Source organism: Streptomyces sp. NPDC093546, assembly GCF_044765045.1.
Taxonomy (GTDB): domain Bacteria; phylum Actinomycetota; class Actinomycetes; order Streptomycetales; family Streptomycetaceae; genus Streptomyces.
On record NZ_JBIWJG010000015.1, the window covers coordinates 115,344 to 168,428 of the forward strand.

Annotated in this window: 41 protein-coding genes and 3 pseudogenes (1 of these 44 cut by a window edge); 17 read left to right on the plus strand and 27 right to left on the minus strand. The window is 73.7% G+C overall.

Going from position 1 to position 53,085, the window contains the following annotated elements:
- The 3 genes from ACIRNI_RS27025 to ACIRNI_RS27035 form a co-directional block, all read right to left on the minus strand.
- Positions 1-1,696, minus strand: partial view of a transglycosylase domain-containing protein gene (locus ACIRNI_RS27025; RefSeq protein WP_403555196.1) — the 5' portion only. Its footprint begins 68 nt before the window's first position; 1,696 of the gene's 1,764 nt are visible here — the first part of the coding sequence; the start codon lies at positions 1,694-1,696; the stop codon falls past the left edge of the window.
- 76 nt (positions 1,697-1,772) lie between these two features.
- Positions 1,773-3,428: an amidohydrolase gene (locus tag ACIRNI_RS27030; RefSeq protein ID WP_403555198.1), complete on the minus strand. Its 1,656-nt coding sequence runs from the start codon at positions 3,426-3,428 to the stop codon at positions 1,773-1,775.
- Positions 3,429-3,451: 23 nt separating this feature from the next.
- On the minus strand, positions 3,452-4,849 hold the full coding sequence (locus ACIRNI_RS27035; protein ID WP_403555200.1) for a purine-cytosine permease family protein: 1,398 nt from the start codon (positions 4,847-4,849) through the stop codon (positions 3,452-3,454).
- Between the two features lie 160 nt (positions 4,850-5,009).
- Between ACIRNI_RS27035 and ACIRNI_RS27040 the strand changes: the two genes are divergently transcribed.
- Positions 5,010-5,639, plus strand: coding sequence for a TetR/AcrR family transcriptional regulator (locus ACIRNI_RS27040; RefSeq protein ID WP_403555202.1), 630 nt, complete (start codon positions 5,010-5,012; stop codon positions 5,637-5,639).
- 3 nt (positions 5,640-5,642) lie between these two features.
- Here the strand turns inward: ACIRNI_RS27040 and ACIRNI_RS27045 are convergent, their stop codons facing one another.
- The 7 genes from ACIRNI_RS27045 to ACIRNI_RS27075 all read right to left on the minus strand — a co-directional run bounded on the left by ACIRNI_RS27045 (position 5,643) and on the right by ACIRNI_RS27075 (position 25,225).
- Positions 5,643-6,374, minus strand: coding sequence for a 4'-phosphopantetheinyl transferase family protein (locus ACIRNI_RS27045; protein ID WP_403555204.1), 732 nt, complete (start codon positions 6,372-6,374; stop codon positions 5,643-5,645).
- Positions 6,371-7,537 (minus strand): alpha-hydroxy-acid oxidizing protein, encoded by a 1,167-nt coding sequence (locus tag ACIRNI_RS27050; protein ID WP_403555206.1) that lies wholly within the window; start codon positions 7,535-7,537, stop codon positions 6,371-6,373. The genes ACIRNI_RS27045 and ACIRNI_RS27050 overlap by 4 nt, the downstream gene beginning before the upstream one ends.
- Before the next feature lie 11 nt (positions 7,538-7,548).
- Positions 7,549-8,277, minus strand: a complete 729-nt coding sequence (locus ACIRNI_RS27055; RefSeq protein ID WP_403555208.1) for a thioesterase II family protein — start codon at positions 8,275-8,277, stop codon at positions 7,549-7,551.
- Positions 8,274-14,534 (minus strand): SDR family NAD(P)-dependent oxidoreductase, encoded by a 6,261-nt coding sequence (locus tag ACIRNI_RS27060; RefSeq protein WP_403555280.1) that lies wholly within the window; start codon positions 14,532-14,534, stop codon positions 8,274-8,276. The genes ACIRNI_RS27055 and ACIRNI_RS27060 overlap by 4 nt, the downstream gene beginning before the upstream one ends.
- Before the next feature lie 70 nt (positions 14,535-14,604).
- Positions 14,605-22,791 (minus strand): type I polyketide synthase, encoded by an 8,187-nt coding sequence (locus tag ACIRNI_RS27065; RefSeq protein WP_403555210.1) that lies wholly within the window; start codon positions 22,789-22,791, stop codon positions 14,605-14,607.
- A gap of 23 nt (positions 22,792-22,814) precedes the next feature.
- Complete coding sequence (locus tag ACIRNI_RS27070) at positions 22,815-23,993, minus strand: cytochrome P450 (protein WP_403555212.1); 1,179 nt, start codon at positions 23,991-23,993, stop codon at positions 22,815-22,817.
- Positions 23,990-25,225, minus strand: coding sequence for a glutamate--cysteine ligase (locus tag ACIRNI_RS27075; protein ID WP_403555214.1), 1,236 nt, complete (start codon positions 25,223-25,225; stop codon positions 23,990-23,992). The genes ACIRNI_RS27070 and ACIRNI_RS27075 overlap by 4 nt, the downstream gene beginning before the upstream one ends.
- Before the next feature lie 272 nt (positions 25,226-25,497).
- Between ACIRNI_RS27075 and ACIRNI_RS27080 the strand changes: the two genes are divergently transcribed.
- Positions 25,498-26,058 (plus strand): CAP domain-containing protein, encoded by a 561-nt coding sequence (locus ACIRNI_RS27080; protein WP_403555216.1) that lies wholly within the window; start codon positions 25,498-25,500, stop codon positions 26,056-26,058.
- Between the two features lie 46 nt (positions 26,059-26,104).
- Here the strand turns inward: ACIRNI_RS27080 and ACIRNI_RS27085 are convergent, their stop codons facing one another.
- Positions 26,105-26,878 (minus strand): peptidoglycan recognition protein, encoded by a 774-nt coding sequence (locus tag ACIRNI_RS27085; RefSeq protein WP_403555218.1) that lies wholly within the window; start codon positions 26,876-26,878, stop codon positions 26,105-26,107.
- A 237-nt stretch (positions 26,879-27,115) separates the two neighbouring features.
- Between ACIRNI_RS27085 and ACIRNI_RS27090 the strand changes: the two genes are divergently transcribed.
- Both ACIRNI_RS27090 and ACIRNI_RS27095 read left to right on the plus strand, forming a co-directional pair.
- Positions 27,116-28,549, plus strand: coding sequence for a WGR domain-containing protein (locus tag ACIRNI_RS27090; protein ID WP_403555220.1), 1,434 nt, complete (start codon positions 27,116-27,118; stop codon positions 28,547-28,549).
- Complete coding sequence (locus tag ACIRNI_RS27095; protein ID WP_403555222.1) at positions 28,546-29,025, plus strand: hypothetical protein; 480 nt, start codon at positions 28,546-28,548, stop codon at positions 29,023-29,025. The genes ACIRNI_RS27090 and ACIRNI_RS27095 overlap by 4 nt, the downstream gene beginning before the upstream one ends.
- Before the next feature lie 14 nt (positions 29,026-29,039).
- Here ACIRNI_RS27095 and ACIRNI_RS27100 read toward each other — a convergent pair whose 3' ends face one another.
- Positions 29,040-29,462 carry a DUF350 domain-containing protein gene (locus ACIRNI_RS27100; protein WP_403555224.1) on the minus strand — a complete coding sequence of 141 codons (423 nt, stop codon included), beginning with the start codon at positions 29,460-29,462 and terminating at the stop codon, positions 29,040-29,042.
- A 189-nt stretch (positions 29,463-29,651) separates the two neighbouring features.
- Between ACIRNI_RS27100 and ACIRNI_RS27105 the strand changes: the two genes are divergently transcribed.
- Positions 29,652-30,233, plus strand: a complete 582-nt coding sequence (locus tag ACIRNI_RS27105; protein WP_403555226.1) for a DoxX family membrane protein — start codon at positions 29,652-29,654, stop codon at positions 30,231-30,233.
- Positions 30,234-30,242: 9 nt separating this feature from the next.
- On the opposite strand, the gene ACIRNI_RS27110 is transcribed toward ACIRNI_RS27105, so the two are convergent.
- On the minus strand, positions 30,243-31,130 hold the full coding sequence (locus ACIRNI_RS27110) for a DUF5995 family protein (RefSeq protein WP_403555228.1): 888 nt from the start codon (positions 31,128-31,130) through the stop codon (positions 30,243-30,245).
- A gap of 174 nt (positions 31,131-31,304) precedes the next feature.
- On the opposite strand from ACIRNI_RS27110, the gene ACIRNI_RS27115 reads away from it, so the two are divergent.
- Positions 31,305-31,886 carry a GNAT family N-acetyltransferase gene (locus ACIRNI_RS27115; RefSeq protein WP_403555230.1) on the plus strand — a complete coding sequence of 194 codons (582 nt, stop codon included), beginning with the start codon at positions 31,305-31,307 and terminating at the stop codon, positions 31,884-31,886.
- A gap of 69 nt (positions 31,887-31,955) precedes the next feature.
- Here ACIRNI_RS27115 and ACIRNI_RS27120 read toward each other — a convergent pair whose 3' ends face one another.
- Together ACIRNI_RS27120 and ACIRNI_RS27125 are read right to left on the minus strand one after the other, a co-directional pair.
- Positions 31,956-32,222 carry a GlsB/YeaQ/YmgE family stress response membrane protein gene (locus tag ACIRNI_RS27120; protein WP_403555232.1) on the minus strand — a complete coding sequence of 89 codons (267 nt, stop codon included), beginning with the start codon at positions 32,220-32,222 and terminating at the stop codon, positions 31,956-31,958.
- Positions 32,223-32,334: 112 nt separating this feature from the next.
- The gene (locus tag ACIRNI_RS27125; RefSeq protein ID WP_403555234.1) at positions 32,335-32,556 is read right to left on the minus strand and encodes a DUF5133 domain-containing protein; all 222 of its coding nucleotides are present in this window, start codon (positions 32,554-32,556) and stop codon (positions 32,335-32,337) included.
- 209 nt (positions 32,557-32,765) lie between these two features.
- On the opposite strand from ACIRNI_RS27125, the gene ACIRNI_RS27130 reads away from it, so the two are divergent.
- Both ACIRNI_RS27130 and ACIRNI_RS27135 read left to right on the plus strand, forming a co-directional pair.
- Positions 32,766-33,935, plus strand: coding sequence for a polysaccharide pyruvyl transferase family protein (locus ACIRNI_RS27130; RefSeq protein WP_403555236.1), 1,170 nt, complete (start codon positions 32,766-32,768; stop codon positions 33,933-33,935).
- 34 nt (positions 33,936-33,969) lie between these two features.
- Positions 33,970-35,379 (plus strand): FAD-dependent oxidoreductase, encoded by a 1,410-nt coding sequence (locus ACIRNI_RS27135; protein WP_403555238.1) that lies wholly within the window; start codon positions 33,970-33,972, stop codon positions 35,377-35,379.
- Positions 35,380-35,401: 22 nt separating this feature from the next.
- On the opposite strand, the gene ACIRNI_RS27140 is transcribed toward ACIRNI_RS27135, so the two are convergent.
- Positions 35,402-36,091, minus strand: coding sequence for an ATP-binding cassette domain-containing protein (locus ACIRNI_RS27140; protein ID WP_403555240.1), 690 nt, complete (start codon positions 36,089-36,091; stop codon positions 35,402-35,404).
- Between the two features lie 168 nt (positions 36,092-36,259).
- Between ACIRNI_RS27140 and ACIRNI_RS27145 the strand changes: the two genes are divergently transcribed.
- Positions 36,260-37,120, plus strand: a complete 861-nt coding sequence (locus ACIRNI_RS27145; protein ID WP_403555242.1) for an HpcH/HpaI aldolase/citrate lyase family protein — start codon at positions 36,260-36,262, stop codon at positions 37,118-37,120.
- Positions 37,121-37,141: 21 nt separating this feature from the next.
- On the opposite strand, the gene ACIRNI_RS27150 is transcribed toward ACIRNI_RS27145, so the two are convergent.
- Positions 37,142-38,683 (minus strand): non-reducing end alpha-L-arabinofuranosidase family hydrolase, encoded by a 1,542-nt coding sequence (locus ACIRNI_RS27150; RefSeq protein WP_403555244.1) that lies wholly within the window; start codon positions 38,681-38,683, stop codon positions 37,142-37,144.
- A 242-nt stretch (positions 38,684-38,925) separates the two neighbouring features.
- On the opposite strand from ACIRNI_RS27150, the gene ACIRNI_RS27155 reads away from it, so the two are divergent.
- The 6 genes from ACIRNI_RS27155 (at position 38,926) to ACIRNI_RS27180 (ending at position 43,585) form a co-directional block, all read left to right on the plus strand.
- Entirely contained in the window at positions 38,926-39,300 is a 375-nt protein-coding gene (locus ACIRNI_RS27155) for a hypothetical protein (RefSeq protein ID WP_403555246.1), read from the plus strand.
- An 11-nt stretch (positions 39,301-39,311) separates the two neighbouring features.
- On the plus strand, positions 39,312-40,895 hold the full coding sequence (locus ACIRNI_RS27160; protein WP_403555248.1) for a peptidoglycan-binding protein: 1,584 nt from the start codon (positions 39,312-39,314) through the stop codon (positions 40,893-40,895).
- On the plus strand, positions 40,876-41,382 hold the full coding sequence (locus tag ACIRNI_RS27165) for a protease inhibitor I42 family protein (protein ID WP_403555250.1): 507 nt from the start codon (positions 40,876-40,878) through the stop codon (positions 41,380-41,382). Before ACIRNI_RS27160 ends, ACIRNI_RS27165 begins: the two co-directional genes overlap by 20 nt.
- A gap of 23 nt (positions 41,383-41,405) precedes the next feature.
- On the plus strand, positions 41,406-41,816 hold the full coding sequence (locus tag ACIRNI_RS27170) for a hypothetical protein (RefSeq protein WP_403555252.1): 411 nt from the start codon (positions 41,406-41,408) through the stop codon (positions 41,814-41,816).
- Between the two features lie 66 nt (positions 41,817-41,882).
- Positions 41,883-43,277 (plus strand): DEAD/DEAH box helicase, encoded by a 1,395-nt coding sequence (locus tag ACIRNI_RS27175; RefSeq protein ID WP_403555254.1) that lies wholly within the window; start codon positions 41,883-41,885, stop codon positions 43,275-43,277.
- A 65-nt stretch (positions 43,278-43,342) separates the two neighbouring features.
- Positions 43,343-43,585, plus strand: a complete 243-nt coding sequence (locus tag ACIRNI_RS27180; protein WP_403555256.1) for a DUF5302 domain-containing protein — start codon at positions 43,343-43,345, stop codon at positions 43,583-43,585.
- 47 nt (positions 43,586-43,632) lie between these two features.
- On the opposite strand, the gene ACIRNI_RS27185 is transcribed toward ACIRNI_RS27180, so the two are convergent.
- The 3 genes and pseudogenes from ACIRNI_RS27185 to ACIRNI_RS27195 form a co-directional block, all read right to left on the minus strand.
- Positions 43,633-44,268, minus strand: a complete 636-nt coding sequence (locus ACIRNI_RS27185) for a hypothetical protein (protein ID WP_403555258.1) — start codon at positions 44,266-44,268, stop codon at positions 43,633-43,635.
- A 353-nt stretch (positions 44,269-44,621) separates the two neighbouring features.
- On the minus strand, positions 44,622-46,109 hold the full coding sequence (locus ACIRNI_RS27190) for an NAD(P)/FAD-dependent oxidoreductase (RefSeq protein ID WP_403555260.1): 1,488 nt from the start codon (positions 46,107-46,109) through the stop codon (positions 44,622-44,624).
- Between the two features lie 100 nt (positions 46,110-46,209).
- Positions 46,210-46,545: pseudogene (locus ACIRNI_RS27195) on the minus strand (aldehyde dehydrogenase); the annotation flags it as partial.
- Positions 46,546-46,998: 453 nt separating this feature from the next.
- Here ACIRNI_RS27195 and ACIRNI_RS27200 point away from each other — a divergent pair.
- A complete protein-coding gene (locus ACIRNI_RS27200; protein WP_403555261.1) occupies positions 46,999-47,418 on the plus strand; it encodes a molybdopterin-binding protein in 420 nt (139 codons plus the stop codon).
- A 106-nt stretch (positions 47,419-47,524) separates the two neighbouring features.
- On the opposite strand, the gene ACIRNI_RS27205 is transcribed toward ACIRNI_RS27200, so the two are convergent.
- The 4 genes from ACIRNI_RS27205 to ACIRNI_RS27220 all read right to left on the minus strand — a co-directional run bounded on the left by ACIRNI_RS27205 (position 47,525) and on the right by ACIRNI_RS27220 (position 51,010).
- Positions 47,525-47,716, minus strand: a complete 192-nt coding sequence (locus tag ACIRNI_RS27205) for a pyridoxine 5'-phosphate oxidase C-terminal domain-containing protein (RefSeq protein ID WP_403555282.1) — start codon at positions 47,714-47,716, stop codon at positions 47,525-47,527.
- Positions 47,671-49,617 (minus strand): ABC transporter permease, encoded by a 1,947-nt coding sequence (locus ACIRNI_RS27210; RefSeq protein WP_403555263.1) that lies wholly within the window; start codon positions 49,615-49,617, stop codon positions 47,671-47,673. Before ACIRNI_RS27210 ends, ACIRNI_RS27205 begins: the two co-directional genes overlap by 46 nt.
- A 104-nt stretch (positions 49,618-49,721) precedes the next feature.
- Positions 49,722-50,531 carry a molybdate ABC transporter substrate-binding protein gene (modA, locus tag ACIRNI_RS27215; RefSeq protein WP_403555265.1) on the minus strand — a complete coding sequence of 270 codons (810 nt, stop codon included), beginning with the start codon at positions 50,529-50,531 and terminating at the stop codon, positions 49,722-49,724.
- A gap of 89 nt (positions 50,532-50,620) precedes the next feature.
- The gene (locus ACIRNI_RS27220; protein ID WP_403555267.1) at positions 50,621-51,010 is read right to left on the minus strand and encodes a molybdopterin-binding protein; all 390 of its coding nucleotides are present in this window, start codon (positions 51,008-51,010) and stop codon (positions 50,621-50,623) included.
- 424 nt (positions 51,011-51,434) lie between these two features.
- Between ACIRNI_RS27220 and ACIRNI_RS27225 the strand changes: the two are divergent.
- A pseudogene (locus ACIRNI_RS27225) lies at positions 51,435-51,788 on the plus strand (molybdopterin cofactor-binding domain-containing protein); the annotation flags it as partial.
- A 94-nt stretch (positions 51,789-51,882) separates the two neighbouring features.
- On the opposite strand, the gene ACIRNI_RS27230 reads toward ACIRNI_RS27225, so the two are convergent.
- From ACIRNI_RS27230 to ACIRNI_RS27240, 3 genes and pseudogenes are all read right to left on the minus strand, one after another.
- Entirely contained in the window at positions 51,883-52,281 is a 399-nt protein-coding gene (locus ACIRNI_RS27230; protein WP_403555269.1) for a molybdopterin-binding protein, read from the minus strand.
- An 82-nt stretch (positions 52,282-52,363) separates the two neighbouring features.
- Complete coding sequence (locus ACIRNI_RS27235) at positions 52,364-52,924, minus strand: TSUP family transporter (protein ID WP_403555271.1); 561 nt, start codon at positions 52,922-52,924, stop codon at positions 52,364-52,366.
- A gap of 4 nt (positions 52,925-52,928) precedes the next feature.
- Positions 52,929-53,085: pseudogene (locus tag ACIRNI_RS27240) on the minus strand (IS5/IS1182 family transposase); the annotation flags it as partial.

Sequence of the window (53,085 nt, forward strand, 5' to 3'; positions counted from 1 at the left end):
GCAGACCGTCCTTGCCCGGCTCCGCGCGGAACACGGTGACGGCCGTCGACATCTCCTCCGTCGCCCCCACGAACCAGGCGGCGGGCAGCCCGTCCCCGGCGTCGGTGCGGCCCGCGGAGACCGGGCCGACGGTGCGCAGGGCGCCCGGGTCCAGCGCGTTCACGGCCACGTCCCGCATCTGCTCCACGACCTCGTCGGCCACCTCCCCGTCCAGCACCTGCCGTTCGCCCGGCCGCTCCAGGCCCTCCAGGGGCTTGCCCTGGTGGGTGATCGCCGTGACCGCGTACAGATCGGTGTGCCGGCCGCCGTTGGCGAAGGTGGCGTACGCGTCCGCCATCCGTACGGCACTGGGGGTCGACGTGCCGGAGGTGAAGGACCCGTCCAGCGGCGCCATGCTCTGCGGCAGCAGGCCCGCGCCGACCGCCACGTCCCGCACCGCGCCCGGCTCCACGTCCCGCGCGTCCCCGCTCTCCACGTCCTCCGGGTCGCCGCCGTCGCGCACCGCGGCCGCCAGCACGAACGGCCGGAACGCGGACCCCACCGGCACGCCGGACGTGTCGGCGTTGTTGGCGAAGTGCTCGGTCGCGTCGGGGCCGCCGTACACGGCCAGGACGGCTCCGTCGTCCGGGCGTACGGAGGCGGCGCCGACCTGGAGGTCCTCGCCGGCTTCGGGGGAGCGCGCGGTGACGTCCTCCACGGTCCGTTCGAGCTGTTCCACCAGGGCCCGGTCGAAGGTCGTACGGATGCGGTAGCCGCCGCGGCCCAGGTCCTCGGCGGTCAGCCCGGTGCGCCTCTCGATGTACTTGTTGGCGACGTCCACCAGGTAACCGGTCTGGCCGGACAGGCTGGTGGACAGGGACGCCGACCGCGGGCGCGGCTCGGGGAAGACGGTGTACTTCGCCCGCTCCCGCGGCGACATGAACCCCAGCTCCACCTGCCGGTCCAGCACGTACCGCCAGCGCGCCACCGCGCGCCGGTGGTGGGCCTCGCTCAGGGAGGGGTCGTACAGATCCCCGCCCTTGAGCAGCGCGGCCAGCAGGGCGCCGCGGGCCGGGTCGAGCTCCTTGGCGTCGACGCCGTAGTACGCGACCGACGCCGCCTGCACCCCGTAGGCGTTGCGCCCGAACCAGCTGGTGTTGAAGTAGCCCTGGAGGATGTCCTGCTTCGACAGGTTCCTGGACAGCTTCACCGCCAGGCACAGCTCCCGGAGCTTGCGGTCGAGCGTCTGCTCCTGCGTCAGGTACGTGTTCTTCACGTACTGCTGCGTGATGGTGGAGCCGCCCTGGATCTCCTCCCCCTGCGCCATGTTGGACACCGCCCGGGCGAGCCCGCGGACCGAGAAGCCCGGGTCGGTGTAGAAGCCGGCGTTCTCGGTCGCGATCACGGCGTTCTGGAGGGAGACCGGGATGTCGGACAGGGGCACGTTCTGCCGGTTGAACTCCCCGACGCTGACCATCTGGCTGCCGTCCGCCCAGTAGTAGACGGTGGCCTCCGTGCGGGCGGTGGCGTTGACGTCCGCGATCCGCACGGTGGAGTAGACGTATCCGAACAGCGTGGCGAGCGCGCCGCAGCAGAGCAGCGCCAGGCCCAGCACCTGGCGCCAGGACGGCAGGAACCGCCGCACCCCGCCGCGGCCCCGGCGCGGGTAGTCGACCCGGAGCCGCGCAGCCCTCGCCCTCGCCTTCGCCCGGAGCATGCGAGGAATCACGGATGATCGCCCCCTTTTCGTACGGTCGTCTTTGTCCGTACTACGCGGGGTGCGCACGGCGCGTTCAGGCCGTGTGGACCACCTCGCCGCCGACCACGACCGTCTCCGCCACGGTCCCGGGGATGTCCCGGGGCTCGCAGCGCAGGATGTCGCGCGAGAGCACGACGAAGTCGGCGAGCTTGCCCACGGTCAGCGAACCGAGGTCGTCCTCCAGGAAGTTGGCGTACGCGGAGCCCATCGTGTAGCCGTGCACGGCGGTCTCGACGTCCACCGTCTCGTGCGGCATCCACGCCTCGCCGTCACCGTCGCCGCCGAGCGGCAGGCGGGTGACCGCCGTGTACAGGCCCACCATGGGGTCCATCTCCGCGACGTTCCAGTCGCTGGAGAAGGCCAGCACCGCCCCGGCGTCGCGCAGGCTGCGCATCGGCCACGCCTTGTGCCAGCGGTCCGCGCCGATGTTCTCCGCCCAGTCCTGGCCCGGACCGGCGATCTCCGGCGCGCAGTGGCGCGGCTGCATGCACGCCACCACCCCGAGCTCGGCGAAGCGCGGCACGTCCGCCGGGTCCAGGCACTCCACGTGCACCACCTGATGGCGGGCGTCGCGCGGGCCGTTGACCGCCCGGGCGTGCGCGACCGCGTCGAGGACCGTACGGATGCCCCGGTCGCCGGTGGCGTGCACGAAGCACTGGAAGCCCCGCGCGTCGAGCCGGGCCAGCAGCTCCGCGAACTCCTCCGGCGGGTAGAAGGTGTCGCCGCGGTGCTGCCCGCAGCCCGCGTACGGTTCGAGGAGGGCGGCGGTGCGCGGCTCGACCACGTCGTCGATGTACAGCTTCAGCGGACCCACGCGCAGCCGGTCGTCGTCGAAGCGGCGCGCGGCCGCCGCGAAGGCGTCCAGGTCGGCGTCGCCGGTGCCGCGCGGGTGGAACAGGGCGGCGACGAGACGGCTGCGCAGCCGTCCCTCGGCGCGGGCGCGCGAGAAGAGGGCGAGGTCGTCGAGGGAGTTCTGCGGCTCGACGACGGTGGTGATGCCGAACCGGACCGCGTCGTCGAGGCTCTTGGTGAGGCGCCCGTACTGCCGGTCGGGCGATGCCCACGGCACGCCCAGCTCGCGCAGCGCCCGGTGGCCGTCCCGGGACAGGCCCTTGATGGCGAAGTTCTTGATGAATCCGGTGGGTTCGCCGGTGAGGGGGTCGGTCTCGGCGTCGCCGAAGGGCAGGTCCGTACGGTGCCGGTCGACGCCCAGCCTGCGCAGGGCCGCCGTGTTGAGCCAGGCGGTGTGCACGTCGTAGCTGAGGACGAAGGCGGGGCGGTCGCCGGTGACCGGATCGAGGTCGTGGGCGTGCGGCATGCGGCCGCCCGGGATGGCCGAGTAGTCGAACGCCTCCGCCTCGATCCACTCGGCGTCCGGGTGCGCCTCGGCCCAGGCCCGTATGCGCGCGTGGATGCCGTCGAGCGTGGACACGCCCGCGAGCTGGACGCAGGCGTCGTCGGAGCCGAGGCGTACGTGGTTGTGCGCGTCGACGAAGCCGGGCAGGACGAGCCGTCCGGCGGCGTCGATCACGCGGGTGCCGGGCCCGGTCCGGGCGGCGGCGTCCGCGTCGGTGCCGAGCCAGACGATCCGCCCGTCCCGTACGGCGAGCGCCTCGGCGTGCGGCAGGCGCGGGTCGACGGTGTGGACGCGGGCGCCGCGCAGGACCAGGTCGGCGGGGGTGGGTGACATTGCGGTGGTGCTCCTGAGGGATGTCAGACGGCGGAGGTGACGGTGGGGGTGCGGCGGCTCAGCGCCCAGTAGGTGAGGCCCGCGACCACCGAGCCCAGCAGGGTGAGGTCGGCGCCGCCGAGAGGGGCGACGAGCGGACCGGTCCACAGCTCCGAGTCGCAGGTGAGCAGGGCGAAGACGAGCCCGGTGAGCAGCGCCGCCATGCCGGCCGGGCTGAAGCCCGCGCGGTACCAGTAGGCACCGGCGCGCCCGGCGTGCAGCGCGTGGGCGTCGTACCGGCAGCGGCGCAGCAGCATGTCGGCGAGGAACACGCCGCTCCACGGCGCGAACACGATGATCAGCAGCGACAGGAAGGAGAGGAGGGACGAGGTGAAGTCGGTGTAGAAGAGCGCGGCGAGCGAGCCGGCGGCGGTGACGGCCGCGCTGATGACGATCGTCTTGGCGCGGTTCCAGGGGATTCCGAGGACCTGGAGGTTCAGGCTGGAGGAGTAGAGCGTGATGATCGAGTTGGTGACGGAGCCGCCGAGCACCAGGACGAGGAAGAGGGGCTGGAACCAGCCGGGGAGCAGGGATTCGGCCCCCGCCACCGCGTCCGTCATGTCCGTCGCCGTCGCGGCGGCCACCCCGCCGACGCCGAGCGCCACGGAGGACAGGAAGCCGCCGAGCGCCCCGCTCCAGGTGATGGAGCGCAGCGAGGTGTCCTTGGGGAGGTAGCGCGTGTAGTCGGCGGGCATCGGCAGGTACGAGAACGGGCTGGAGAGCGCGACGACCAGCGCCCAGCTCCACGCGGACAGGGCGGGGACGCCCGCGGCGGCCGGGGCGGTGAAGTCGGCCTGCGGGATGGTGAAGACGAGGAACGCGCCGAAGCCGGCGGCGAGGACGTAGGCGAGCCACTGCTCGGCCACCTGCACCGTGGCGTGGCCCCACATCGCCACCACGAAGGTGAGGGCCAGGGTGACCAGGAGCGCGAGGGCGCGGCCGGCGTCGCCGGGCGAACCCCAGCCGAGGTCGGCGAGGAAGGCTTCGAGGGCGAGGGTGCCCACCACCGTGTTGACGACGGTGTAGCCGATGCTGACCACCCAGTTGAGGACTCCGGCGGGCAGGTTGCCGCGGTGGCCGAAGGCGGCGCGCGAGATGACGAGCGTCGCGGTGCCGGTGCGGATGCCGCTCAGGCCCGCGGCGCTGACGACGAAGAAGGCCAGGCCGCCGATGACGACGACGGCCGTCGCCTGCCAGAAGGAGAGTCCGAACGCGACGGCGAGGGCGCCGTTGATGACGTACGTGAAGGTGAGGTTGGAGCCGAACCAGAGCCAGAAGAGGTCCTTGGGGCTGCCGTGGCGGTCCTCGTCGGGGATGGTGTCGATGCCGTGGGTCTCGACCCGGAAGACCTCGTCGCTCTCCACACCGGTGGCGTGTCTCATCCGGACCTCTCTCGGAAAAGTTTGAATGGCGTTCTAGAAGTTAGAACGGCATTCAAGATGTGGCATGCTTCCGTACACGTCAAGACCCGGAACCGAATCCGCGGGATAAGGTCACGACGGACAGCACGACAAGGTGGCGGCCGACTGGAGGAATGGGAGCGTGGCGGCAACGGCGCGGCGGCGGGACGGACGCATCGCGCAGGAGCGGATGCTCGAAGAGGCCATGACGGTCATCGCCGAGGACGGCCTGGCCTCCCTCACCATGGCGTCCCTCGCCGAACGCCTCGGCACCAGCGGCGGCCACATCCTGTACTACTTCGGCAGCAAGGACCGGCTGCTGCTGGAGGCCCTGCGCTGGAGCGAGACCGCGCTCGGCGAAGAGCGGCGGGCCCTGCTCACGCGCCGTACCACCGCCGAACGCAAGCTGGACCTGTTCTTCGGGATGTACCTGCCGCGCGGACCCCGCGACCCGCGCTGGACGCTGTGGATCGAGCTCTGGGCCCGTACGACGGGGGAGGGCCCGCTGCGGGACGCGCAGGAGGAGCTGGACCGCGCCTGGCAGACCGACTTGGAGGCGCTCCTCGCCAAGGGCGTCGCCCAGGGGCGCTTCGGGATCACCCCGGAGCAGATCCCGGACCGGGCCGACCTGCTGCTCGCGCTCCTCGACGGACTCAGCACCCGCGTCGTCCTCAGCCAGCGCGGCACCGACCGGGAAGCGGCGCTGGCCGCGGCACGGGCTGCCGCGGAACGCCTGGTCGTCAGCGGCGACGCCGCGCCGCCGAGCGGCTGATCCTCACGGGCTCCGCCGCACCGCCACCGCGGCCGTGAAGTCCTCCGGCACCACCACGTCGGAGACCCTCCACCCCGGCGGGCCGTCCGCCGGGTCCGGGCCCGTGCCCACGTAGTCGAGCGACGGGGAGCGGGCCAGGCCCGTGCCGATGCCCTTCAAGTACGCCTCCTTGCGCACCCACGCCCGGGCGAAGGCCGCCGGGCGCTCCGCTTCCGGCAGCGCGGCCAGCTCCCGCACCTCCGCCGGATGCAGAGCGGAACGGGCGTCGGCCACCGCCGCGTACCGCGGTCCCCTCTGCACGTCCACGCCGACCGGCACGGCGGCGAACGCCAGCAGCACCAGATCGTCGCTGTGCGAGAGGGAGAAGTGCACGCCCCTGTCGCCCTCGGCCGCCGGCCGCCCGTGCGGGCCGCCGCAGCGCGGACAGGGCTCCCGCACCAGCCGTACCCGGTGCGGCGCCACCCCCAGGCACGCCCCCAGGAGCAGCCGCAGCGCCACATGCGCCACGGCGTAACTGCGGTGGTCAGCGCGCCGCCGGAAGGCCGCCGCCCGCTGCCGTTCCGCCGCGTCCAGCACGGTGGGGGCGAGCCGTACGCCCCGCTCGCCCTGCCGCCCCGCGTCCACCATCCACAGGGCGGGCCCGTCGCCGGACGTGGGCCGGGCCACGCGCTGGGGGTGCTCGCCCAGCACGAACTCCGCCGGAACGTACCGGCGCCCGCGCCGCCGGCCGCTCACGCCCGGACGCGGTCGAGCAGACCGGACGTGACGTCACCGACCGCCGCGCACCCGGTGAGGGCAAGCGCCAGGTCCAGCTCGGCGAGCAGGCACCGCAGCACGTGGGCGACGCCCCGCTGACCGTCCAGCGCCAGGCCGTACAGGTACGGCCTGCCGTACAGCACCGCGTCGGCGCCGAGCGCCAGCGCCTTGACGACGTCGGCGGCGGTGCGCACGCCCGAGTCCAGCAGCACCGGGACCGACGGGCCGACGGCGGCGCGCACCGCCGGGAGGGCGTCCAGGGACGCCACGGAGCCGTCGAGCTGGCGCCCGCCGTGGTTCGACACGACCAGGCCGTCCACGCCGCAGTCCAGCGCCTGGCGGGCGTCGTCCGGGTGCAGGATGCCCTTGAGCAGGAGGGGCAGGTCGGTCAGGTCGCGCAGCCACGGCAGGTCGTCCCAGCACAGGGCGGGGTGGGCGAAGACCCGCGCCCAGTGCGCGATGACCTCCTGGTCGCCCGGTTCCGGGCCCAGCCCCGCCAGGAACGCCGGGTCGCTGGTGAAGTTGGCGATGCCCGCGCCGTGCAGGAACGGCAGGTACCCGCCGTCGAGGTCCGCCGGACGGTACCCGAAGGACGGCGCGTCGACCGTCACGACCAGCGCCGTGTACCCGCTCTCCTCGGCCCGCCGCACGAACGACCGCGCCACCTCCCGGTCCGACGGCCAGTACAGCTGGAACCAGCGCGGCAGCTCCCCGGCCGCCTCCGCCGCCTCCTCCATCCGGTGGGAGGAGAGCGTCGACAGCACGAACGGCACCCCGGCCTCGCGCGCACCCCGGACCGCGGCCCGCTCGCCCTCGGGGTGCACCACCGTCTGCGCGGCCACCGGCGCCAGCAGCACCGGCGCCGGCAGCCGCCGCCCGAACAGCTCGACCCCCAGGTCGCGCGCGGCGGCGCAGCCGCGCAGCATGCGCGGCACCAGCCGCCAGCGGTCGAACGCCTCGCGGTTCGCCCGGGCGGTCGCGCCGACACCCGCGTCGCCCGCCACGTATCCGTACGCGGTCGGCGCCAGCACCTCGCGCGCCGCCGCCTCCAGGGTCGTCAGATCCGTGGAGAGGGCGGGCCGTTCGCCGCCCGGGCCGGCGAGATAGATGTCGCGCACCAGGTCGGCGGCGGCAGTCACCATGGGAACACCCCTCACGCCAGATCGTCGCGGATGTACCGGGTGAGCAGCGGCGCGGCGCCCGCGTGCCGGTCCGTCAGCCAGAAGTGACCGCCGGGCAGCACGTCCAGCGTGAAGCCGCCGGTGGTGTGCCGCCGCCAGCCCCGCACCTGCTCGACGCTGTTCTTCGGGTCCGACGCGCCGAGCAGCACCGTCGCGGACGCCGCGACGGCCGCGTCCGGCGGACAGCGGTAGCGGCGCAGCGGACGGTGGTCGGCGCGCAGCAGCCGCAGCACCTCCCGTACGGACTCCTCGTCCTGGAGGACCGGCTCCGGAACGCCGCCCAGGCGCCGCAGTTCGGCCACGATCGCGTCGTCGCCGCACGCGTCCAGGTCGAGCTCCTCCCAGTCCTGCGACGGGGGCCGGGCGGCGGACGCGAACAGCCGCGCCACGGTGCCCCGCTGTTCGAGCAGCCGGGCCGTCTCGAACGCCACCAGCGCGCCCATGCTGTGCCCGAGCAGGAACAGGGGCCGCTCCGCGTACGGCGCGAGCGCCCGCGCCGACTCCTCGGCGAGTGCGCCGATCTCCTCGGCGTACGGCTCCGCCCGCCGCTCCTGCCGACCCGGGTACTGGACCGCGAGGAGCTCGATGTCGTCCGGGAGCGCCGCCGACAGCGGCCGGAAGGCGCTCGCGCAGCCGCCCGCGTGCGGGAAGCACACCAGACGCGCGGTGCACGCTTCCCTGGCGTCGTACGTACGGATCATGTCGTCCCCTCCCGCAGGTGGGCCACCAGGTCGGCGGGGGTCGGCCAGTCGTACAGGAAGGTGGCGGGCAGGCGTACGCCGGTGGCCTTGGCGAGCCGGTTGCGCAGCTCGACGGCGGTCAGCGAGTCGAGGCCGATCCGGTCGAAGACGCTGTCCGGTTCGACGGCCGTGCCGGCGGCGTGACCGAGGACGGCGGCGGTCTCGCGGCAGACGGTGTCCAGCAGGCTGTCGGGGGCCGTCGGGGTGGGCGCCGCGGCCGGATCCGCTTCCGTACCGGCGGCCGCGGAACCGGGCACCAGGTCCCTCAGCGGCGGCGGTACGGCGCCCCCGGCGGCCATTCCGTCGAGGTTCCACCGCGCCGCCACGGCGACCGGCTCGCCCCGGCGGACGGCCGCGTCGAGGAGCCGGAGGCCCTGCTCGACGCCGAGCGGCACGACGCCCGACCGCGCGATGCGGGCGGTGTCGGCGGCGGTGAGCCCGGCGCCCATACCGGCGCCCTCCCACAGCCCCCACACCACCGAGACGCCCGGCCGCCCCACCGCGCGCCGGTGTTCCACCAGCCCGTCGAGGAAGGCGTTGCCCGCCGCGTACCCGGCCTGTCCGGCGGAGCCGAGCGTCCCGGCGACCGACGAGAACGCCACGAAGGCGGAGAGGTCCAGGTCGCGGGTGAGCTCGTGCAGGTGGAGGGCCGCGTCCACCTTGGGCCGCAGGCTCCGGTCCAGCTGCTCGGGCGCGAGCGAGGCCAGCACGCCGTCGTCCAGGACGCCCGCCGCGTGGATCACGCCCCCGACGCGTACGCCCTCACCGGCGAGACCGGCCAGGGCGGCGGCCAGCGCGTCCCGGTCCGCCGCGTCGCACGCCACCGTGCGGACGTCGGCGCCCAGGCGGCTCAGCTCGGCGGCGGCGTCCTCCTGGACGCGGCGGCCCATCAACACCAGCTGCCGCACGCCGTGTTCGGTGACGAGGTGCCGGGCGACGAGCCGGCCCAGCCAGCCGAAGCCGCCCGTGATCAGCACGGCGCGGTCCCGGTCCCAGGGCTCGTCGTCTTCCGGCAGGCCGAGGACGACCTTCCCGACGTGCCGCGCCTCGCCCAGGTACCGGAAGGCCTCCGGGGCGTGGCCGACGGGCCACGACGAGACCGGCGGCGGCTGGAGCGCTCCCCGGGCGAACAGCTCCCGCAAGGTGGTGAGCATCTCCTGGATGCGGTCCGGGCCGGGTTCGCGCACGTCGTAGGCGCGGTAGACCACGCCCGGGTGGCGCGCGGCCACCCCGTCCGCGTCGCGCCGGTCGGTCTTGCCCATCTCCAGGAACCGGCCGCCGCGCGGCAGCAGCCGCAGTGACGCGTCCGTGTACTCCCCGGCCAGGCAGTTGAGCACCACGTCCACGCCCCGGCCGCCGGTGGCGTCCAGGAACCGCCGCTCGAAGTCGAGCGTGCGGGAGGAGGCGATGCGCTCGTCCGGCAGGCCCGCCGCGCGCAGCGCGTCCCACTTCGCCGGGCTCGCCGTGGCGTAGGCCTCGGCGCCCAGGTGGCGGGCGAGCTGGAGGGCGGCGGTGCCGACCCCGCCGGTCCCCGCGTGGACGAGGACCGCCTCGCCCGGGCGCAGGCCCGCCAGGTCCACCAGCCCGTAGTACGCCGTCAGGTACGCCACCGGCACCGCCGCCGCCTGCCGGAACGACCAGCCCTCGGGGATCGGGCACACCAGCCGGTGGTCCGTCACCGAGACCGGTCCCACGCCGGAGAACAGGCCCATCACCCGGTCGCCGGGGCGCAGCCCCGTCACGCCCGGGCCGACCTCGGTCACCACCCCCGCGCCCTCGCCGCCCTGGCCAGGGCCGCCCGCGTCCGGGTCCACGGACGGCGGGATCATGCCCAGCGCGAGCAGCACGTCACGGAAGTTGAGCCCCGCCGCCCGCAGCCGTACCCGCACCTGGCCCTCGGCGAGCGGGGCCCCCGCCTCCGGCCAGGGCGCGAGGACGAGGTGGTCGAAGGACTCCTTGGCGACGTAGTCCAGCCGCCAGTGCGGAGCGTCGGCGGGCGGACGCAGCCGGGCCGTGCCGTCCGGAGTGAGGGTGGGGCGGTGGGCGGTGCCGCCACGCAGGGCCAGTTGGGGCTCGCCGCAGGCCACCGCCGCCGCGAGCGCCCGGCGGGAGGCGGGCGTCCCGTCCGTGTCGATCAGCGTGAACCGGTCCGGGTGCTCGCTCTGCGCCGCACGCACCAGGCCCCACACGGCCCGGTGCGCCACCCCGTCGGCCTGCTGATCGCCGCCCACGGCGACCGCGCCGCGCGTGAGCACCACGAGCCGCGCACCCGCGAGCCGTTCGTCGGTCACGAGCCGCTGGGCGACGCCCAGGACGCGGTGCAGCAGCTCCCGTACCGAACTGGCGGTCGGAGCCGTACCGCCGCAGGGCAGCAGGATCACGTCCGGGACCGGCCCGCCCGAGGCGAGCGCGCCGGTCAGCGAGTCCCAGTCGGGGTGGACGTACAGGGCCTCCGTCCCGAGCTCCTCCGGGCTGTCGCCCAGCAGGGCCCAGGCCTCCTCCCGTACGGCCGCCGCCTCCGGCAGCGTGGGGAGGGGTGTCCAGGACGGTACGAACAGGCCGTCGGCACTGTCGGTGTTCTCGGCCACCTCCGCCCCGCGCTCCGAAAGGGGCCGCAGCGCCAGTGACGCGACCGACACCACCGGACGCCCCTCGCCGTCGGCCACGTCCACCGCCACCGCGCGCGTGCCCGCCGGGGCCAGCCGCACCCGCAGCCGGGCGTCCGCGCCGCCGTGGAACCGCACCCCCGACCACACGTACGGCACGAGACCGTGGCCCGCGTCGTACGGCAGGGGGTGCAGGGCCGCGTCCAGCAGCGCCGGGTGCACGCCGTACGACTTCCAGCCGGACGGCCGCCGCTCCCCGAGCGCCACCTCGGCGAACAGCTCCTGCCCGCGCCGCCACAGGGCCCGTACGGAACGGAACTCGGGCCCGTACTCCAGCCCCTTGGCGGCGAGGTCCTCGTAGAACCCGTCGACCGGTACGGGCGCCGCATCGGGCGGGGGCCAGGCCGTCAGGGCGATCGGTACCGGTGCGCCGGGGCCCGAACGGCCGACCGTGCCGTGGGCGTTGCGCACCCACGCACCGGCCGCCCGGGAGTGCACGGCGACCGCACGGCGGCCCGAGACGTCGGCCGCCGCCACGAACACCCGCAGCTCGACCTCGCCCTCCTCCGGAACGATTACGGGAGCCTGGAGGACCAGCTCCTCCACCAGGTCGCAGCCCGCCTCATGTCCCGCCCGCGCCACCAGGTCCAGCAGCGCCGTGCCCGGCAGCAGCACCTCGCCCGCCACCCGGTGGCCGGCCACCCACGGGTGCGTTCCGCACGACAGCCGACCGGCGAGCAGCAGCCCTTCCGGCTCCGGGACGTCGGTGGCGTCCGTCAGCAGCGGATGGTCCAGCGTGCCAGGGAACGCGGCCGAAGGACGAAGGGCCTCCGCCCGCACCTCGGCCGTGTCAGCGCTGCCGTCCAGCCAGTAGGCGTCCCGCTGGAAGGGGTACGTCGGCAGCTCGACGCGCCGGGCACCGCGCCCCGCGAAGACCGCCGCCCAGTCGACCTCGGCGCCGCACACGTGCATCCGGGAGACGGCGGCCAGCAGCGACACGGGCTCCGGCTGCCCGGGCGGCGCGGCCGCGACCAGCTCCCGCCGGGCCCCCTCGGCATCGGTGAGGCAGTCGGCGGCCATCGCCGTCAGGACCGCCGCCGGGCCGACCTCCAGGAACCGCGTGCAGCCCACCCCTGCGAGGGCGTGCACCCCGTCCCGGAAGCGCACGGTGTGGCGGGCGTGGCGCACCCAGTACTCCGGATCCGCGAGCTCGTCCCGCTCCACGGGCCGCCCGGTGTGGTCCGACACGACGGTGAAGCGCGCCTGCCGGCAGGTCACGCCCGCCGCGACCGCGCGGAGCCGCTCCAGCGCCGGTTCCATCAGCGGCGAGTGGAAGGCGTGGCTGACGCGCAGCCACACCGCCTTGCCGCCACCCGCCTCGAAGCGCTCGACGACGGCGGCGAGCGCCTCCCGGTCGCCGGACAGCACGGTCGCGGCGGGGCCGTTCACCGCCGCCACCGACACCCGGCCCGCGTACTCCCCGGCCCCCGCCAGCAGCCCAGCGGCCTCCTCCTCCGAGGCGCGCAGCGCCACCATGGCCCCGCCGGGCGGGAGTTCCTGCATGATCCGCCCCCGGGCCGCCACCAGCGCGGCCGCGTCCTCCAGGGACAGCACCCCGGCCACGTGGACGGCCGCCAGGGCTCCCACCGAATGGCCCAGCACCGCGTCCGGCCGTACGCCCCAGGACTCCAGGAGGCGGAAGAGCGCCACCTCGTACGCGAACAGCGCGGGCTGCGTGTACTCCGTGCGGTCCAGCAGCCCCGCCTCGGCGGAACCCTCCGGCGCGAACACCACCTCCCGCAAGGGCCGGTCCAGATGCCCGTCCAACGCCCCGGCGACGGCGTCGAAGGCGGCCGCGTACGCCGGGAACGCCCCATACAGCTCCTGCCCCATCCGCGCGTGCTGGGCGCCCTGCCCGGTGAAGAGGAACGCGGTCCTGCCGTCGGTCGCCCTGCCCCGGACCAGGCCGGGCCGCTCGTCGGCCCCGCCCGACAGGGCGTTGAGCCCGTCGAGGAGGCGGTCCCGGTCCTCCGCCACCAGCACCGCGCGGTGGGGCAGGCGGGCGCGGGTCGTCGCCAGCGAGAACCCGACATCGGTGAGGTCCGCGCCCGGATCGGCGGACAGGTGCCGGTAGAGGCGGGCCGCCTGTTCGCGCAGGGCGGGCTCGCCGGTCGCGGACAGCAGGCACGGTACGGCGGGCAGCGGTGCGCGCGCCTCCCCTCGCTCCCGGGGGTCCGGCGCCGGCTCCGGAGCCTGCTCCAGGACGACGTGCGCGTTCGTCCCGCTGATGCCGAACGACGACACCGCCGCCCGGCGCGGACGCCCCCGCTCCGGCCACGGCGCCGCCTCGCTCAGCAGCGCGACCGCCCCGCTCGACCAGTCCACGTGCGGGGACGGCTCCTCGGCGTGCAGGGTCCGGGGCAGGACGCCGTGGCGCATCGCCATCACCGTCTTGATGATGCCGCCGACCCCGGCCGCCGCCTGGGCGTGGCCGATGTTCGACTTCAGCGAGCCCAGCAGCAGCGGCCGGTCGGCCGGACGGGCGCTGCCGTACGTCGCCAGGAGCGCCTGCGCCTCGATGGGGTCGCCCAGTGGTGTCCCGGTGCCGTGCGCCTCGACGGCGTCGACCTCGTCGGCCGTGACGCCCGCGGCGGCGAGCGCCTCCCGGATCAGCTCCTCCTGGGCGGGGCCGCTGGGCGAGGTCAGGCCGTTGCTCGCGCCGTCCTGGTTGACCGCCGAGCCCCGCACCACGGCCAGGACGGGATGGCCCAGGCGGCGGGCGTCCGACAGCCGCTCCACCACCAGCAGCCCGGCGCCCTCGGACCAGCCGGTGCCGTCCGCCTCCGCCGAGAAGGACTTGCACCGGCCGTCGGGCGCCAGCCCGCGCTGCCGGCTGAACTCCACGAACGGCATCGGCGTCGCCATCACCGTCGCCCCGCCCGCCAGCGCCAGCGCGCACTCCCGCCGCCGCAGCGACGCGCACGCCAGGTGCAGCGCCACCAGCGACGAGGAACACGCCGTGTTGACGGTGACGGCCGGGCCTTGGAGGCCCAGGGTGTACGCGATCCGGCCGGACGCCACGCTGCCGGTGCTGCCCGTCAGCAGGTACCCCTCGAACTCCTCCGGCGCGGGGGACAGACGCGCGCCGTAGTCGTCGTACATGGTGCCCACGAACACGCCGGTGCGGCTGCCGCGCAGGGACGCCGGGTCCACGCCCGCGTGCTCGAACGCCTCCCACGCCGTCTCCAGCAGCAGCCGCTGCTGCGGGTCGATCGCCTGCGCCTCGCGCGGCGAGATGCCGAAGAAGCCCGCGTCGAACAGCGCGGCGTCGTAGAGGAACCCGCCCTCTTTGGCGTACGACGTGCCCGGCTTGTCGGGGTCCGGGTCGTAGAGGGCGGCCAGGTCCCAGCCCCGGTCCGTGGGGAACGGGCCGACGGCGTCCACCTCGTCGAGGACGAGCTGCCACAGATCCTGCGGGGAGCGCACCCCGCCCGGGTAGCGGCAGGCCATCCCGACGATCGCGACGGGCTCGTCGCCGCCTCCCGCGAGGCGGGCGTTCTCCCCCCGCAGCCGCTCGTTCTCCTTCAGAGCGGCCCGCAGGGCCTCGACGATCTGTTCGGGGGATGTGGGTGCCATCGCGTCTCTCCGTAGCTCCGGGGCTCCGTGGGCCGGGCTCCGTGGGTCAGTTCTCGCCGTCGTCGCCGCTTTCGCCGTCGCCGCTTTCGCCGTCGCCGCTTTCGCCGTCGTCGCGGTCGCTGCCGCTGTCGCCCAGTGCCGCGCGCACCAGGTGGTCGACGTCCATCGAGTCGAAGTCGGCCGGGTCGGAACCCGGGCCCGCGCCCGCCGGGCCGGTGGCTTCCGGACCGGTGGCCGGGGCGAGTTCGGTACGCAGCCGGTCGGCCAGCGCGCCCGGGGTGGGGTGGTCGAAGACCAGCGTGGGCGGCAGCTTCACGCCGGTCGCCGCCGTCAGCCGGTTGCGCAGCTCGATCGCGGTCAGCGAGTCGAACCCGAGGTCCTGGAAGCGGCGGTCCGCCGTCACCCTGTCCGGCGTGCCATGCCCCAGCGTGGCCGCGGCCTCCGCCCGTACCGCCTCCAGCAGGATGTGGCGGTGCTCCCCTTCCGGAGCCTGCTCCAGCCGCTGCCGCAGCGCGGCCGACCGGTCCTCGGCGGCGCCGGGTGCCGCCGCCGGGGCGCCCGACGCGTCGCGCCGCGCCGGCACCAGGCCGCGCAGCAGGGGCGGCGCCGTGTCCGCGTCCAGGGAGCGCAAGTCCAGGCGGGCCGCCGCCAGTACGGGTACGCCGGCGGCGCAGCCCGCGTCGAAGAGGGCCAGGGCCTCGGCGTCGGACAGGGGCGCCAGGCCCGCGCGCGCCAGGCGGTTGAGGTTGGTCTCGCCCGCCTGCCCGGCCATGCCGCCCTCGGCGGCCCAGGGGCCCCACGCCAGCGACACGGCGGGCAGCCCCTCGGCGTGGCGCAGGCGGGCCAGGCCGTCGAGGAAGGCGTTGGCCGCCGCGTAGTTGCCCTGCCCGCCGTTGCCGAGCAGGCCGATGACGGACGAGAAGAGTACGAACGCCGACAGCCCGAGGTCCCGGGTCAGTTCGTGGAGGTGGACGGCCGCGTCCGCCTTGGGGCGCAGCACCCGGTCCATGCGCTCGGGCGTGAGCGCGTCCACGAGGGCGTCGTCCAGCACGCCCGCCGCGTGCACCACGCCCGTCAGCGGGTGCGCGGGGTCGACGGCCGCGAGCAGGGCGGCCAGCGCCTCCCGGTCGGCCACATCGCAGGCCGCGACGGTCACCTCGGCACCCGCCGCGCGCAGCTGGGCGGTGAACTCGGCGGAGCCGGGGGTGTGTTCGCCGCGCCGCCCGGTCAGCAGCAGCCGCCGTACGCCGTGCCGGTCCACCAGGTGGCGGGCGACCAGGCGGCCCAGGGCGCCCAGACCGCCGGTGATCAGTACGTGGCCGTCCGCGCCGAACGGCGGCGGCGCCGAGGGGCCGTGGGGCTCCGGTCGGAACCGGCGCAGCGCCGGGACCGACACCGTGCCCGCGCGGAGGGCGAGTTGCGGCTCGTCCGACGCGGTGGCGCTCGCCAGCGCGCGGGCGGAGTCCGGGTGCCCGTCGGTGTCGAGCAGCGTGAAGCGGCCCGGGTGTTCCCACTGGGCGGCCCGGACCAGCCCCCACACCGGCGTCTGGGCCGGGTCGGGCGTCTCGCCGTCGGACACCGCGACGGCGCCCGTCGTGACGAGGACCAGCCGGGAGTCGGCGAACCGCGCCTCCGTGAGCCAGCGCTGGACCAGCTCCAGCGCCGCGTGCCCCACCCGGGCGGCGGACGCGGCCGGGGAGGCCGCCTCGGGACCCTTCGGCGCCGTGGCGATGACGACGGAGGGCACCTCGGCGCCGGTCCCGGCCGCGTCCAGCGCGAGGCGCAGCGCCTCCAGGTCCTCGTACGCGGACACCGTCACACCCGACGACGCCCGTACCGCGTCGGCCAGGCCGGTGCCGTCACCGACGACCGCCCACACGCCGGACGGGGCGGTTTCCGGCGGGGTGCCCCGCTCCGCCCACTCCACGGCGAACAGCCCGTCGGCAGCCGACCCGGCCATCTCCCGCAGGGCCAGGCCTTCCGCGCTGAGCAGGGGCGTTCCGTCCCCGTCGGCGATCAGGACCGCGTACGTGTCGGGTCCGGTCGCACCGGGGCCGGTTCCGGGTTCGGCCTCGCGCGGAAGGAACCGTACGCGCAGGGGGCCCGCGGCGCGGCCGGGAGCCGTGTGCGCGGTCAGGCCCGTCCACGCGAAGGGGACGACGAACCGGTCCTCTTCGCCCAGCAGCGCGTGCAACGCGGCATCCAGGGCGGCCGGATGGAGCAGGAAACCGGCACCACCTCCGGCGTCACCCTCGGCGTGCCCCTCGGCCACCTCCGCGTACAGGGCGGCCCCTTGGCGCCATACCGCACGCAGGTTCCGGAAGGCGGGCCCGTACGCGTAACCCCGCTCCGCCAGGCGCGGGTAGAGGCCCTCCAGGGAGACGGGCGATGAGCCCGGCGGAGGCCACTCGGTGAGTCCCGTGGGGTCGGCCGCTCCTGTACCGAGCGTGCCGGTGGCGTGCCGGGCCCACTCGGCGCCCCGTACGCCCTCGGGCCGGGCGTAGAGGGCCACGGTACGAGCCCCGCCCTCGGCCGGAGGGCCCACCAGGAGCTGGATCTCCACGGCGTCGGTGGGGGAGAGCGCCAACGGCGCCTCCAGGGTCAGGTCGGACACGTGGTCCCCGCCCGCCCGGCGTGCCGCGTACAGCGCCAGCTCGGCGACGGCCACGCCGGGCAGCAGCGGCTCACCCTTGATGGTGTGGTCCAGGAGCCAGGGCGCGGCCGCCGGGTCGAGCCGTCCGGTGAACACCCATCCGCCGCCTTCGGCCAGTTCCGCGCCGTCGTCCAGCAGCGGGTGCCGCCCCGCGCCGGAGCGCGGCCCGGGGCGCGCGGACGGCACCGGAAGCCAGAAGCGCTTACGCTGGTACGGATACGTGGGGAGCGGGACCTTCCGCCCGCCCGGGAAGAACCCGCTCCAGTCGACGTCGACGCCGTTGACGTACGCCCGCGCCAGCCCCTCCACGAACGTCCGGGCCTCGGGCCGCCCGTGGCGCAGCAGCGGCACGGCGACCACGTCCTCGTCGTGCTCCCTGGTCAGGTTCGCACCGACGAGCGCGGAGAGGATCCCGTCCGGGCCCAGTTCGAGGAAGGTGGTGACCCCGTCGTCCTCCAGGGAGCGCACCCCGTCGGCGAAGCGGACCGTCTCCCGCAGCTGCCGCACCCAGTAGTCGGGGCTCGTCAGCTGTTCGGCGGTGGCGGGCCGTCCGGTGACGTTGGAGACCACGGGAAGGGACGGCGGCGCGAAGGACACGCCCGCGGCCACCTCGCGGAACGCGTCGAGGATCCCGTCCATGTGGGGCGAGTGGAAGGCGTGGCTGACGCGGAGGCGCGTGGTGTGCCGCCCGGCGTCCCGCCAGTGGGACTCGACCTCCGCCACGGCCCGTTCGTCACCGGAGACCACCACCGAGCGGGGCCCGTTGACGGCGGCGACGACCACCCGTCCGCCGTGGGCGGCGAGGGTGGGGCCGAGCTCGTCCTCGGTGGCCTGGACGGCGGCCATGGCGCCGCCCTCCCGCGCGGACTGCATCAGCCGCCCGCGCGCGGCGACGAGGGCGCAGGCGTCGTCGAGGGACAGGACGCCAGCGACGTGCGCCGCCGCGAGCTCGCCGACGGAGTGCCCCAGCAGATGGTCCGGCACCACCCCGAACCGCTCCACCAGCCGGTACAGCGCCACCTCCAGGGCGAACAGCGCGGGCTGGGTGTAGCGCGTCTCGTCGAGCAGGTGCCCGAGATGCCCCTCGTCGTCCAGGACCAGGTCCTTGAGCGGCACGTCCAGATGGGGGTCCATCGTGGCGCAGAGGTCGTCGAAGGCCTCGGCGAACGCCGGGTACGTCTCGTACAGCTCCCGGCCCATGCCCGGCCGCTGGCTGCCCTGCCCGGTGAAGAGGAAGGCGGTCTCACCGCCCGCGCCCGCCCGGCCCGTGACCACGTTCCCCGCCGAGGACGCCTCCCCGCGCGCCAGCGCGTCCAGCCCGGCGAGCAGCCCGCCGTACGCCTCGGCGCCGGTCACCCCCTCGCCCAGGACGACGGCGCGGTCGGTGAGCGCCGGGCGGGTGGTGGCCAGGGAGAGGCCGACGTCCGCCGCGGACGGCGGCTCGGGGGTGTCCGCAGCCGGCTGCCGCACCTCCCGACCCGGCTGCCGCAGCTCCCGCAGCTCCCGCAGCTGCCGGGCCCGGGCGCGCAGCGCCTCCTCGCCCCGCGCGGAGAGCACCCACGGCACCGGCCCCGCCAGTGTCTCGGGGACGCGAGGCGGAGGCGGTTCGGCGCGGTCGTCGGCGGGCGCCTGCTCCAGCACGACATGGGCGTTGGTGCCGCTGATGCCGAACGACGAGACGCCCGCCCGGCGCGGACGGTCGCGCTCCGGCCACGGCGTCGCCTCCGTCAGCAGCGCCACCGCGCCCGTGCCCCAGTCGATGCGCGTCGACGGCCGGTCGACGTGCAGGGTGCGCGGCAGCAGCCCGTGCCGCATCGCCAGCACCATCTTGATCACGCCGCCGACCCCGGCGGCCGCCTGCGCGTGCCCGATGTTGGACTTCAAAGACCCCAGGAACAGCGGCCGCCCGGCGGGACGGTCGTGCCCGTACGTGGCCAGCAGCGCCTGCGCCTCGACCGGATCGCCCAGGCGCGTGCCGGTGCCGTGCGCCTCGACGGCGTCGACGTCCGCGCCCGACAGCCCCGCCATGGCGAGGGCACGCCGGATCACCCGCTCCTGGGAGGGGCCGTTGGGGGCGGTCAGGCCGTTGCTGGCGCCGTCCTGGTTGACCGCCGAGCCCCGGACCAGCGCCAGGACCTCATGGCCGTGGCGGCGGGCGTCGGACAGCCGCTCCAGGAGCAGGACGCCCACGCCCTCGGCCCAACCGGTGCCGTCCGCCGCGTCCGCGAACGCCTTGCAGCGGCCGCTCGGCGACAGCCCGCCCTGCCGGCCGAACTCCACGAACATGCCGGGGCTCGCCATCACCGTCACCCCGCCGGCCAGCGCCACATCGCACTCGCCCGCGCGCAGCGCCTGCGCGGCCAGGTGCACGGCCACCAGCGACGAGGAGCAGGCGGTGTCGACGGTGACGGCCGGGCCCTGAAGGCCGAAGGTGTAGGCGACCCGGCCCGAGATCACGCTGGTGGAGCTGCCGGTGAGCAGATGGCCGCCGCTGCGGTCGTCCGCCTCGTGCAGCCGGGGGCCGTAATCCTGCGCCATGGCACCCACGTAGACGCCGGTGGCGCTGTCGCGCAGCGCCTCCGGGTCGATGCCGGCCCGCTCGACGGTCTCCCACACCGTCTCCAGCAGCAGCCGCTGCTGCGGGTCCATGCCGGTGGCCTCGCGGGGGCTGATGCCGAAGAACTCCGCGTCGAACAGGTCGGCGTCGTGGAGGAAGCCGCCCTCCCACGGGGATCCGCCGCCCCAGCCGCGGTTGGTGGGGGAGGGGGAGACCGCGTCCCGCTCGTCCAGCAGCAGCCGCCACAGCTCCTCGGGGGACGACACGCCGCCGGGGAAGCGGCAGGCCATCGACACGACGGCCACCGGGTCGTCACCGGCCGAGGGCGCGGGCGTCGCCGGTGACTGGACGGGTACGGGCTCGGCCTCGCCGACTGCTTCGGCCACGTGGGCCACTTCGGGCGCTCCGGAGACTTCGGCGATTTCGGCCACGAGGTGGGCGGCGAGTCGCTGCGGCGACGGATGGTCGTAGATCAGCGTCTCGGGCAGCGGCAGCCCGGTGGCGGCCGCGAGCCTCTTGGAGAGCTCCACCCCCGTGACGGAGTCGAACCCCAGCTCCTGGAAGGTGGCGGCCGGATCGACGGTGTCGGCCGGGTCGAGGCCCAGGACCACCGCCACTTCGGAGGCCACCAGGTGGAGGGCGAGGCGCGCCGCCTCGTCGGGGGCGTGGCCGCGCAGGTCGAGGGCCGCCCCTTGCGGCTCGGTGGCCGTCGCGGGACCGGACTCCTCGGCGGCCGCCTCGCCGACCCAGCACCGGCGCCGCTGGAAGGCGTACGTCGGCAGGCCGACCACCGCGGCGTCGCGCGGGAACACCGGCCGCCAGTCCACCGCCGCGCCGCCGACGTACAACCGGGCCAGGGACCTCAGGAAGCCCCGCGGCCCGTCCTCCTCCCCACGGCACAGCGACTCCACCACGACGGCGGCCGGGTCCGCGCCCTCCAGGGCCTCGCGGACGGCCGGGACCAGCAGCGGCTCCGGACCGACGTCGACGAAGGCGTCGTGGTCGGCGAGGGAGCGCACGGCACGGCGGAACTCCGCCATCCCCTGGTCCCCCTCCGCGCGCGTGTGCGGGCCTTCGGCCACCGCCCGGGCGGCCTCTTCCAGGGACAGGGCGCCGGTCACGTACCCGGCGGCGAGCTCGCCCCCGGCGTGGCCGAGGGCGGCGGCCGGCCGCACGCCGAAGGACCGCCACAGGTCGGCGAGGCCCACCATGACGGCGAACAGCGCGGGCGCGCCGGGTGCCTCGGCCGTGCCGGGCGCCCCGCGCAGCACCTCCTCCAGCGGCCGGTCCAGGTACGGCGCGAACGCGCGGGCGCAGGCGCCGACGCTCTCACGGAAGACGTCCGAGGCGTCGAGAAGCCCGTCGACGACCGGGCCGGGGGCCCACGCTCCGGCGGGCTCCAGCCCAGGGTCCAGCCCGGGGAAGACGAACACGACCCGCTCCAGCGGCCCCGCCACCCCCCTGAGGGACGATGACGGCTCACCACCCGCCAGGGCGGCCAGTTCGGCGGTGAACTCCTCGCGTGTGCCGGCCAGGACGACGGCCCGGTGCCGGAACGCGGTCCGTGACACCGCCAGCGAGTGGCCGATGTCGGTGAGCGCGTCCTCGGTACGGGAGGCGTACGCGCGCAGCCGGTCCGCCTGCGCGCGCAGGGCCGCCTCGCTCTGCCCGGACACCACCCACGGGAGGGCGGAGGCCCGGAAGGCGGCCGGTCCCGGCTCCCTGTGGGGTCGCGCACCGGGCGGCGGCGCGGACACGACGATGTGGCAGTTCGTGCCGCCGATGCCGAACGCCGAGACGCCCGCGACCGGTTCGTCCGGGCGGGGCCAGGGGCTCAGCGTGTCGTTCACCCGCAGACGGAGGTCGGTGAGCGGGATGCGCGGGTTCGGCGTGGCGTAGTTGAGGCTCGGCGGGAGCCGGCCGTGGTCGGCCGACAGCACCACCTTCAGGAGCCCGGCCATGCCCGCCGCCGCCCCGAGGTGCCCCAGGTTCGTCTTGGCCGAGCCGACCAGCAGGCACCCACCGTCCGGCGCCCCCGCACGCGCGGCGCCGAACACGGCCCCCAGGGCGGCCGCCTCGACCGGGTCGCCGACCGCCGTGCCCGTACCGTGCAACTCGACGTACTGGATGTCCGCGGGCTCCGTTCCGGCCCGCTCGCAGGCGCGGAGCAGCACCTCGCGCTGCGCCTCCTCGCGGGGGACCGTCAGCCCGTCACCGCCGCCGTCGTGGGTGAAGGCGCTGCCGCGCAGTACGGCCAGGACGCGGTCGCCGTCCGCCAGAGCGCGCGAGAGCGGCTTGAGGACGACGACGGCGCCGCCCTCGCTCCGTACGAAACCGTTGGCGCGCGCGTCGAAGGTGAAGCACCGTCCGTCCGGCGACAGCCCGCCGAACTTCTGGACCAGGACGGCGCTTTCGGGCGCGAGAGCCAGCTCCACGCCGCCCGCCAGCGCGACCCCGCACTCACCGGCCCGCAGACTCTGGCACGCCGTGTGCACCGCGACCAGGGAGGACGCCTGCCCGGCGTCGACCGTCAGGCTCGGGCCGCGCAGGCCGAGGACGTACGAGAGGCGGTTGGCGATCAGGCCGCGGCTCAGCCCGGTGAAGGAGTGGTGCGTGACGACGGAAGAACCCTGGTCGCCCGCCCGGTGCACCAGGTGGGCGTAGTCGCCCGTCATCGCACCGATGAAGACGCCCGTGTCGCCCGTGCCCCCGTCCCGCAGCGAGGCGGGGACGATGCCCGCGTGCTCCAGCGCCTCCCAGCCCAGCTCCAGCACCAGCCGCTGCTGCGGATCCGTCATCGCGGCCTCGCGCGGCGCGATGCCGAAGAAGGCCGGGTCGAAGCGGTCGACGGTGTCGAGGAACCCGCCCCTGTCGCCGGTCACGACTCCGTCCGGCCGGTCGGCCGGGGGATTGTCGGCCACGGCGCTGCGTCCGTCGGCGAGCAACCGCCAGTAGGCGTCGGGGTCCTCGGCTCCGGGGAAGCGGCAGGACAGGCCGACGACGGCTATGGGTTCGCCATGCATACGATGCGGTTCCTTTCCGCTGCTCACCACTCCACCAGCAGCCGGGACAGCCCACGGGTGAGCAAGCCGTCCTTCCAGACCACCGGTTCCGGCTGCCCGGCCGCCAACCGCAGCGCCGGGAACCGGCGCAGCAGGCGCTCCAGGACGATCTGCACCTGCAGCTTGGCCAGCGGCGCGCCCAGGCAGCGGTGCACCCCGTGCCCGAAGGTCAGATGGACGGCGTCGCGCCCCTCGGGCACCAGGTGCTCGGGCTCCGCGAAGACCTTGCCGTCCCGGTTGCCGTGCAGCAGGGAGACGACGACGGCCTCGCCCGCCGCGATCGTGACCCCGTCCAGGGGGACCGGTTCCACCGCCACGCGCGTGAAGCTCACGGGCGTGGCGGGCGTCAGCCGCAGGAACTCCTCCACCGCGCCAGGCAGCGCCTCCGGGCGCCCGCGCAGTTCCTCGTACGCGTCCGGGTCCGACAGCAGGGCGAACGCGGACAGGCCGATCTGGCCGACCGTGGTCTCGTAACCGGCCATCAGGAGCGTGAGGCCCATGGTGACCAGCTCGGCCATGGACATCTCGCCCTGGTCGTGCACCCGGATCATGGCGGTGAGCAGGTCGTCCTCGGGCCGCTCGCGCTTGCGCTCGAGCAACCCGGCCATGTAGTCGACCAGTTCGACGCGGCGCCGGGACTTCTCCTTCGGAGTGCTGGCCGTGATGTCGAACAGCACCTCCACCAGGTCCCGGAACCGGTCGCCGTCCTGTGCCGGGACACCGAGCAGCGAGCAGAGCACGGCACGCGGCAGGGGCAGCGCCAGTTCCTCGACGAGGTCCGCGGGCGGACCCGCCTCCACCATCCGGTCGAGGCGCTCGTCGGCCATCCGCTCGATGGAGGGCGCCAGGGCCGCCATCCGGCGGCCGGTGAACGCGCCGGTCACCACGCGCCGCAGCCGGGCGTGCTCCGCGCCGTCCATGCTCATCATCGAGTCCGGCACCGGCTGGGCGTCGTTGAACTTCGGTACGTGCGGCTTGACCGCCTCCGCGCGGCTGAACCGCCTGTCGGTCAGTACCAGGCGTCCCAGTTCGTAGTCGCGCACCAGCCACACCATGTCCCCCGTCGGCGCGGCGACCGGGACGACGGCCTCCTCGCCGTGCGCCATGAACCCGGGGAGCGGGCCCAGCCCTTCCAGCCCGATCCCGTAGCGCGTGGGGCTCATCCGCGCACCTCCGCGCGCAGCAGCCGGTCGGGGGTGCCGGACGCGGCACCCGGCTCCGTACCCGCCTCCGTACGGACGACCAGGTCGTCAACGATGCCGCGCGTGCCGCTGTCGCGGCCGTCGCCGCCGTCTCCGCCGCCGTCCGGTTGTCGTTCCGCCGCGGCGCGCTGCCGTTGCGCACCGGTGCCGTGCGTCGCGAGCCGCCGCAGGAAGTCCTCGACCCTCCCCAGGTCGCCGTACGCCTCCAGCGCCGGCCGTACGTCCTCGACGAGCCGCTCCGCCTGGACCGAGGACGGCACGATCTCACCCGTCAGCGCGCACACGCCGTCCCCGGGCCACCCGTCGCGCGCCGCCCGCCAGTACGCCGCGCGCAGCAGCTCGCTGCACGGCTGCGAGCCGGGGTCGCCGCCCCGCGCGCGGTCGACGGCGGTGACCACCAGTGCCCTGATCAGCACGGCGAGGGCCGCCGAGTCGTCCACGTCCACCGGGACGTCCATGGCCCGCACCTCCAGGGTCGGGAAGCGCGCGTGCGGCCGCAGGTCCCAGTAGGCGTACGCGGCGTCCGGCATCGCGTCCACGTCCTGCATGGCGGTGGCGAGCCGCCGGTAGTGCTCCAGGGAGCCGGCGTACGGAGGCGGCCCCCAGCACGGGAACTGGCCGCGCACCATGGAGCGCCAGCTCTCGTAACCGGTGTCGCGGCCGTCGCAGTACGGGGAGTTGGCGCTCATCGCCACCAGCAGCGGCAGCCACGGCCGGACGTGGTTGGCGGCCAGGACGGCCAGCTCGCGGTCGTCGACCCGCACATGGACGTGGAGGGCGCAGACCTCGAAGTCCTCCAGGGCGCTGCGGTACTGGCCGAGGGCCTTCTGGTAGCGCGGGTTCTCGCCGATGTCCGAGGGGCCGCCGTTCCTGAGGACGGGCGTCCCGGAGGCGCACAGGCGCAGCCCCTCCTCGCGGGCGGCCGCCGCGGCGCCCGCCCGCAGCCGGGCCAGCTCCGCCCGCAGCCGCGCTCCGTCCGAGCACGGCGGGGTCTTCACCTCGACCTGGCACTGGGTGTACTCACCGGAGACCAGATCGCCCAGGACCGGCGCGGCGCGGGCGACGACGCGGGGGCCCGCCGACTCGACGGCCCGGCTGCCGGGATGGACGAGGAAGTGCTCCTCCTCGACGCCCATGGTCGGTGCCCTGCCGTCGTCGGCCGCGAGGTGATCGACCTGACCCTGAATGCTCATGTCGACATAATCATCCATATGTCCACCCGTGTCGCATTGCTGTCGGTCGATGCACCGGCCCGCGGTGACCACGTGGACGGGCCACCCCGGGGCGAGGCCCCTCCGGGCTCGGTAGGCCGAGTGGGGTACGCCCCCGAGGAGATCGGGAGATGCACGTGCACGAGCAACGCCCTCACCACCCGCACCACGACCACGACCATCACCACGACCGGCTACGGGGGCGAAGAGTGGAACGGGCGCGAATACGGGGCGGGGGACCGGCCCTTGGCACGGTGCTCACCGGCACGGTGGCGGCAGCGGTCGCGACCGTCGTCGCCGTGATCGTCGGGACCGCCCGTACGGACGGCGACGCGCAAGCCGTCAGGGCCGCTGTGGGCGGCCGGCCCGCGTACCCGCAGGAGGCCGCGGACGTGCCCCGCTCCGGCGTGGAGAGAGCCGTCGGCACGGCGGCCTCGTACGCCGAGCAGATCGTCGCCCTCGCCAACACCGAGCGCAGGAAAGCCGGCTGCTCCGCCCTGCGCACCAACAGCCGGCTGAAGGCCGCCGCCCAGGGGCACGCCGACGACATGGCCGCCCGCGGCTACTACCGCCACGACACGCCCGAAGGCCGCGACGCCGGCGAGCGGATGGAGGCCGCCGGCTACAGCTGGAGGACCTGGGGCGAGAACATCCACCGCGGGCCGCGGAGCCCCGCGCGGGCCGTGCGCGACTGGATGAGCAGCCCCGAGCACCGCAAGAACGTCCTCAACTGCGCCTTCAAGGACATCGGCGTCGGAGTGAACCTCCGCTCCAACGGCCCATGGTGGGTACAGGACTTCGGCCTCCCGGACTGACGTCCGGCGCCTCCGGCGGCGTTCGGCGGCGTGCCCGGTGGCGTCCTCAACGGCGCTGGATACGGGCCGCCCTGGCCGCGATGTCGGGCAGCCTCGCGTACAGGGCGGCACCCGGACAGCGGGTCGGATAGCCGTCCGCGTGCCCGCCGACGACCGGCAGCAGGGCCTTCGCGCCCTTCGGGTACCGGGCCTCGTCGTTGGTGGAGACCAGCGCCACGCTGCCGCGCGGGTCCGGCCCGAGGGGGTCGAGCTTCCAGGCGACCAGCCGGGCGATGGCGGCGAGCATCGGCTCCGGTACGGTCTCGCCGCCGTCGAAGGTGCCGATCGCCGCGATGCCGACCGTCCCCTGGTTGAACCCGCGGGTGTGCGCGCCCACGACGGCCCGGTCGACGCCGCCCGCCCGGCCCTCGTAGATGGTGCCGCACGCGTCGACGAGGAAGTTGTAGCCGATGTCGTCCCAGTGCCGTCCGTACGCGTGCCCGGCGTACAGATCGCGCAGCGTGCGCGGCACGCTCGCGCAGTCGTAACCGTTCGGCGTGCTCGTGTGGTGGATGACGGCGGCCCTCACGGCCGGCGCGTACCGGACGCCCGCCGGGGCCGTGTCCACGCTCTCGGCCCGCCACGCCGCCCGCAGCACGATGGCGGGCCGGGGCCCCTGATGGCGGCCGCTCCCGGAGGGCGCGCGCGCCTGCGCGACGTCCGCACCGGGCGGCGGGGCCGCGGACGGCGTGAGCCACGGCGAGGCGGCGGCGAACACCGCGAGCACGGTGACGGAGACGGCGGTCCGCGACCGGCGCCTCCTCGGCTCACCCAGGCTCACGCATGCTCCCCTCGCTCCTCGCTCCCGGCTCCTTGCTCCTGGCTTCCGCCCCTTGCTCCCGGCTCCTCGCTGGTCCGATCGGTTCCCGGCCCGTCCATCGTCACCGCCCGGGCCCCCGTCCCGCCCGCCGGACTGCTCCGACCGGGAGCCGGGCCGATTGTCAGTGGCGGCTTCTACTGTTCAGGCAGTGGGACCCGGGGAACACGCCGCCGGGCCTGACCTGGGGAGAGGTCTGCCATGTCGAAGACGTATCTGGAGCTGTCGCAGGACGGTGGCGGTGCGCACAAGTTCTACGAAGTGACGGTGGAGGGGCAGGTCGTGACCGTTCGGTACGGCCGGATCGGCGCCGCCGGGCAGACGCAGACGTCGACGTTCCCCACGGCCGAGAAGGCCCAGGCCGCGGCGGCCAAGAAGATAGGGGAGAAGGTCCGCAAGGGGTACGCCCCGGCCGTCCAGGGACAGCGCCCGCCCCGCTCGGTGACGCGCCGCCAGGTGACGTCGGCGCCCTCCACCGCCCGCCGGGTCGCGCCGGTGCTGTGGCGGTTCCGCACCGGCTCCGCGGCGTTCGGCATCCACATCGACGACGAGCGCTGCTGGGTGGGCAACCAGGCCGGTGACGTCTACACCCTCGCGCACGGCGGCGACGTCCTCGCCCGCTACCAGCTCCCGGACGGCGTCAAGTGCCTGGTCGCCGACGACTTCTGGATCTACGCCGGCTGCGACGACGGCCGCGTGTACGACCTGTCGTCGAAGCTGCCGTTCGCGGCGTACGACATCGCCGCCGACGTCGACATCTTCTGGCTCGACATCCACCAGGGCGTGCTCAACGTCGCGGACCGCGCCGGACGGCTCACCGTCATCGACCACGAGGACGAGCACCAGTGGGCGCGCGGCGGCCGCGGCGAGCACGCCTGGATGGTGCGCGCCGACGACCGGGCCGTCTACCACGGGCACACCCACGGCGTGACGGCGCACACCCCGGACGGCGGATCCGAGCTGTGGCACACGCCCACGCGCGGCGCGGTGCTCTTCGGCTGGCAGGAGGACGACGCCGTGTACGCGGGCACGGGGCAGCGCGTCGTCCAGCGGCTGTCGAAGGCCACCGGTGCCATCGAGGCGACGTACGGCTGCGACAGCGCGGTGTACTCGTGCGCCACCTCGCCCGGCGGCCGCTTCGTCTTCGCCGGGGACGGCGCGTCGTCGGTGTACTGCTTCGACCGGGACGGCACGCGGCTGTGGAAGCTCGGCACGGGCAGCGGCTCGGCCCTCTCCATGCAGTACCGCGACGAGCGGCTGTACCTGGTCACCACGGACGGCTCGCTGGTGTGCGTGGACGCGAGCGAGGCGGCGATCGCGGCCGCCCAGCAGGGCACGGTCCCGGTCGCCCGCGACGTGAAGCTCGCCGCCGCCCTGCCCACCTACGCCCCGGCCACTGCCGCCGCCTCGGTGACGACGGTGACCACGGCCCCCGCGGGCTCCGTGGTCGTCGAGTGCGTGCAGGAAGGCGGCCGGACGCGCGTCCACGTCGTGTCGGACGGCTACGACCGCTCGTGGAACGTCCAGTTCCCGCGCGCGATACGCGAGCCGGGCGCGCGGTACGTCGTCGACGCGCTGCACGCCGCGTCGGGCGGCTTCTACCGGGTGCGCGGTGACATTCGGAGGCTCCGGTGACCGGCGCGGGGTTCGAGGCCGACACGGGCGACGGCCCGGCCCCGGCGGACGGGGCCTCGGCGGAGCGCCGCGCCGCCGAGGTGCGGGTCGCGTTCGAAGGGATGCTCCAGATCAGGCGGCTGACCGGCACCCGGGGCGGCGACCCCGGGGCCCAGCCCGCCGCCTGGGAGCTGAACCAGCCCGTCCGGGCCGTGGCGCTGGCGCTGGAGGCCGCGGGGGTCACGCCCTCGGCCGTCGACGCGGACGGCCGGCGCGTCGCGACCGGGTACCGCGTCACGGCGGGGGAGCGGCCCGGGACGGTACGGGTGGAATGGCTCGGCCCGCCCGGCGGCGGAGCCGCCCAGGAGGAGGAGACCGCCCTGTCCGCGTGCGCCCGGGCCCTCACCCCGCTGGGCTGGGAAGCGCTGCTCTACCGAGGCCCGCGCAGACGGCGCTTCCTGGAGGTGGAGCCGCTCCACGGCCACGACCCGGCCTGACGACCGGACACTTCTTAGGCGATGGACGCCGAGATGATGGCCGACACCGCGAGGTTGCACGACGCCGTCACCCACACCGCCGGGTGCGGCTCCGGCTCGACCAGCGTGGCACCCAGCCGGCCCGGCGTGATCAGGTCGACCACCCAGAAGGCCACGGCCATCATCACCAGGCCCAGCAGGCCGAACGCCGCGGTGGACACCAGCCCCTTGCCGAAGTCCGTGTACGTCGTCCAGATGGAGGTGAAGACGATGCCGCCGATACCGAGCAGGGCCGAGCTCAGCAGCAGGGCCGCGTTGCGGTTGCGCTGCTCCCAGATCTGCCGGCCGAGCTTTCCGGGCGTCAGCACGTCCACCAGGACGATGCCGAGAATCAGCAGGACCACGCCGAGGGCTCCGTAGGCGCTGGCCCGGCCAAGTCCATTGACGATGTCGCTCATTGAGATGCCGGCTCCGTATCGATGAAAAGATCATGGTGATCGCGGTCAAGCGCGCAAAATGTAGCGCACCAGTTCGGTGCCGTGATGCGGCGGCCATGACCCGGACGGCCCAGCAACGGGCCCACTCGGGGCCGTCCGGCGGCCAGAGTGGAGGCGTACGCCCCCAGCCGCATGCCCCGGGAGACCCCCATGGACCGCACCACCCGACGCGACCTCGGCCTGTTCCTCCTGCGGGTCGGCACCGGATCGGTACTCGCCGCGCACGGCAGCCAGAAGCTGTTCGGCTGGTTCGGCGGCGGAGGCATCGCGGGCACCTCCAAGGCCATGGAGGCGATGGGATTCCGCCCCGGCCGGCAGAGCGCCATCGCCGCCGGGCTCGGCGAGGCGGGCGGCGGCACGCTCCTCGCCCTGGGCCTCGCGACGCCCGCCGCCGGGGCCATCGCGGCCGGTGCCATGGCCGGGGCGGTCGCCGTGCACGCCCCGGCCGGGTTCTTCAACCAGTCCGGCGGCTTCGAGTACCCGGCCTTCCTCGGCTTCACCGCCGCCGCCCTCGGCATGGCGGGCGCGGGCCGGTTCTCCCTCGACCACGCCACCGGCCACCGCTTCGACCAGCCCTGGACCCTGGCCGCCGCCTTCGTCGGCAGCGCGCTCGCCGCGGCCGCCGTCATCGGCAAGCGCGTCATCGACCAGGCGAGCGAGAACGGCAGCGAGAACGGCACCGCGGAAGCCGGCGCGGACGGCACCGCGGACGGCACCGCGGGGAACGGATAAGGCCGTCCGCTACGGAGCGGCCGCGACCTCACCGGCCCCCGTCACACCCTCCCGCTGGGCCTGGCAGTACGTGTCGCGCACCGTGCGGTAGCCCGGGACCTCCACCACGGCCAGCAGCGTCGCCCACTGCGCCGCGTTCGCCTCGATGGCGTCGACCACGCGGGCACGGGCCGCCGGGCTCCCGGCAGCCTCGGCCTCGGCGAGCTGCTCGGCGTAGGACCAGGCCCGCTGGCGCCACAGGCTGAACAGCCCGTGCGCCGTGTACCCGGCGATCGGGTTCCACCGGTCGTCGGCGAGTGAGACCAATGGGTCGTAGCGCCGGGCGACTTCCCGTACGGCCGGACCGTACGCGCGGTCCACCACCGCCTGGAAGCGGTCGTAGTCGCGCTTGCGGCTGGTGCCGTCGGCGCGGGTGAGGCCCAGCGCGGCGAGGACGTACGGCATGTCCCGCTGGATGTGGGCGTTGGCGCCCAGCAGGACGTCCTGCCCGGCGTTCACATCACCGGTGCGGGCCGCGTCGAAGGCGATCCGCCAGGCCCTCGGAACCGGCCGCCCGGCGTCGTCGGCGCGGTAGGCGTCCAGGTACAGGTTGAGGAAACCGGTGTTCAGGCTCCCCGCGAGCCACTGCGGTTCGTCGAAGGAGCCCGGCCGCCGGACCGTGTCCTCCAGCGACTGCTGCAGGTGCGTGTAGATGGACGGGAACGGGGCCCGGTGGTCGCACCCGAGACCGTCGCGGAGCCGCGCCAGTACGCGCTTCGCGTCGCGTACGCAGTCGAGCGCGGGGCCGTGGCACGTCAGGCTCCGCTGCCTCGCGGGCACGGAGGAGGGTGCGGGTGCGGCCCCGGCGGGCGCGACCACCGTCGCGCAGAGCACGCCCGAGAGGGTGAGTGCGCCCAACGCCCTTGCGATCCTGTTCTTCCACACCCTGCGGCCTCCCGTCGCCCGTTGCTGCCGGCCGGCAGCAACGGGACAACGAAGCCCGCGCACAGGGGGTAACGAGGCGGAGCAGCGCGTGAAGGCCCTCCGGGCGCGGCCGCGACACCCGCCCGGACCCGGTGACATCGTGGTGCCATGACCATCGAGGTGCGTCCGGCTTCCGTCTTCGAGGACGTCCGTACCGTGCTCGGGCCGAGGTCACCCGGCGCGAACGTCTGCTGGTGCCTGAGCTACCGGATCCCGTCCAAACTCAACAACGAGCTCCGCGGGCCGGCCCGGGGCGAGTACGTCGCCGAACTGTGCCGCAACGATCCGCCTCCGGGGGTGCTCGCGTACGACGACGGCGAGCCGGTCGGCTGGGCGGCCGTGGCCCCGCGCGCGGACACCTCCTTCGCGCGCAACCGCAAGATCCCGCACGTCGACGACCTGCCGGTCTGGTCGCTGTGGTGCGTCCGCGTACGCCCCGGATTCCGCAAGAGAGGGATCTCGCGCGCCCTCATCGCCGGCGCGGTCGAGTTCGCCCGCGCCCACGGCGCACCGGCGGTCGAGGCCTATCCGATCGACAACGGCGACGACGGCGACGCCAGGGTCGACCTGACGATGGCGTACGCGGGGATCCGGAAGAACTTCGAGCGCGCCGGGTTCGTCCACGTCGCCGACACCACCTCGGTGCTGGCCGGCCGGCCCCGGGTGCTGATGCGGCTCGACCTGCGCTGACGCCCGGTCGGAAGGACGGCAGGTGAAAGCCCCGTCGGCCGGCGGCCGACGGGGCTGTGGTGCCGGGGGTCAGGCGTGGGTGCGTCGTCGGGCCCACATGGGGCTGACGAGGCCGATGAGGAGGGCTGCGATACCCACCTGGAAGATGTGCCGGATCCAGTCGATGCCACCGGTCTCCCGCACTCCGAAAGCGGAGGCCAGCGCGTTTCCCACCACGGCGCCGACGATACCGAGGAGGACCGTCAGCCACAGGGGGATGGGCTGGCGTCCGGGGAGGACCAGCTTGGCCACGAGGCCGATGATCAGTCCTGCGATGATGGCCCAGAGGAAAGACACAGCGTCTCCTTCCGTTCACTGCCCGACCTTCGGGTACCACTCCGCGTGCCCGCCGTCCGCCGCCCTATGCGTGCGCTGTCGGCCCGGCCTCGCGGGTGCCGGTGCGCCCCCTTCATCCGGCTATGAGGGACCCCTCGTCCGACGCCGTACGGAGCAGCTGCCGGCGAGCGGCGCGCAGGGCGGCCTCGCCGTCCTGCGTGCCGGTGGACACGCACAGCGTGTAGGTGACGTCCTCGAGACGTTGTTGCACCGCCGGGCCGCCGGCCTCCGCGTGGAGGGCCTTGAGGGTCTCGTACTCCTCGATCAGCTGGGACAGGACGGCCGGGTGAGCCATCAGCACAACGGTTCTCCTCTCGTCTCCCGGCAGGCGCCGTACGCCCCGGGTGAGAGCGCTCGTTCCCCCCGCGCCCCGGTCCATGCCGGCCCGTCGGGGACGATGGCCGGAAACCGCCGGACCCGCGTCCGTGCCCCCCCGAGATGCGTAAATCTCGCCATGCGGTGAACTGGTGTAGGAGTACACGACGGCCGGCGAGGGGGTCGACCATGGACGACCGAAGCACCGTGACCGTAGGAGTCCTCGGTTCCTACGGCGGACGGAACGTGGGCGATGAGGCGATCCTCACCGCCATGCTGGACCGCATCAGGGCCGGGCGCCCCGACGCCCACCTCGTGGTCTTCTCCCGCAATCCCGACCAGAGCCGCCTCCTCCACCCCGACGTGGAGGTGGTCGGCTGGGAAGGCGTGAACAGGGAGCGGATCTCCGAGCACCTGCGCCGGCTCGACGTGCTGGTGCTCGGCGGCGGCGGCATCCTCTACAACACCGAGGCGCGCCGTTACCTGCGGCTGGCCGCCACCGCCCAGGAGTACGGCGTCCCCGTCTTCACGTACGCCGTCGGCGCCGGGCCCCTCAGCGACGAGGCCGACTGCGCCTGGGTCCGTACGGCGCTCTCCGGCGCGGCCGAGGTGACGGTCCGCGACGAGGAGTCGAAGCTGGTCCTGGAGGAGGCCGGGTTGAACCGGCCGGTGACGGTCACCGCCGACCCGGCGCTGCTCCTCGAACCCGGCGACGGCGGCGATGAGCTCCTCCGGGCCGAGGCCGTGCCCAGCGGGGTGCGGCTGGTGGGCATGAGCGTGCGGGAGCCCGGCCGTGCGGCCGAGCACCTCGACGAGGACGGCTACCACCAACTCCTCGCCAGCGTCGGCGACTTCCTCGTCCACCGGCTGGACGCCCACGTCGTCTTCGTACCGATGGAACGCGACGACATCCGGCACGCGCACGCCGTGGTCGCCCACATGATCGAGGCCCAGCGCTGCCGGGTCCTGCACGGCAGCTACCGCCCGCAGCAGGTCCTCGACATCGTCAAGCAACTGGACCTGGCCATCGGCATGAGGCTGCACTTCCTGATCTTCGCCGCGCTCGCGGGGGTCCCGCTGCTGCCCCTGCCCTACGCGGGGAAGGTCTTCGACTTCGCGCAGGAGATCGGCGCACCGGCCCTGCGCGGCGTGGTCAGGGAGGCCGCGGGCCCCCTCCTGGCCGAGGTGGACCGCCTGTGGGACGAGCGGTCGGCTCGCGCGGCGCACACGGCCGCCCGGACGGCGGCGATGAAGGTGAGGGCCGCCGAGACCACCGACCGGCTCCTCGCCTACCTGGACCGCATCGCCCCCCGCGCGCTCGTCCACGGCGGCGCGCCTGCCCCGGCCCCGGTCGGCTGACCCGCACGAACCCCCGGCTCCCCAGGGAGGAACCGTGACCCACCTGATGCCGCCCCGCGTCCCCCGGAGCGTGCAACTGCCCCCGCGTCAGGCGCTGCACGCGGGATCCACGCAGGTGCTCGTGGTCGGGGGCGGGCCGGCCGGGATCGGGGCGGCCATCGGAGCGGCGAACGCGGGCGCCGAGGTGGTCCTCGTCGAGCGGTACGGATTCCTCGGCGGCAACGCCACCGCGGCGCTGGTCATGCCGCTGATGAGCTTCCACAACGAGGTCAAGCAGGCCGTCGTCGGCGATCCCTCCCGGCTGCTGCCGCCCGACCACGGGGAGGGCGAGCCGGTCGTCGGCGGTGTCCTGCGGACGCTGCTCGACCGGCTGGTGAGCGCCGGGGCGGCGATCCGCCCCTCACTGGAGACCGGCTACACGGTCCCCTTCGACCCGGAGCTGTTCAAGCTCGTGCTGTACGAGCTGCTGGAGGTCCACGAGGTGCGCACGCTGCTGCACGCCTTCGCCTCCGGCGTCGTCGACCTGCCCGACCGCGCGAGGGCCGTGTTCGAGACCAAGTCCGGGCCCCTGGTCATGGACGCGGACGTGATCGTCGACTGCACCGGCGACGGGGACATCGCCGCCGCGGCCGGCGCCTCGTACGAGATCGGCCGGCCGGAGGACGGCTGGACGCAGCCCATGACGCTGATGTTCCGGATGGCCCGCTTCGACCAGGAGCGGTTCGCCGCGTACGCCCGTGCCAACCCGGACCAGTGGAAGGGCGTGCACGGGCTGTGGGACCTGGTCCGGGCCGCCACCGACGCCGGGGAGCTCGACCTGCCGCGCGAGGACATGCTCTTCTTCGCCACCCCCAACACCGGCGAGGTCGCGGTCAACTCCACCCGCGTCACCGAGGTGCTCGGCACCAGCGTCTGGGACCTCACCCGCGCGGAGTTCACCGCCCACCGCCAGATGGCGCAGATCGCCCGCTTCCTGAAGGCCCGGGTGCCCGGGTTCACCGACTCGTACGTCGTGCAGAGCGGTGTCCAGATCGGGGTCCGCGAGACACGCCGGATCATGGGCGAGTACCAGCTGACGGGCGAGGACGTGCTGACCGCCCGGATGTTCGACGACGCCATCGCCCGCGGCGCGTACCCCGTCGACATCCACAACCCGAGCGGCCGCGGCACCACCCTCAAACGGCTTCCCCGCGGCCGGTCCTACGACATCCCGCTGCGCTGCCTCTTCCCCCGTGACGTGGACCGGGTCCTGGTCGCCGGCCGCTGCATCTCCGGCGACCACGTCGCCCACTCCTCTTACCGCGTCATGCCGATCGCCATGGCCACCGGACAGGCGGCGGGCGTCTGCGCCGCCCTCGCCGCGACCCAGGGCAAACGCCCGCAGGACGTCCCCGCCAGTGTGGTCCAGCGCGAGCTGCGCGCGCAGGGCGCGAGCCTTCACTGAAGGACCGGTCCCGGTCGCCCGGTCATGCCGTGTCTTCCACGGGCAGTTCCAGGCGGCGTCCGTGGAAGCGTTCGCGCAGGAGCCGGTCGTGGGTGACGACGACCAGCGTGCCCGTGTAGGGGACCAGGGCCGCCTCGATCTCTTCCACCAGGGCGGGAGCCAGGTGGTTCGTGGGCTCGTCCAGCAGCAGCAGGTCGAGGGGACCGGCCGTCACGAGCCGGGCCAGTTCGAGCTTGCGGCGCTGACCGACGGACAGCTCGCGCAGGGGGACGGTGAGGTCGGCGGCGTGGAACAGGCCGAGCGCGAGAAGTTCGTCGGCGTGCTCGTCGGGGTGCCCCGCCCTGTCGGCCGCGAAGGCCGTCAGCAGGGTGCGCGTGTCGAAGGCGGCATCGGGGGCGCTCCGCTGACGGAGGAATCCGACCCGCGGCGGCCGGCGCACGATGCCCGCGTCCGGTGTCGGTTCGCCGGCCAGCACCTGGAGGAGGGTGCTCTTGCCGGCACCGTTGGGGCCGGTGACGAGGAGCCGTTCGCCCGGGGCGAGTTGCAGGGACGGAATGTGCAAGCGCCCCTCGACCGTGACGTCTTCCAGGTGCGTCGCCGTCGGCATTTCGCCGTCGGCCGGCGCGCCGTCGGCCACTGTGCCGTCGACGCGGCCGGTGAACCGCAGCGGCTGGGGAGGCGGCGGCAGGGGGTTCTCCCTGAGCCGCTGCAACCGCTCGCGCGCGTTGCGGATGCGGCTCTCGTCAAGGAGTGAGCCCGCCTTGACCCGTGGGGCCGGACATGGCTACGGTTTCCGGCACTCGTCCGCCCTTCCTGCCCCGCTTCGCCGCGGCGTGCGGTATCCGATGGGCGGCCGCGCCCGAGAACGGATGGAGTGTCCGTGGCCCCGCGCTCATGGCTGTACGTGCCCGGCGATCGGCCCTCGCTCCTGGAGAAAGCCCTCGCCCGGGGCGCCGACGCCGTCATCGTCGACCTCGAGGACGCCGTACCGGCGACCGCGAAGGAAGCCGCCCGCGACCAGGTGGCCCGCTGGGTGGCCGCGCAGCGGCCCGGCGGACCGTGCGCCCTCTGGGTGCGGATCAACCCCGGCGCCGCCGGCCACGCCGACGCCCGAGCGGTTGCCGCCCCGGCTCTGGCCGGCGTGGTCATGGCCAAGTGTGCCGGTCCGGAGGACGTCCGCGCTCTGGACGCCGTCCTCGCGGAACGCGAGCGCGCGGCCGGCATCGCCGTGGGCCGTATCGAGGTGTCGCCGCTCCTGGAGGACGCCGGGGCGGTACTGGCAGCCCCCGCCATCGCCGCCGCCTCGCCGCGCGTCCGGCAACTCCAGATCGGCGAGGCCGACTTGTGTGCAGACCTGGGCATGGAACCGGGGCCGGACGAGCGCGAACTGCTGGCCCTGCGCACCCACGTGCTGCTGGCGTCCGCCGCCGCCGGTATCCGCCCGCCCGTGGGCCCGGTCTTCACCGACTACCGCGACGCGGACGCCCTGCGACGCTCCACGCAAGCGCTGCGACGACTCGGCTACCGGTCGCGCGCCTGCATCCACCCCTCCCAACTCCCCGTCGTCCACGAGGCCTTCACCCCCACGCCCACCGAGATGGACCGGGCCAGGCGGCTTGTCGACCGGTACGAGGCGGCCGTGCGCGCCGGACAGGGCGTGCTGACCGACGACGGCCGGATGGTCGACGAGGCGGTCGTACGCGCCGCCCGCCGCGTCCTCGCGGCGGGCGAAGCTGTGTGAGGCTTCCTCGGTGCCGTCCCGTCAGCAGCCGGAGTTCGTCTGGGTGAGCAGGCCCATGCGCCAGGGCAGGCGGAGGTAGTCGCCCCCGGCGCCGGGGTCCATGCCCTGGTAGACGTACTGCAGACGGCACGGGTTGATGGTCAGGGTCTGGTCGTTGGTGGCGCGGACCAGCTCGCCGTGGCTGATGTCCTGGGTCCAGGCGCCGCCGGGGAAGGCGACGTTGGCGCGGCCGGCGAAGGGCTCGTTCTCCGTGGCGGCGAGGGGGGTCCAGTTGCCGGCGAGGCTGGTGGAGGTGAAGGAGCGGAAGTAGCGGCGGCCGGTCGAGCCGATGGCCTCCTGGAGCAGCAGGTACTGGTCGCTGCCGACGACCTTGTAGACGTTGGACGCCTCGAACAGGTTGAACTTGGTGTCCGACAGCACGATCCGCGTGTTGCCGAAGCCGTTCGGGAAGTTGGCCAGGCTGGTCTGGGCCCGGTAGATGTGGCCGTTGTCGTCACTGAAGAACAGATGGCAGTTGGCGGTGTCGCAGATGACCCAGAAGTCGATCCAGGTGCCGTCGCCCTTGTTCTGGGTGACGATGGGCGGCTCCTGGGAGATGAAGGTGCGCGGCGCGGACCAGGAGCGCGGGTCGGCCGGGTTGGTGCTGGTGGAGTAGGTCGGCGGACCGGTCTGGTAGACCATGTACCACAGGTTCTGCGGCGCGAAGTAGAACACCTGGGGCGCGGCCCGGTAGCCGGGGCCGATGGCCGAGGCGGTGTCCAGGTAGGTGTGGGGTGCGGAGGCCGCCCGGGACCAGTCGTCGAAGGCGAACTGTACGAGACCCCAGCCGGAGGGGCTTGCGGTCGTCGCGTACGTCAGCCACTGGTTGTTGTGCCGTACGACGGAGAAGTCCTTGATCGCCAGCGCCTGCGGGTGCTGGGCGTCCGGCTTCGGCCCGGCCAGGACTCCGCTCGAGGACCAGCGGAACGTCGACGGCAGCGAGCCGCCGCTGCCGCTTCCGACGCGGACCAGCCGCCACTGCTGGTTGGCCCCGCCCCAGTCGGCGTATTGCACGACCTTGGCGCCGTCCGCGGTGGACGCGCCCTGCACCTCGACGGCCTTCCCGCTGTTGCGGTTGATCAGCCGGACGTGGCCGTCCGGCGAGTCGGCCAGCCGGAACTGCTGGTTGGCGCCGTTGAGGTCGCTCCACTGGACGAGGTCCGCCCCGTCGGCGGCCGAGTGCTGGTAGACGTCCAGCACCTTGCCTGAGTGCTGTGCCCGCAGACGGTAGTAGCCGCCGCCCGCATCCACGAACTGGAACCGCTGGTTGGCGGCGTCGGCGCGGGTCCACTGCTGGACGCGTGCCCCGTCGGAGGCGTCCGCGCCGGACACGTCGAGCACCTTGCCGCTGGCGCGGTTGACGAGTACGTACCACGCGTTCGTCTCCACGGTGGCCGCCTGCGCCGTCCCGGCGGCACCGACCGCGGACAAGAGCGCCGCCAGTAAGACGGTCACCGCCGTCAGCGCGGCTGTTCGTCTGCCGCGCCTCCACCCGGGCGTGTGCATCCCGTGCATGTCTCTCATGTTGTCCGTCCTTCGCGACAGGGGAGCGCTCCCATTGGACGAAATACCGAACAATGGTCGGCTGGTCGGGAATGTGAGGCGCACGCTAGTGAGGCCCACAGCGGCCGTCAATGGGGCGTGCGCATCCCGTGTGCGTGCTTGATGTGGAGGAGGCGTGCGTGGCCGATGACCATGATCGTTCGTATGTACGGTGCGTGTTAGCCTGCCCGCGGTCGTGATCGCATGCGTACGGGGGAGGCACGGTGGGCCAGGACGGCTACCAGATCAAGGCGGGGATGACGGGCCAGGCCCAGCAACTCGACGACGCCGGCACGGACATGGACGGCGTCAGCGCGGCCGTCAAGGCCCGCACGACGTACTCGTACAGCAACGTCGGCGGCGAGGACGCCGCGTCCGCGCTGAACGAGTTCGTCAAGGCATGGGAAGCGGAGGCCAAGACGCTGGCGTCGGCGTTGCACGAGCTCGGTGCCAAGGTGCAGCTGGCCAAGAAGGACTACCGCGGCTCCGACGGCCTGGTGCGGACGCAGGTGGACAGCGTCCCCGCCGGCGGCAAGAGCGGCCTCGCCGACACATCAACGCAGGCGGAGCGACGCAGCTCGGCCCTGTCGAGCTACTGAGGAACGGTCCGGTGTCCTTTTTCTCCTCTCCTTTCGACTCCCCTTCCTTCCGCCTCGCCTTGCTCGCCGGGCTGTCCAAGAAGATGCTCGCCGCCGGGAGCAAGAACGAGCTCCTCGACCTGATCGACAACGCCCTCTCCGTGCCCGCACCCGGCGGCGACCAGGGCGTGCTGGAGAACGCGGCAAGGCTCTACCGCAGCCAGGTCGACCAGGTCGGCAGCGTCTTCGACCAGGTGGACCGGGTGGGCCGCAAGGGCCTTCCGGAGGTATGGGTCGGCGACACGAGCGTCCTCGCCTCCGACGCGGTGAATGCCGTCGGCCGGTCCGTGACCCAGATGAGCGAGGCGTTCAACGGTGGCGCGACGGCGCTGCTGACGCTGGCCGACGCCATCGCCGCCGCGCAGCGCAAGGACGAGCAGGGCCGCGGACAGCTGCTGGAGCAGAAGAAGATCCTCGGCGGCAGGGACGGCTTCTTCGACGACATGCACGAGAACGACGAGGAGGAGTGGGACCGCCTGAACGCCTGCCACTTCGGCTCCTACGCCGTCGACATGATGCACGCCGCCGTCTCCGAGGCGCAGGAGGCCAGCCGCGTCGCGGCCCGTGACCTGAACAAGTGGGCCGCCGAGGCGCGAGCCGGGAAGATGGGGACCAGCGAACTCTCCGCCGTCGACAAGGTGATGCTCGCCGACACCGGCGTCGCGGGCGCCCACACCGAACTGAACGAGATCCTCACGCCCGCCGACCTGGCGCGCGCGTCGACCCGTATGGACCTGCTGAGCCTGGACGACGCGACGGCCATGGAGCGGATGCTGGCGAAGTCGAACAGTCCGGAGGAGCGGGCCTACCTGATGAAGGCCCTGGCCGCCGGTCACAGCGTCACCGAGATCGGGAAGTTCCAGGACAAGATTCACGACAAGGACCCCGACTGGCTGCGCCGGCACCTCTCTCCGGTGGTCACCGGCGCGGACAGCATGAAGGACAAGGGCCTGGAGCAGGACGGCTCGAACAAGAACAAGGACCACGTGACCTTCAACGGCCAGCTGTGGGTCCAGGGCGGCGACGGCTCCGAGGGCACCTGCGTGGCCTCGTCCACCGTCACCTCCCGCGCCATGGTCGACCCCGTGTACGCGCTCCAGCTCACCGGCGGCCCCGACGGTCAGCAGGACGACCCCGTGGCCTTCAGGCAGCGCCTGGTGGCCGAACAGCACCGGCTGCACACCGAAGGCGAAGGCGGTGAGAAGTGGACCGGCATGGGGCCCGAGGGGCAGGAGCGGATCAACGACACCCACGTCGGCAGTGCCACCGGCACCGACTACCAGCGCCAGGACCTGAACACCGCCGCCGACCGCAGGGCGGTCCTCACCGAGGTCGAGAAGTCGGTGGCGCAGGGCCGGCCGGTGCCGGTCGACGTCTCGGGCGAGAAGGGCGCCCACGCCATGACCATCATCGCCCAGGAAGGCGACATGCTTCAGGTGTACAACCCCTGGGGCACGACCACCTGGGTCAGCGAGGACGACTTCATCAACGGCCGCATGGGCAAGGCTTCCAGCAATGAACTCCCCAACGCGTACAGTGTCTACCTTCCGCGGTAGGAGGGGCGGTGCCGCGATCGCGGCGGCCGCGCTCCTCGCTCTCACCACGGGCTGCGGCCCGGGCACCGACGAACCGTCCGGCGGCGCGCGGACCGTCGACCACCCGGTGGAGGACACCACCATCGAGGCAAAGCCGGGCGAGCGCTTCGCGCTCACCGTCGACCAGAACGTCTCCACCCGCGAGCACTGGTACCTGGTCGACCCCAAGCCCGACAGCTCGGTGCTGGTCAGCCGCGGCCAGGAGGACGCGTCGGACTCCGGCGACGAGCCGGTGCCCGGCGCCGGCGGCCGGCTCACCTTCACCTTCGAGGCGAAGGGCAAGGGCACCACCCGCTTCACGCTGCTGCACTGCACCTTCACCACCTGCCAGGGCCACACCTCCACCCGGCCCCCCGCGACGACCGGGCCCTCCGCCACCCCGACCACGGGGTCGGCCACCCCCTCCCCGGCACCCGAGCGCATCACCTACACCGTCACCGTCGACTGAGCCGAGACACCCGAGGCCCCACCATGAACGACGCCCCGTACCCGCCGGAGCGCACGGACGACGAGCTGGCCCAGCTCGACATCACCGTCCTGCTGCGCTACGGCCTCACCGCCGGGCCCGGCAGCCGGCGCACCGCCCTCTTCGGCGACGGCGCCGCGGCCGCGGCCGTCATCCTCGACCGCCTCGGCACCGAGCCGCGCTCGGTCTCCTTCCTCGCCGACACCGTGCGCGCCGGCGGACTCGCCCACGCCGCGGAACTGCCCGAGCCACTGCCCCGCCCGGAGGCGGCCGCCCTCGTACAGGAGTGGCTGCGGGCCGGCACCGAGATCGTGGGCGGGCCCGCCGCCGACGACACCGCGGCCACCTGGCTGCGCGCCGTCGCGACCATCATCGAAATGAAGCAGCTGACCCGGTCGCGGGACGGGAGTGCGTGATCCGACCTGTAAAGTAGTGCAGTCCTGCCGGGCCTTCCTCGGTACGTCCCCTGCGGAAGGCTCTTCATGAAGCACCCCGACGACTCCGGCACCACTCACGGCGGTCCGGCGGCGCTGCCCCCGGCCGTCTCCTTCGCCGGCCTGGAACTGCCGGCGGAGGTCCTGCGGACGCTGAGCGACCTCGGGGTGCGTGAACCCTTCCCGATCCAGGCCGCCACGTTGCCCGACGCCCTGGCGGGACGCGACGTCCTGGGCCGCGGGCGCACCGGATCCGGCAAGACGCTCGCCTTCGGCCTGCCGCTGCTGACCCGCACGGCCGGGCGGCGCGCCGAACCGAAGCAGCCCCTCGCCCTCGTCCTCGTGCCCACCCGGGAGCTGGCCCAGCAGGTCACCCAGGCGCTGGCGCCGTACGCCGAGGCCTTGCGGCTGCGGATGGCCACGGTCGTCGGCGGCGTGTCGATCGGCCGGCAGGTCGCCGCGCTGCGCGAGGGCGCCGAGGTGGTCGTCGCCACTCCCGGACGCCTCCACGACCTGATCGAGCGCAACGCCTGCCGCCTGGGACGCGTGCGGATCACGGTGCTGGACGAGGCCGACCAGATGTGCGACATGGGATTCCTGCCGCAGGTGGTCGAGGCGCTCGACCAGGTGCACCCCGACGGTCAGCGGATGCTGTTCTCGGCCACCCTGGACCGCGACGTCGATCAGCTGGTCCACCGCTACCTTCACGACCCCGTCGTCCACTCGGTCGACCCGTCCGCGGGCACCGTCTCGACGATGGCGCACCACGTCCTGGTCGTCCACGGCCCCGACCGCTACGCCGTCACCACGGAGATCGCCGCCCGCGACGGCCGCGTCCTGCTGTTCCTCGACACCAAGCACGCCGTCGACCAGCTCACTCGGCACCTGCGGGCCAGCGGGGTGCACGCCGGGGCCCTGCACAGCGGCAAGTCCCAGCCGCAGCGCACCCGGACCCTGGCGCAGTTCAAGAACGGCCAGATCACCGTTCTGGTGGCGACCAATGTCGCGGCCCGCGGCCTGCACGTCGACGACCTCGATCTCGTGGTCAACGTCGACCCGCCCACCGACCCCAAGGACTACGTGCACCGCGCCGGCCGCACCGCCCGCGCCGGCGAGTCCGGCAGCGTGGTCACGCTCGTGCTGTCCGGCCAGCGCCGCGAGACGAGCCGCATGATGGCCGAGGCCGGCATCGAGCCGACCGTCACCAAGGTGCGCTCGGGCGAGGCGGAGCTGAGCCGCATCACCGGCGCCAAGGCCCCCTCCGGCGCCCCGCTCGACGGCGGGCCGGCCGCCCCCCGGCCCAAGAACACCAACGCTCCCTTCCGCGGCCTCGGCACCAGCAAGGGCACCTCCCGCGGTGCCGGCGGCACGTCCCGCAAGGCCGGCGAGGCCCGCAAGCTCGCCGAGGCCCGCAAGGCCGCCCTCGTGCGCCGGAACGGCTGAGAGTCCGCACACTGCCCCCGGCATGACAAGCTGTGCCGGTCCATCCCCGAATCCAGGAGGTCACCATGACCGCAGAGCCCGTACCTACGGAGGGTTCGGAGCCGGCCGCCCCCGAGACGCCCCCTCTGGCGCCGGACAGCGACGGCACGTACGACCTCAAGCGCAAGTTCCGTGAGGCCCTGGCGCGCAAGCGCGGCGCCCAGGCGGACGCGGCGGACGTCGCCGCCAACCCGGACGCGTCGAAGGTGCGCGCGGCGCACGGCCCGGCCTCGAGCCAGCGGTCGTTCCGGCGCAAGAGCGGCGGCTGAGCCGATCGGTCCCGCAGCCACCGGCGTGCGCCGGTGGCTGCGCAGTCTCAGCAGTCCTCGCCGAACTTCACCGCGCCGATAGTCACGGGCTCACCGGTGAGGGCGGCTCCGGCGGCGGGATCGGTCGAGCAGACCTGCCAGTTCGACTCGACGAGAACCATGCGGTCCTGACCGGACGCGTCGTTCACCGTGATGCTCGTCGAGCTGTCGAGGGACTGGCGCGCGACCTTGACCGACTTGCCCACGAAGTCGGGCATGGTGCCGCCGGCCTCAGCGGGCTCGGCCTTGTCACCGCCGGCCGGGCAGTCCTCCTCCAGTTTGACGGTACTGAAATCGACCTTCGTGTCGGTGGGGTGCTGCCCGGGTGCCGGGGTCTGGGAGCAGACCTTCCAGCTCCGGTCCACGACCTGGTTACGGCCGCGGCCGAGTGCGTCGTGGGACGTGAGGAGGTAGAAGCCGGCCGCTTGGGCTTCATCCTGGGCGCTCTGGAGGCCCTTGCCGGTCAGGTTGGGCAGGGCCGCATTCTCGGCGTCGGGCTTTGTCTCCTTGCCGGGCGCGCCGGAGCCGGCGGGCGTCTTGCCGTCGACCGGTGCTTTGTCCGTGCCCGATTCGGCCGGGCCGCACGCGGTGAGCGCGGCGGCGACCAGCAGAGCGGCTGCTGTCGTGGTGCGATTGGTGCGCATGATGTCCCCCAAGGACCTTGCAGATGAGAGCGACAATAGAGCGGCGACGGCTTGGTCGTGCACACCAACGCCGTCCTGGCTGAGCAGGTCTCCGCTCCCGGCCCGGCCGCCGTCAACGGCAGACAAAGCGGATATAAAAGGCACGTTTGCCCGGATGGCCACGACACATCCCACCGCAAGGTCCGCGCCGTGTCACGCACCCCTTCGTCCGCATGAAGAGCAGGAAAATCCTGCGCGACTGCCCCCTTGGCCGATGTGTCTCACGGTGTGACGGCCGACGCCCTGTGATATCGGCCGACGACTTGAGGCGGTGGCACCGCTGGTGAGCGGCGTACTCGGGCCCGCCGAAAGGGCTACGCCCGGGATCGGAGAGCCGGGGACGCCGGGAGGCGGCGTTCGCCGGCCGGGCTTTCCCGGCCTGCCAGGCGGTCGAGGTGGCTCCGGACGAGTGATGCGAGTGCGGGCCCCTGCTCGTAACCGAGCGGCGCGAGTTCCGGGGGCAGGACGTAGCCGTCGGGCATCCGTGCGTACGTCTGTTCCATGAGCGTGCGGTAGGCGTCGGTGAGCAGGCCCGGCCAGTCGCCGGTCAGGGGCGGCCGCATGCGGGACTCGGCAGCGAGGGACGCGTGATGGGCCGCCGCTTCCTCGATGGCGGCGGCGGCCGTCCAGTCGGTGATCGGCTTCCGGCACGGGTGCCAGGGGGCGAGCCAGGGGCTCGGGGTCTCGTGCAGGATCTCGGTGGCGATTTCCTGGGCGATCAGCGGGGAGGCGTGCAGGCCGTCGCGGTGCGTGCCGGTGGCCACCCACAGGCCGGGGCGCCCGGCGCTCCCGAGGACCGGGTGTCCGTCGAGTCCCACGGGGCGGTTGCCGTGGTGGACGCGGCTGATCCTGGCACCGGTCAGGCCGTGGTGGAGCTGGCTGAGCCCCGCGTCGAGGAGGAAGCGCAGAGCGCCGGCGGTGGGAGCGTCGCCAGGGTGGAGGGCCGGTGCGGCGGAGGCGCCGACGTACCAGGTGCCGTCGGCCTGCGGGACGGCGTGGAGCCCGCATGCGTAGGCGCGGTTCGGTGTGCGTAACACCATCGGCGGCACAGGGCCGGTCGGGCGGAGGGTGACGGCGGTGCCTTCGGCCGCGACCACCGGCAGGACGGGCAGGTCCGGGTCGATGCGGTCCAGGAGGGCGCTGGACCACGCGCCGGCCGCCACGACGACCCGGCCCGCCCTGAACGTGCTCTCCTGGGTGACGAGTTCGTACGCGGTGCCGAGGGCGCGCAGCCGGCCGGCCCCGGCGCGGCGCACGTTCGGCAGCGCCCGGAGCGCCGCGTCCAGGGTCCGCAGCCAGCGGCGTGCGTCCAGGAAGCGTTCCTGCGGTAGGAAGACGGCCCGCAGCGCCCGGTCGTTGTCCAGCGGCCGGTACGCCGGCACATCGGAGACGGCGCTGTCCTCGACGGGCAACCCGTGGCGGGCACCGGCCGCGCGCATGGCTTCCAGCGCCGCCTCGTCGAGTGGTCCGGAGGCCGCGTTGAGCAGGATGTACGTTCCCGTGCCGTACCCGTCCGCGGGCGCCGCTGTCCCGGCCCGTTCCCGGACGGCCCGGCGCCAGGCCGGCCAGCGCGCGGCCGCCTCCACGGCCATCCCGAGGCGCAGTTCGCCGTGCCGGGACCGCACACCGGCCGCCGTCACCTCGCCCAGCACCCCGAGCATCGCCCCAGCCGCCTGCGAGGCTCCGGGGCCGCGCCGCCCCGACAGCACGATCCGCAGCCCGGGCTCGGCGCACGCCAGCGCGTACGCGATTGACCCGCCCAGCACCCCCGCGCCCACGACCACGACGTCGACGTCCGTCACGAAGCCCCCTCGCACGCATCGCCTCACAGGCTTCCCCCGGCAGGTCGGGTCACACCTGCCGCGTACGTCCCGGGGCTCGGGGGCCCGTGAGCGAAAGGCGCTACCGCGCGGGAAACCGTGAGGAGTAGGCGCCCAGGACCACGTCCCGGGGGCGGACACCGGTGGCGATAGACACGCCCTGGAGCCGGGAGCAGCGCAGCATCGGGTAGTTGGCCTCACCGAACACACCTCCGGTGTGCCCGGTGCCGCCGTGGGACGGCAGCCACGGCAGCAGCGAGACGTGGGAGTCGTTGACCTTCAGCAGCCCGCCGTTGAAGGTGCGCGCGACGAAGCGCTCGATGACGGCGGGGTCGGTGGCCCACAAGGAGTTCCGCAAGCCGTACGGGTTGCTCGTGACGTAGGCGATCGCCTCCTGCAGGAGGGACGTGTCGTCTGCCGGGCGCAACTCGGCGCGAGCCAGGAAGTGGCCTGCTGCGTCCTCGTACTCGTCCGGTACCAGCCCGTCGTCTCCAGTGCCGGGCGGAGGTTGCCTTCAGCCAGAAGGTCGTTCGGGTCGAGTGGACGGCCGTGGCGGGCGGCGCGTTCGGTGCGGCCTGCGGGGTGGAAGAGCAGGAGAGCAGAGGTCGGGGCGCTGACGCGAGCCCATTCGAGAAGCGTCGTACGGGGGTTGGGCAGGTGGTCCAAGAGGCCCGGACCAGCTCACAGAGCTGGAGGGGTACCCGGATCGTGGGTTCGGAGCCCTGCATGGAATGCGCGAGGAGAGTGCGTCCGTTCGGCTGGTGGATGCGACGCACGTCGCCGGAGGTATTTCTCGTTCAGGTAGCGTCCTCATGGCGCAGGTCACAGAAGTGATGACTGTTCAATTCCGGCTTTGTGAGGCGTGTTCGCCATGACCCTGTCCATTCGTAACCAGCTCCCCGGCACCGTCACCGCCGTCACGATGGGTGAGGCCATGGCGTCCGTGAAGGTGCGCCTGGCCGGCGGCCAGGAGATCACCGCCGCGATCACCGCAGACGCCGTCAAGGACCTGGGCCTGGCCGAAGGCTCCGCCGTCAAGGCGCTCGTGAAGTCCACCGAGGTCGCCCTCGCGACCGGACCCGTCGACGGCATCTCCATCCGCAACCAGCTCGCCGGCTCCGTCACCGAGGTGTCGACCGGCGGCGCCATGGGCTCCGTCAAGGTTTCCGTCGAGGGTGGGGAACTGACTGCCGCCATCACCAAGGATGCCGTCGAGGACCTCGGCCTGGACGCCGGCACCTCCGTCGTCGCGCTGATCAAGTCGACCGAGATCTCCCTCTCCGCCGCCTGACCGAACCTCTGCACCCACCTGAGGGCCGCACTCCCCCGCCCGGGGGCGCGGCCCTTCAATGTGCCGAAGCGGCACCCGTGCTGCTTCCCGGAACGTGAACCGGACGTCAGGACCAGAGCTGCCGTCGCTGCCAGCCTGCCCCTTCCCGTTCGTATCGCAGCCGGACGTGGACGCGGGTCGTGGCGGCCTGCCAGAACTCGACGACGTCCGGGACGACGGCGCGATCTCGGAGTGCCCGGTGTCGGAAGGCGATCAGAGGGCCACGACCGTCGCCTCGGTCGCCTTGACGCTGGTCCAGACGGACGCCCCGTCGGCGAGGGCCAGTTCGGCGGCGGCCTGCGGGGTGATCTCGGCGACGAGGTCGGGTGCCTGGTCGGAGGTGATCAGGACCCGCAGCCGGCTGCCGCTGCTGGTGATCTCGCGTACGGTGCCGGGCCAGACGTTGCGGGGGCTGCCGGCGGGCTTCTCGCGGTGGACGGACACTGCCTCGGGCGCGACGATCGCGAGCGCCGGTGTGCCGGTCGGCAGCGGTTCGGCCGCGACCAGCGTGCCGCCACCGTCGAGCGCGAGGCCGTCCGAGGTGGCCGTGCCGGGCCAGGCGTTACGGCCGAGCATCCGGGCCACCCAAGGGGATCGAGGGTGGCGGGTGACCTCGGCGGGGGCGGCGTCCTGCAGCGCGCGCCCTTCGTCCAGCACCAGTACGCGGTCGGCGAGGGACACCGCCTCGACCGGGTCGTGCGTGACGATGAGACACACACCGCCGAAGCCGGCCAAGTGCGTGCGCAGGGTGTGCCGGACGTGGGCGCGGGTCGTCTGGTCGAGCGCGGCGAGCGGCTCGTCGAGCACGAGAAGGCGCGGGCGGGCGGCCAGAGCACGGGCCAGGGCGACTCGACCGGCCTGCCCGCCGGACAGCTGGGTCGGTCTGCGGTGTGCGAGGTGGCCGACTCCGAGGCGGTCGAGCCAGTTCTGGGCCTCCCGTCTGGCCTCGGCGCGGGAGACGCCCTGGGCCCGCAGCCCGTACGCGGTGTTGGCGACGGCCGTCATGTGCGGGAAGAGGGCGCCGTCCTGCGGCACCCAGGCGACGCGCCTGCGGTGCGGGGGCAGGGCGGTGACGTCGGTGTCCCCGAGCGTGAGGTCCGCGTGGGCGCGGGGGGTGAGCCCGAGGAGGGCGCGGAGCAGAGTGGTTTTGCCGGCGCCGTTGGGGCCGACGACGGCGATGGTCGTGCCGGGTTCGGCGTCGAGGGTGAGGTGGGTGAAGCCGGTGACCTCGGCGTGCATCGACCAGCGTCCGCCGGACGGAGCCTGCCGGGAGGCGCCGGCCGTCGCCTCGGCCGTGACCGGGACGGTGATCGAGTCGGGCCTGTCCTCGGGCGCGGTGCGGGGGGTCCGGTCGGCAGGGGTGCCCGTCCACCGTCCTCGCAGGGCCATCAGAACGGCCATGGCGATGGCGAGCAGCAACAGGGATACCGAGGTCGCGGCCTCCGGTGCGTCCTGGAGCAGCAGATAGACCTGGAGCGGCAGAGTCTGGGTGGCGCCGGGGAGGTTGCCGGCGAAGGTGATCGTGGCGCCGAACTCTCCGAGGGCTCGTGCCCAGGTGAGGGCCGCCCCCGCGATGACCCCGGGCGCCACCATGGGCAGTGTGACGGTGAAGAACACCCGCACCGGTGAGGCGCCGAGAGAGGCCGCCGTCTCTTCGTAGCGTGGGCGGAGCCCGCCGAGCGCGCCTTCCAGACTGATGACGAGGAACGGCATGGCGACGAAGGTCGCGGCGAGGACGGCTCCGGAGGTGTGGAACGCCAGCGTGATGCCGAAGGTGTTCTCCAGCCACGGTCCGAGCAGTCCGCGTCGGCCGAAGGCGAGGAGCAGCGCGACTCCGCCGACCGTCGGTGGCAGCACCATGGGCAGCAGCACGAGCGAGCGGACCAACGCCTTGCCCCTGAAGGGGACTCGGGCGAGCAGCCAGGCCAGCGGGACGCCGAGCAGCAGCGAGAGCCCGAGCGCCCAGACGGAAACGAGCAGCGACAGCTTCAACGCCTCGACGGTGCCGGGTGAGCTCAGGTGGTCCGCGAGCTCGCCCCACTCGGTCCGGACGAGGATGCCGACCAGCGGGAGGGCCAGGAACGCCACGGCCGCCAGCGCGGGCACCGCCAGTATGAGGGGTGGACGGGCGTCGGACATGCGTACGCCTGCTCGTTTCATCGATGATCCCGAAGACATGAAGGCATGAAGGGGGAGGGGGGCCAACGGGGCTGCCCGTTCCCCCGATACGGACAGCACCTCGCGGTCTGACTGATCCCGGTCCGCTACGGCTTCTGGAAGCCGGCGTCCTGCAGGATCTTCTGGGCTTCCGGCGAAGACAGCCAGGCCACGAACGCGGCGGTGGCCTCGGCGTTCTTCGAGCCCTTCAGCGCGGCGGCCGGATACTGGGCGATGGCGTTCTGCGCGTCGGGGATCTCGACGGCGTCGACCTTGTCCCTGGCGCTCTCGGCGTCCGTCTTGTAGACGAGGCCGGCGTCGGCCTCGCCGAGCTCCACCTTGCTGAGCACGGCGCGCACGTTGGGCTCCTGGGAGACCGGCTTCACCGTGATCTTCTGGGCGTCGAGGATCTGCTTGCTGTACTTGCCGGCCGGGACCTCGGGCGCGGCGAGAACGACCTTGAGCTTGGTGTCTGCGAGGTCCTTCAGGTTGTCCACCTTGTGCGGGTTGCCCTCGCCGGTGGCGATGACGAGCCGGTTCTTCGCGATGACCGTCGCGGCTCCCGTGTCGGCCTTCACCTTGTCCATGCTCTTGGTGTCGGCGGTGACCAGGGCGTCCGCAGGGGAGCCCTGCGAGACCTGGGCGATGAGCTCCTGCGAGCCGGCGAAAGAGAAGGTGATCTTCGTGCCGGGGTTGGCCTTCTCGTATGCGGCACCCGCGGTCTCGAACACGCTGGTGAGAGAGGCGGCGGCGAGAACCGTGAGGTTGGCCTTGGGGGCGGCACTGCCGGAGCCGGAGGCCGGAGACCCGCCGGTGTCCTTCTTGGTGTCGTCGTTGCCGCAGGCGGCGAGAGGAGCGAGCAGTGCTGCGGTGAGGACGGCAGCAGCGGCACGACGTCCGGTGAGCGTGAGGGACATGAGGGTCTGGACTCCTTGGGGACGAACGGAACGTTCGGAGGAGGGCCGGTCGCGCCGACGGCCGAGTTCTCTCGGTACTGCGTGAGGGGTCAGGTGCGGTCGATGTGCACGCTGGTCGACTTCACGCGGGCGGTGGCCTGCATGCCGACTTCCAGTCCCAGTTCCTCGACGGCCTCGCGGGTGAGGAGGGAGACCAGCCGGTGGGGACCGGCCTGAATGGTGACCTGGGCTGCGATGTCACCGAGCTTGATCGCCGTCACGATCCCGGGGAAGGAGTTGCGCGCCGAGGTGTACGACGCGTCTTCGTCGTCGCCCTGCGCGATCTCGATGGAGAACGCGGCCAGCGACTTGCCGTCGATCACACGCCGACCGCTCTCGTCGCGGTGGGTCGCCAGCCTGCCCGCGTCGGCCCAGCGTCGCGCCGTGTCGGGGCTGACGCCGAGCAGACGAGCGGCTTGCCCGATGGTGTATGACTGCATATGCGACACCGTAGGGCCCATAAACTCTCATCTGCAACAAAGTCGTGGGACTCTCCATCGCGAATGAGAGGCCGCTTGTAGGTATGTACGAGGCGTTAGGCCGACGGTCTCACTCCCCGGACAGAGTGGTTCCTGGGATCCGGCACGCGCCGATCCAGCGTGCCCCAGGAAGACCTCCAGTGTTTTTCAGGAGCATCCCGTTCGAACCGCGGCCGGCGCTCAGCAACGGGCCCAGGACCGTCTCGCGGTAGACGGCCCGGACGTCGGCGGGGATGCCGGGCATCAGCATGCCGAGCCCCTTGACGTCGCCGAGGCCGGCGACGCGCGGTGACGACGGTCCCGCGGTGCGCGCTGCGGCCAGTACGTAACGAGCCTGGGTGAGTGCGGTTTTCAAGGCCGGCGGGGTGGCGACTGGCTCACTCACACCGCAGGCACCCTGAATCCCACGGAAGATCGGCTTACCATCCGGCAGTCCGACACCGACGTCGTACGCCATGACACCGGCGCCTTCGCCTCCGCCGGAACGGTCGTCGCGGGCAAGGCGGTGCTGCTCGCCGCGACCTCGCTCGCGGACCGCCTGCGCACCTTGGCCGCCCGCCACACGGGCCTGGCCCGGCACCTGTACGTACTCGGGCCCGAGCCCGTGGACTGCGCCGGTCGGCTCGTCACCCTGAAGGAGCTGTACGAGGCGGGGCACGCCCTCGGTGCGGCGCAGGAGCCGGCGGCCGACGGGCACGGGGGCGGCTCGCCGCGCTCGGTCGCCTTCAACGCCCAGTGGTCGCATCGAGGCACTCACCGGCCGGGACCTGTCCCGTCTGGAGCACACGGTGGCCCTGCGCGCGGCACTGCTCTGCCGCTGACGGCCGCGTCGATCAGGGGAGGTCGATGTGCACGCTCGTCGATTTCACACGGGCGGTCACCGTCACGCCGACCTCAAGGGCCAATTCCTCGACGGCCTCACGCGTCACGAGCGACACCAGCCGGTGCGGCCCCGACTGGACTTCCACTTGCGCGGCCACGTCATCGACCCGTACGGCCGTCACGATCCCGACGAACGAGTTCCGCACGGATGTCGGCACGTCGTCCTCAGGGACGGCGTGCAGCCCGGCACCTCGTTCCTGTGCGAAGCGGGCCAGGGCCGTCCCCTCGATCACCCGCCTGCCGGACCCATCCCGCTCCATACCGAGTTTGCCGCCGTCCGCCCACCGCCGAACGGTCTCCGAACTCACTCCGAGCAGCTGCGCGGCTTGCCCAATGCTGTACGACGGCACAACCGCACTCTAAGCCACTCCCGGACACCGGCAGATGGAGGGAAAGGACCTCATCCCGGGTGAGCTGACCAGGTCGGCCCGGTCAGTCGTGACGGGCGAGTTTGATCGCGGAAACGAGCAGGATCACGGCCAGCAGGGGGATGAGCACCAGGTCCGAGAACACGCCGAGGAGCAGCCCGCCCAGCACTGCGCCGACGACGGATCCCGCGGCCATGACCATGGTGAAGCGGAGATTGGCCCCGAGCACCGCGAAGCTGCCGTCACGGCTGTAGCGCGCGAAGGCCACCAGCATCGTCGGCAGTGAGACCAACAGGGAAAGGCTCCCGGCGGTCCTGATGTCCACGCCGAACAGCAGCACGATCGTGGGGATCAGCAGCTCGCCGCCCGCCACACCCATGATGGCGGCGACCACACCGATGCCGAACCCTGCCGCCACTCCACAGGGCACCTGCGCCCACAGCGGCAGCGCGAGCGCGTCCAGGGGCGTGGTGTGCGTGACCACGAGGGCGGCGGCCATCAGCACCATCAGAGCCGCCAGCACCTTGTAGAGGGTGGCGGAGCGCATGCGTACCGCCCACGCCGCACCGGCCCAGGCTCCCAGCAGGCTCCCGGCCAGCAGGTTCGCGGCGCTCGCCGCCGTCATCCTTGGCGGCCCGGTCGAGCCGGCAGCGTGCTTCGCCCCGGCGGATGCGGCCGTTGATCTGGTCGATCCGTTCCGGGATCGTGCAGGCGATCCCACGCCTGCGGAGATAGGCGCGGATCTTGCGGGCCGAGTAGCCCTTGTCCGCGACGACGCGGTCGGGC

What these genes read in the sequence shown, in the direction of transcription:
- ACIRNI_RS27030 (WP_403555198.1), bottom strand. Translation starts at nt 3,428, where the DNA reads ATGTCACCCACCCCCGCCGACCTGGTCCTGCGCGGCGCCCGCGTCCAC.
- ACIRNI_RS27035 (WP_403555200.1), bottom strand. Translation starts at nt 4,849, where the DNA reads ATGAGACACGCCACCGGTGTGGAGAGCGACGAGGTCTTCCGGGTCGAG.
- ACIRNI_RS27050 (WP_403555206.1), bottom strand. Translation starts at nt 7,537, where the DNA reads ATGGTGACTGCCGCCGCCGACCTGGTGCGCGACATCTATCTCGCCGGC.
- ACIRNI_RS27055 (WP_403555208.1), bottom strand. Translation starts at nt 8,277, where the DNA reads ATGATCCGTACGTACGACGCCAGGGAAGCGTGCACCGCGCGTCTGGTG.
- ACIRNI_RS27065 (WP_403555210.1), bottom strand. Translation starts at nt 22,791, where the DNA reads ATGCATGGCGAACCCATAGCCGTCGTCGGCCTGTCCTGCCGCTTCCCC.
- ACIRNI_RS27070 (WP_403555212.1), bottom strand. Translation starts at nt 23,993, where the DNA reads ATGAGCCCCACGCGCTACGGGATCGGGCTGGAAGGGCTGGGCCCGCTC.
- ACIRNI_RS27075 (WP_403555214.1), bottom strand. Translation starts at nt 25,225, where the DNA reads ATGAGCATTCAGGGTCAGGTCGATCACCTCGCGGCCGACGACGGCAGG.
- ACIRNI_RS27090 (WP_403555220.1), top strand. Translation starts at nt 27,116, where the DNA reads ATGTCGAAGACGTATCTGGAGCTGTCGCAGGACGGTGGCGGTGCGCAC.
- ACIRNI_RS27100 (WP_403555224.1), bottom strand. Translation starts at nt 29,462, where the DNA reads ATGAGCGACATCGTCAATGGACTTGGCCGGGCCAGCGCCTACGGAGCC.
- ACIRNI_RS27105 (WP_403555226.1), top strand. Translation starts at nt 29,652, where the DNA reads ATGGACCGCACCACCCGACGCGACCTCGGCCTGTTCCTCCTGCGGGTC.
- ACIRNI_RS27115 (WP_403555230.1), top strand. Translation starts at nt 31,305, where the DNA reads ATGACCATCGAGGTGCGTCCGGCTTCCGTCTTCGAGGACGTCCGTACC.
- ACIRNI_RS27125 (WP_403555234.1), bottom strand. Translation starts at nt 32,556, where the DNA reads ATGGCTCACCCGGCCGTCCTGTCCCAGCTGATCGAGGAGTACGAGACC.
- ACIRNI_RS27130 (WP_403555236.1), top strand. Translation starts at nt 32,766, where the DNA reads ATGGACGACCGAAGCACCGTGACCGTAGGAGTCCTCGGTTCCTACGGC.
- ACIRNI_RS27150 (WP_403555244.1), bottom strand. Translation starts at nt 38,683, where the DNA reads ATGAGAGACATGCACGGGATGCACACGCCCGGGTGGAGGCGCGGCAGA.
- ACIRNI_RS27170 (WP_403555252.1), top strand. Translation starts at nt 41,406, where the DNA reads ATGAACGACGCCCCGTACCCGCCGGAGCGCACGGACGACGAGCTGGCC.
- ACIRNI_RS27175 (WP_403555254.1), top strand. Translation starts at nt 41,883, where the DNA reads ATGAAGCACCCCGACGACTCCGGCACCACTCACGGCGGTCCGGCGGCG.
- ACIRNI_RS27180 (WP_403555256.1), top strand. Translation starts at nt 43,343, where the DNA reads ATGACCGCAGAGCCCGTACCTACGGAGGGTTCGGAGCCGGCCGCCCCC.
- ACIRNI_RS27185 (WP_403555258.1), bottom strand. Translation starts at nt 44,268, where the DNA reads ATGCGCACCAATCGCACCACGACAGCAGCCGCTCTGCTGGTCGCCGCC.
- ACIRNI_RS27200 (WP_403555261.1), top strand. Translation starts at nt 46,999, where the DNA reads ATGACCCTGTCCATTCGTAACCAGCTCCCCGGCACCGTCACCGCCGTC.
- ACIRNI_RS27210 (WP_403555263.1), bottom strand. Translation starts at nt 49,617, where the DNA reads ATGAAACGAGCAGGCGTACGCATGTCCGACGCCCGTCCACCCCTCATA.
- modA (WP_403555265.1), bottom strand. Translation starts at nt 50,531, where the DNA reads ATGTCCCTCACGCTCACCGGACGTCGTGCCGCTGCTGCCGTCCTCACC.
- ACIRNI_RS27220 (WP_403555267.1), bottom strand. Translation starts at nt 51,010, where the DNA reads ATGCAGTCATACACCATCGGGCAAGCCGCTCGTCTGCTCGGCGTCAGC.
- ACIRNI_RS27235 (WP_403555271.1), bottom strand. Translation starts at nt 52,924, where the DNA reads ATGACGGCGGCGAGCGCCGCGAACCTGCTGGCCGGGAGCCTGCTGGGA.